Source organism: Oribacterium sp. P6A1, from assembly GCF_000702885.1.
Taxonomy (GTDB): domain Bacteria; phylum Bacillota; class Clostridia; order Lachnospirales; family Lachnospiraceae; genus Oribacterium.
Genome location: NZ_JNKO01000024.1, coordinates 1 through 41,962, shown reverse-complemented (window position 1 = coordinate 41,962; position 41,962 = coordinate 1). Strand labels below are relative to the sequence as shown.

Sequence of the window (41,962 nt, the reverse complement as noted above, 5' to 3'; positions counted from 1 at the left end):
CATCATACCATACCCTGACTCACAAAAAACTTGCTAAAATTCTTTCTATATTATCCAGGCTCCATATATATCCGGAGGGCGTCGTTAATGATGTGATATATGCTGCAGATATCATCATTCCCACAGTCATCAGCAATTCATTTATCAATCCACGTGAAGAACACAGTTTTAAGCTGAAACTTTTCTTCATAGGCCATAGTAACTTTTCACCACGCTTGTTGAGAAGATCTATCACAAGATGTGAGGCAAATCCAATCGCAAAGTAAGGTGCTACTGTTGGAAATATCACTTCAACACAGGAAGTGAACAGAAAAAGTGCGAGAAATGAATGCATAAAGGATCTATGCGGCTGCTTCATACCAAAGATACATAGCCCGATAAATACTGAAAAACCAAAAAGTATACGATATACATTGCTGTCGCTTATAAGTCTGTAATAAATTCCAAGATGATAATGGCATTCTCCAAGAACTACTGCTACCAGAGCCAGGACACTGGACATTACTATCTTATCTGCTTCCTGATGTGCCTGCGAAGTTCCTGAATCTATATCACTGATAACACCTCCGATGGCAGCTGCTCCCATTCCAGGAACTAAAAGAGACTTCGTCTCCGGTCTTAATACAATAAGTGCTGTTGCAGCACCAACAAAAAAATGGGTCCGTCCAAGCATACTCGTGCCCTCCTTATGTTTATTCCCAGTTGCAATTACACGAAATACGCTCAAAGGTGCATATTTCAAACTTTTATCTTCAATTATTATACTCGTCCTTACTATATTTACAAGAACATTAGTTTTTACAAATTTTTTAATAACTTTATAAAGCGTCCCTTAAATGAGACGCTTTCGGAAAACTCTTATTTCCTTACTTACCTTCGCAACCCCTAAAACCTGTTGAAAGAAGTATGCGAAACCTTCCACTTGATAAGCTTTATGCCTACCCAGAATCCGTAAATTCCCAAAGTGATAATGGTCAGCAGAAGCCATTTTATCCAGTTTCCAAAAAGTCCAACTGCTGATCCTTCAAACTGTAATCTGCGACCATTGATAACAGTATGCTTGATTTCCCAATCATATACCATTGTATATGCCCACGGCAGACATATGCCACAGGTACATACCGTCACAAGACAGCCAAGGATTTTATATCCTATAAGCTGTAACAGTCCTCCATCAAAATATGATTCCATGCCTCTGCCTGAATCTGTATAGGTATGAGCCACTCTCCATTTCTTAAGCTTAATGCCTACCCAGAAACCATATATGCCACATGTGATTACCGTTAACAACAGCCACTTTATCCAGTTCCCGAACAGACCTACAGCTGTCCCATCAAAATGCAGCCTTTCTCCATTTATCACGGTATGCTTGGTCTCCCAGTCGTATACCATCGTATATGCCCACGGCAGACATATGCCTAATGTACACACCGTGACAAGTATTCCAAGGATTTCATATCCTATAAGCTGTAACAAACCACCGTCAAAATAAGATTCTCTCATGCGACCTCCAAGTTTATAGTTCCCACATATTCCATACTTCAGGCTTAAATCCAATGGTAAATTGCTTACCATTTACTACTATCGGAATCTAATTGTTTTATTTCCTCACCCTATATTCTATCTCAACATTATCGTCACTCCATTACTGAAATTTTCATGCATTTACAGTATCATCCAAATATGCGTTCAAGAACTCTGCCGCAAGGCTCCCGGGCTTAATGTTCTTTCTGGCATCTTCAAAGGAGAACCACTCAAAAGAATCTATTTCTTTATTTGGCGAAAGCTCACTGTCATCTTCAACGAATACCGTAAAATTACACATCAATGTATTTGATGGCTCAAAGAATTTAGTTCTGTTGAACCGAATCTTAGCTGCAGTCATCCCGGTTTCCTCTTTTAGTTCCCGGAGAGCAGCATGCTCTAACTGTTCGCCGCGATTAACATATCCCGCAACAAGAATAAAGAAATCCCGTCCGTACTGCTTGATGAGAAGTATCTTTTCATTCTTTTTGTTAATGACTATCATGCTCACGGCCACGTTGTACATAGGAAACCTGAACTCATTGCAGGCAGGGCAGAAAGGAATGATACCTTCTCCCTCCAGCTCCTTATCAATCAATTTTGTACCGCATATTTGACAATACTTATCGCTCATAGTCCGTCCCTCTACGAATATACTTGATATACCTAACTATAGACCATCCCAGCTCTTTTGCCCTTATAGCTGATATTTCCTTTAATTCAAATCTTTCCTCACGGCATGCACCTCTGGCACGGCTTATATCCTTCAGCTGTAATTTCATCCCGTGACTGATCAGAGTACTCTTTATTCTTCTCTTTCATATCCTTCACCGAATCACATCCTGGGAGATGAAACCTGTGGCTACTTGTGTTCTTCACATATTTATATGTGCCAGCCTCCGGTACCTGTGTTGCTGCCAATGTCTCATTCGGAACACCGGCACCTGCCCCAGTCACCTCCTGAGGCTTCAGTATCATCTCTCCCGGCGTGAAGTCATCGCACGGTGCCATATCATAACTTATATGTCGACCATCTGACCTGATTGTAATAGTCCCCTGTTTGTCCGTACGGAATAAATGAGTTCCTGCAGCCTTAAGTCGTGCCAATGCCTCAGCATGGGGATGCCCATAGTCATTACGGTCAGCACAGCTGATGACAGAGTACTCCGGAGTGACATACTTCAAAAACTCTTCGGATGATGAGTTGAAACTTCCATGATGACCCACCTTATATACATCAGAGTCAAGCTCATCACCATAGCGCCAGGCAATATCATTAAGTTCATTTTCTTCCGCATCCCCGACGAACATGAAACTTGTATCCCCACAGGTTACTCTCAGAATGATCGAGTTGTTGTTAGGATCTTCATAGCTGTTTATAGGTCCCAGAACTTTGACCGTGCAGGAACCAAGTGCCAATGTCTCGTCCGGCACAGGAGCTCGTGGTTTCAGATACTTATAATCAAGTGCATCCATAACGCCATGATATATTTCATTGTCCTTCGTGTAGTCCGGCATCAGAACATTATCAACAGGAACATTAGTGATCACCGAAGCAGCACCGCCTATATGATCGGCATCCGGGTGAGTAAGCACCAGATAATCAAGTTTTTCTATTCCCTGCTTCTTCAGAAAAAGCCGTATCGCTGTACCTGACTCGGGAGTACCGGTATCAATGAGCATCGCCTGACCACCGGATCTCAGAAGTGAAGCATCACCCTGCCCTACATCGATGAAATCAACTGTCAGCTCTGCTGAATCCCCCGACTGAGCTGCCAAAACAGTCAGAGCAAATGCAAGAACCGTTATAACAGCCAATAAAACAATCTTTATCTTACTCAACATTCTTCTAATCATCTGTCACCGATACACTCATCAAAGAACGGACATGTGAGGCAGCATTGCCCGCACTTTTTTTCAAGGATTCTCTTCCTCCGATGAATCCAGAAAACAAATCTTCTTCTCATAGTCCCAAAATTCATCTATAACACACCCCCCCTCGTATCCTGTATGCCATCTCCTATCAGGTACTTTCCTGATTGTTTCTTTGCTTCTGACTATACATTACACGATGAGGTGTCCTTTAAAAATACCTGCTTAAATCAGCATGTTATTACACAATTAATCATAAATATTCAGCTATTCTTAGTCTTTTTAAATAAATATTTACCCTTACCTTTGCCCTTAATACCATAAATCAGTTCCATATCCAACATTTTTTTAATTAATGTAGATGCAGGAGAGGCTGTGATGCCCAATATTTCCATAACATCCATCCTTCCAAAGTATTTTTCATAACCAAATTCAGTAAATAGTATTTCAATATGCTGCTTTGTTTTGGCAGACAATTCAATATGTAACCCTATATCCTGTTTTACTTCCTCAATGTCCTGTTTTACTTCCTCAATGTCCTGTTTTGGATTCTCAATGTCCTGTTTTATAGTATTCCATCTAACATGAAGATATCTGTTCTTTAATTCGTTTGACTCACCCATCAAGAGATTGCGTAAAAACAGTTCCAAATATTCTGTGGTCTCACGAATATCCTTCGTATAATCATTATAATTAGCTCTTACAAGTGCATTTCGGAAATACCATGAATTCTTTGCAAAAAGATCATTTGTCACATTAAACCCAAGAGATCTGAGATATTTGATAAAGAATACAGCTGTTGTCCTGGTGTTTCCTTCTCCAAAAGCATGAATCTGCCATAGCCTTGCTACAAACTTTGCAAGATGTGGAATCATTTCCGAAACCCCGTCTAATGGATATTCGTATTCTTTCTCCATTCGAAGGTCATAATCCAGCAATTCTCTGAGTTCCAAGGCATTTCCATAATGTACAGAAGCACCATCCAATACCCATTCTCGCTTAGATATGTTATAGTCCCTTATCTTTCCGGCGTGCGAAAAGATACCGGTAAATAATCTCTTATGTATTCCAATATATTGAGGCACAGAAAAAGTAAATGCATTTTCTGATAAAACTGCAGCAATCCTTCCTGTGACAGTATCTGCCTCTCTGGTTCTGTCAGAGTCTCTATCCAAAGACTCTTCATAATAAGTTTCAATAAGTTTATTTGCCTCTGAAAGTGTAATCTTCCCATCGATGTTATCTTTAGCTATTCCTTTCAGATGCTCAGAAGTTTCCAATCCGTCAACCGCCTGCAACCCCATAGCTGTATACCAGGCATACCCAAGCTCTTTTCTTGACGGTTCTGTATGTCTTAAATATTCTTCAAAAGGATCTTTTTTAATATCATCCATTTTTCTCTATCCTATCTCCCGATTCTGCTCAGTCTTTCAAACACTTCCTGATTCATACGGCAATCGTTCAAAGCTCTGTGCGCTCCTGCCGTGGAAATGTCAAAGTACTCCGCCATATCAGTTAACCTGTGATGTCTGAGCTTCGGAACCTTCCTTCTTGAATAGTACAGAGTATCTACATAATCATTTGCCAATGTCTCTCCATACAGTTCCCGGCACTCCCTATACAAGAACTTCATATCAAAAGACTGAATATTGTGCCCCACGAGTATACTGTCTCCGATGAATCCGAGAAAATCCGGCAGTACCTCATCAAATGTTCTTGCAGCCTTCACCATTTCATCTGCGATCCCGTTTTCCCGGCTTGCATAATAAGGAATCTTGCACTCAGGATTTACCAGTTCTGAGAATTCCTCAATTACCTTTCCGTTTTTTACTTTCACCGCCGAGATTTCAACTATCTTATCATTTTCACATGAAATCCCGGTGGTCTCAAGATCAAATAACACATAGTCCGGAACATACCCGTTAAGTCTTTTACCGCATCTATTTCCAAGCATAGCAACCTCTATTTTGCCTTTCTAAGACGATGTACCGTGTACTATTAATATTCTTTAACATTATTATATATCTTATTTAATAGAACACGGTACTAATGTGTGGGGGAACAAACCGAACCTTGCCCCGAACCTTCCTCGGTATCACTATACTGAAAATCTTTCATAATTCCTGCCTTCAGCATACGTGTGACCAACCGGATGATGTTCGGGTCTTTGATACGTGATTCTATGAATTTGACTATCCATTTGTGGTCAAGGTGGTCAAAGAACCCCTTTATGTCTGCATCGAGGACATAATTGGTATAGTTCGACTCAATCATAGTATTCAGTTTCCGAAGAGCCATGTGACAGCTCCGATTCGGTCTGAACCCCATCATTTCATCATAAAACATTGGTTCAAATACCGCTTCCAGTATCCGCCTCAATGCCTCTTGCACCAATTTATCTTCATAACAGTAGATACTCAGTGGTCTTGTTTTCCCATTATCTTTTGGGATTTCCACCCTTCTTGCCGGTTTTGGTTTGTACGACTTCCTTTTCAGCCGTTCCACCAAATCAACAAGGTTTGCATCCAGATTTCTACCGTAATCCTCTTTGGTTATCCCATCGATACCTACGGCTTTATCTCCGTCCATCATCATGTGGCAATCCCTTAGGAACTTGACATCAATCAAATGTTCGATGGATGTAAACACCATCTTAAGATTTTGCGCAGATAAATCCGCTATTCTCGCCAATTTCGTTTCCATTTGTTTTCTCTTCTTTCTTCCATCTCTGTGTATGGAGAAGCCTACCTCTGCGTGTAGCAAATGTTTCCTCTTTGATATTGTCTCGCAGGTCAGGGCTGTGAGGAACAGCCCACTCTCGACTTCCCTCCGGTATTTATGTGTTCATACCTTCATCGGTACTATTCGGACCTCCGACTACCTATAGACCATTTACCGTTCTCCCTTTTTGGTCGTTCGATATTCCATCCCTTCACACTAGGAACGGAGTCTATGGGTTCTCCCCTGTTGACACTCCATCTTTGTATTACATGAATAGCTCCTTCCGACACCGCCAAAGCATCTGCCATCTCGCCATAACGAAGGCAGATATATCGACTTCCGTACTGTCAACTACGTCGTCCTTTGGATTTATAGTCTTTCGGTGCTCAATCACTATCCCTGCAACCATGCTGTCTACGCTTCGTGTAGCACGTTACCATGCCTCACGCAAGACTCGCTTCCGATGCTGCGGCTTACAGCTTATCGGGCGGACGTTTGCAATCCGCTATATGAAGCGCCCTTAGCAGGGCGCACTGACAGGCACCTATGGTTTGAGTCATCAAATTGGAGTGAGCTTTGTCATGTCAGTAATATCGATGTCAAAATCAAAATCGTCCTCATGATGATTCAGGATATCTAAAATCGAGATATTCTTAGGCTCAAAAAACATCTGATCCCAGAATGACTTCGCATCGTCCAATGAGGTTTCTGTTTCAAAATCTGATATCTTTTTGTCCAGCGGCTCAACCGTATTAAATTCCGGAATATTTATTTTCTCACTAAAATTAAACATGGCACTTATTTCAAATACTTTTCTTTCCAAGCTTTTTGATATTTATAGTTACCCTGAGAAAAATCTGTGTAATCGTAATCGACGTGCATATCGCCCTTGTCTGTAACTGTCATGGTCATATTAGTCCATTCCTCTTTGGCTTTCGCACGCTCCTTGCATACAACCTTATCAATGTCCTGGAATGTCTTAAGAAGACTCTTTTCTGATACATCCTCCAAATCAAAACATTTAATGTACTTTCCTTCTATCTTTTCATAGAATGCAAATGAATAGGAACCTGCACCATATTCAAGATAAACTACCAGCTTAGACCATCCATCTACTAAATATTGACCAATCTCATCAAAGATTTTCTGATATACTTTTTCATTCATCGTGATACAACCTCGCTTTCATTTCTAAAGACCCTTACATTCTTATCGCCATCAACAGTATATGTAACCACATATGAATCTGGCCGCTTAGAGTCGCTCTCGTACATCGGCTCAACTTTCAAATTAACATCAGCTCCATCCTCTACCGCATCTCGTAAGCTCATTTCAAGGTTTTTATAATCCCCTTGATTCAACTTTTCATTCATTGGTACAAGGTTATCCAGCTTATCACTGCCGCCGAACTGATGCCCGATCAAGTGCCCTCTATCATCGCCTTCTTTGTAATCCTTATCAGCAAGATTGGTAAAAGCTTCCATATCACGTTCTTTCTTTTCCGGAACTTTAAGCTTACCTTCTGCAGAACTAATTCTTCCCTGAGCATCTGTTGTATATTTATAGCCGTTCACTTCATACTCAGTATTAGGAAGGAGCTCATTCCCTACTCGATAGAGTTTGCCATTGTCATCATGAAATTCCTGATCTTCTGGCGTACGTTCTTCAGTTTCACGGAACTTATTCTCCCAAAAATCCTTTGCTTCATTCACAGACATTGAAGTTTCTGGTTTTATCTCTTTGAAATTTTCGACATTAGGATTTTTTACTTCAGGAGTCTCGTTAGTTTTTATTTCACTCTTCATCAGAAAACTCCTCCGTTTGCCTTGTATACTTCTGTAAACTTGATAAATACATTATTATAAGCGGCATCCCTTAAAGTCTGCTCATAAAGAATCAGACCCAAAGCTAAATCAATTTGTTGTTTTGAATAATCCTTCGGTGAAGGATTAAGGCTCTCAACAACCTTTCTTGACCATTCCACGATGTCGTTGCACTGCTTAGCTTCAATGATTGCTTCCTGTGCTGACATAAAATCGAATATCAGCTTACGAAGCTTTTCTAAAGCATCCTCACCTTCATCTGTAAGGTAATCCATAAAGTCACGCTTTACATGAGTCTCAAGTTTAGATCTAATAATCCTACTCTTCAAAGCTCTAAGATCTGCCTTTTTCCCTTTTCTGTAAAGTTCCTTGTCCATAATGCAATCCAACAAAGACTTTTCAATATGTTCCTTGCTTGGCGCTTTGTCATCATCACTAGGAATATACTTATATGGTTCCTCTGGTACATTGAACAGATCCACCTTACAAAGCACCGGTTGAATCCATTCATTCTGATATACTGCAGCCACTCCGCAGGGAAGCTTAGCTATCTCAGTAATCTGATCCTCATTAAGATTTGCCGCTCTACCAACAAGCTCTCTATCTGCCTGATCTGGTAATCTGAGAATAATCTTAGTGTTAGTATTTCTGATTACAGACATATCCATAAGTCCAGGAGCCTGATCTGCAATGATAAAGCCTTCCCCATAAGTTCTCATCTCTGCGATAGCATTTGAAAGCATCTCTACACTCTTACCAAGGAGATTATTGCCCTCTGCAGACTGATCAGAAGATGTTCTTCTCAGAAGATTGTGAGCCTCTTCAAGAATAGTAAGGTGCTTAAGCTCTGAGTTCATACCTTCTGCATTAGACAAACGGTACTCCTGCAGCTTCAAGACCATCATTCCCATTATCAATGACTTTGTCTCACTTGAACCTACACGACTAAGGTCGACAATTACATTCTCATCAAACAACTTACTATCAGCAATTTCATCAGCAACAAATATCATACCGTTGATTCCATTGCAAAGTGACTCAAGTCTTGTGAGAAGGGATCCCTTATATGCCCCCTTGTTCTCCGCATCATATTCGCTACTATCAATCTTCTCTTTTACATTTCTTGCAACGTCTTCAAATGAAGGATATAAATCTTCTCCATATCTGTTAGTTGACTTAACCAAATCCCAGCCACTATCCACATAAGACTGCTCAATTGCACCCTTTAATACTGCTGGCATTGCTGCATACATAGGCCAACAAACATTGAATATTTCCACCAGCCTATCTAAATGCTCAAGCACATGAATATTCTTAGGGAAGCTGAATGGATTGATTCTAAGTAATGGACTAATTAGTGGATTAGTTCCATATACAGACACATCCTTTCTTCTACCAAAGACATTTTTATATTCACCTTTTGCAGGCTCCACTACTAAGAAATTAACGCCCTTCTTTCTTGCCTTCTCCAACATATGATGAACTGTATTACTCTTACCGGAGCCAGTAGAACCAGTAATAAAAGTATGAGAAGCCAGTGATTTTTTTGAAAGACTTACTGCATTCTTCTCCGGATGATTCATGTGGAAGATACTTCCAAGCTTAATTTCATCTTCTTTAGAATCCTGCTCATCATAAGTAATGACATTTCTTCCAAACTCCACGCACTCAATAACTGGTAATCCTGCAATTGATTTCTGAGGGAAGTTCAAAGAATAAGCAAGCTCTTTACCTGACAGACAGGTTGTAGCTGTAACAATTGGGGGATATACAATAAACTCTGTTTCCTCATCAACTTCTACCTGTACAACACCATCCTCTACCTTACCTACTGCTGCAGGGTTCAATCCGAATACTGGATGACGAAGCATCTTAATATAGTTGCTGATTTCCTTTGCCTGGCCTGCTTCATCATCAACGTTTCCGCGCCATGTATTGATTGCAGACTTTGACATATAAGACTCTTCACCAAGAGTTAATGCCAAATATGAATGTGCTACGTTGCTTGCAACATTAGCATCTTCGCTGAGGACATAAGCAGCAAAGTCCCACATACCAAGAGCTGTGCTCTGCTCATATCTCTTCATCTGCTCAGTCAAAAGTTCAAGGGCATGCTCTACGTTGTAATTGGTATAACTTTGAGTGATACCTTCGTTCTTTCCAAGCATTGCTGTTGTGGTAGATGATCTGGCAAAGTTCGCGCCAATATTTCCGCCAAAATTAACTGCCTTAGAAACACCAGAAGTCTTAGCCATAGCTGTCGTAACAGCTTTGCCAAGGGTATTTGCTACTGCTGTTCCTGTAGTTTTACCTATAGTCTTTCCAACAGTATTTGTAATTCCCCTTGTAACTGTATCAGCTGCTGATTTTCCAAGCTGGTCGGTGACAGTCTTGCCCCAGCCTTCGGAAATTGTATTTCCGGTTGAAGTCTGGGTAAAGGAACCATCAACCTTACCTGTTGATACATTAAACCCTTCATTAAATGATACTTGCCCGCCGACACCAAGTGGTGCTGCGGATACAGTTTGAGAAGAGCCCACCGAAACACCAGCATTAATAGATTTTGCTGTATTTGTACCCTCACCAACAGTCTCTGTAACTGCGCTTGATCCATTAGTCGAATTTGCTGTACTGCTGGAACTATTTGTCCCTTCCATGTGCGCCGAAGAATCTGACTCTGCACGTGAACTACTATCCTGTACACTATCATTCTCACTTGAGGTATTAGTTGTAGACTCATTCTGCGTTGTGCTGTCAGTATCAGTAATGGAGCTGTTTGTTCCATTCTGAATACCGGCACTTGCACCAACATTTACACCAACTGTCGCAGATGAACTAAGACTTTCATTCTCTGTACGCTGGAAACTTGTCTGCCATGAAGCGTAAGGCTTCAATCCAGAATAAAACTCACACAGCTTAAGTTTTCTGTCCTCTACATCCAATATAGGTGTAGCCAAAAGAATAATTGTATATTCCTTCTTGTTGGAATCCGGAATAATACCATCAATAAGCTTTTCAATAGTCTGGCTGATAAACTTCTCTGATTTCTCTGTTGGAATATTAGATGCCATAGCTACAGAATAATTCTTATCATCTCTAAAGCATGGAAGAACTCCTGCACCATCCTCATCTGCCCACTCAGCACCAGGGAAATTTCCGCGAATTGCTTCTACAATCTGATCTTTGTAATTATCTACCTCTGTACTACTTGCAGCATTCTTGCTATTTACAACAGCAAGATAAACATTAGTCTTGCTCTGCTTGCGATCAAATACTAAAGCAATATTACAGTCCTCATTTGACAGAACCGCATATACATTAACAAGTTTCTCCAGATTGTTTTCTTTCTTGTCTGTAACCCACTTTGTGATGTTGATGTATCTGATATTATGTCCATCATCAAAGCTCTTCCCATACTCTGCTTCATTTTGAAGAGGTAAATATAGATCTTTAATCTGCGGCAGATATGCATTAAATATCTCAACACTACTAGCAGCCATCAAACGTTCTGTCTGCTCTCTTGCAGTAGGATCATTTGGATTTGGCATCTCTAGCAAATACTTTTCACGTAGTAATTGGACATTTTCGACCTGTGCCGGACTCAGCACTGCCAAACCAGCAACCTTATCACCGGCTTTTCCTCCAATCTTTTTTACTACATTCTTGATACCCATCTACCTTCCCTCACTTTCTGTTACACTTCTTTCCAAGCCATTAAATCTATGATGTCATCGAGTGATGTCTGTATTGTCTTCTGATTATTCTCTAGTTCTGCAATACTATCAGATTCAATTCTGATAATCTCAGCTATACTCTTCAGCTCAGGATTAAGCTCTGTAAGGTTTGCCTCTATTACACCTAGCAAACGATCTTCCCAAATTTTGAATCTTTCAAAGCAGTTACTATTCATCTTTTGAGACATATTATGAACAATCTTACTGATTCTATCGTTATAACTTGCCGCCAATCTGTTAGTATTAAGCTTCTCAGAATCGCTTAAACGTAATCCAAACAATGCTCCTTTAAGGAACTTCTTCTTTACAAATACACTTTCTGCATCATCCTTGAAATCTACAGATGCATAATTCTTAATCATGTCTGTGATTTCATCGCGCTGCGAATCTGACAAAGCATCCGACTGTGCTATCTCTCTGATAAGAGCAGTCTTAAACTCAAGCTCCTTCTCTCTCCAATAGTTATCAAGGTGAAGATCCAACTTCTCCTGTGCATCATCCAGACTAACTGTATAACAATTGATAACGTACTTCATGATTTCATCAGAAGTCTGCTTATCAAGTTCTTTCTCTGTCTCATCCTTCTTTGTCTTGGATTCTTGAATCTCTTTGAAATCCTTTGCTGCATCATCAACCATCTTCTTGGCATTTTCCAAGAAATTCTTTCCAAAGAGCCCCTGGCTACTTTCCTTCAGATGCTCCCAGAACTTATCCTTTGACTCTTCGTATGCCAGCTCCCTCTTTTCAAAGTTATTCTCTGAGAAATGTTGGTTTCGCTTTTGTGCATCCATATTTGCTAGAACTTCTGCACTAAATCCATATGTAAGTTTCTGTGCTGCATAAGCCTTAACTTCTTCCTTTGAATGGAACTCGTACTCATCCTGCATATTCCTTGAATATTTAGCAATAGCTTCCTTTAGCTCCAAGGTTTTTGAATCAAGTTCCTGCGTGCTCTTATCACGGGCCATCTTCAAAGCATTTGTCTTGGCGTCGATACGTACATTGGTTTTCTGAATTACTGTACTTAAAAATGCACGCACCATCTGGCACTTATTGTATGCTGAATGTTTACTTCCGAAGTTCTCCATTTCCTTTTCTATGCAATATAATCCACTGTTCGCATAGATTAGGTTTTTACAAGCTTCAGAATAATCAATCGCATTCTGCTTGATTTGCTCAGGCATAATGTTGTACTTGTAAAGTGTCATATAATCTTCATCTTCAGGATCATTGTACATTTCCTGCTGCGCTCTATAGGTCTTTCTGTAGAACTTATCAATAAGCTGACCATTGTTTTTTCCGCCCAAGCCCATGATTGAAGAAACAAAGAAGATACCACTTGCATACATCTTTTCAACAGCTTTGTATTCAAGGATTTCCTTTACATGAGCATCTGAGAATCCACCTTCTTCAAGGTCCGAACCATCTGCTTTATTCAGAACAATCATGGTAAATCTCTTATCAAGAGCTTCTATAGCTAATACCTTGTCACAAAGACTGGCATTGTCTTCGCTATCAATAGACTCATACTGAGTAACCCAAATCGGAATACCATTTGAGAAGCCATCCATAGCCTCTGCCAATACCTTTGAATGATCTGCGTTAGAATTAGAGTTTGAACCAGGTGTATCAAAGATAACAAAGCTATTTGCCGACTCTCCCAGCACTCCTGTCCTCGCATAAGGTACATCAAGAGTAATGACATTACCAATTTCTATCTCATCCTTATCCTTCTTCTCATAGCTATTTATAAGATCAAGGGCAATTCTTACTATTGTGTAAAGATCCTTCGCTTCAGATTCATCAATTGCTTTCTGAATGCTTGAAAGCAAATCATTATCTGGATTTCCCTTTATAACACGATAATTAGAGCCTTCTACCGACAATTCAATTCTCTCATCATGAAAATCGAAAGCAATTTGAGCCCAATCTGGCTGTGTTGACCTACGAATCTCATATATCTTTGCTGTAACAGGATCACCACCACTAGGCAGAATCTCTGCACCAATGAGTGCATTTATAAAAGTGGATTTTCCAGCACTATAATTTCCAAACACACAAATCGGAATAACATCATCAAGTGCCTGAGAAACTTTATTTAGTCCCTTAACTACTGACTCATCATCCTTAACAATATTCTCGATAATCGGATTAACCTTCTCGAATATCTCCTTTATATCGCCCTTTATAAATCTGGCATTTTCAAGAATCGTATTCTCTCTGATTAGGTCAATTTTATCTTTTACATTTGGATGCTCGCATACAGTAGCAACCTCAGCGAACTCATCCTGAGTTCCTTCAAAGTGTAGCTCAACCTTTTCTCTACCTTTAACGTAATATTCTTTTATGATGATATTAATAATTTCCTTAATCTTGAACGGCAAAAATGATCGCTCAGAATCAGTCTCACGCAGCCTGCTCTTTTCATCAATCTGCTTTACATCAACCCACTGATTAGTAGCCTCATCAAAGCTTAGATAAGCTATTTCTCTTGTATATGGATTGCTCTTAATCTTGATCTTGTTCATTAAAAACCTCCAGTTCAGGCCTCTACCTTGATTTATATTCTACTCGCTCACGTGTCCCATAATATGTACACATGATCAATACTATTATTGCTATTATTTACTCTTATCTCTTATCAATCCGTTTTCAGACTCTGTAATTCTCTTATTACATTCTCCGCATCTTGTGAAATCGCACCACTTTCATAGGTTCGATAAAGCTGTCCAGGAAAATATTTCTCATAAATGTCTATCTTATTAAGCCAATCAGAATCATATTTCTCATTTCCCAACATTCCTACATGCTCCCAAAATGCCTTAGCATTATCTGGCATATAAACAGTAAAATCAGGATTGATGTACTTACCCGGTTCATACTCAAGCAGTTCTTCGTATTTGTACTCTATTCCAGACTTAGCTAGTAAATCGCAAATAATAACTTCTGATTTACTTCTTACATGATTTCCGTCAACTGTCCTATAAATACGATTTAGTTGGTACTTATCCATTCCCAAGTATCGAGCAATTTCCTGATGTAGTTGTTGTGAATTCTCATTATCTTCTAAAAGATATACAAAATAGTCCAACAAGCCATGCTTATACTTTCTCTTCTCATCTATATCTGAAAGCATGATATTCATTCGCTCTTCAGAAATATCTGTATCATCAACTTCAACCACAAGCCAACGTTCTAAAGGTTTACGTAGCTTGATTGTTTCATTTAGAACACCTTCATATATTTTTTCAGACAAGTACTGAGCTTCTAAATCATTTTTCTTTAGCGTCTTTACATATCCCTTTGCGGCAGTCGACTTATACCATTGTTCTATTTTAGGATCCTGAACATCATATATCTCGCTCAAGCCCGAAAAGCCTTTACATACGACGCTTATCAAACCTGCCTTCATGTAATAAGGTAAGCATTCTTGAATATCTTCGTTATCGAAATACGGCAGAACTCTTAGACCTGCCCTCTTGCCAATATTCTCATATGTCTTCCTTAGCTTTTCCTCTGTAGGAAATGATCCATCTATGTAATAAGTCCTCTTAACATCAATATTTTTATTTGAATAAAGAAGATATGCATTAGCACCGTTTCCATCTCGTGCTGCTCTACCAACCTCTTGGTAGTACTGTTCTGCAGATTCAGGAATCATGAAATGAATAACGACTCTTATATCCTTAATGTCTATACCCATCCCAAATGCATTAGTAGCAAAAAGCACATCAATTTCATTGTTTTTAAATTTCTCAATGATTTCCATGCGCTCCTTTGCTCCCATATCGCCGTGAAATTCTTCTGCGTTAAATCCTCTCTCAACAGCCTTTTCGCAAAGTCCTTCTACACTTCTCTCACCATATTTCCGGTACAGATACACAAGAGTCTTTTCCCCTTTATGCATCTTTAGTATTTCCCAGAATTTCTCTTCCTTCTCATCTTCTTTAATAAATTTCTTAACATGCAACTGAATCTCATTTCTCATGAGAATAGTTTCTTTAAGAATATTCTTTCTCGCAATTTTGAAGGCATCACAAATATCATTTAATTCCATAGGATTAAGTGTTGCTGTCAAAGCAAGTATTCTGCACCAGCTATCTGAACCAAATAATCTGTCCATAAAATCCGGAATTCTTTTATAAAATGGTCTGAAGCTCATTCCCCACTGGCTTACACAGTGGACCTCATCAATGACAAGCAGCTTAATATCGTCTTTTCGCTGCTTTAAACAGTATTCAAAATAGCCATCAGTAGCAATCTTCTCCGGACTAGCAAAAATAAAATCTGGTGTAATATTTCCCTTGGCAAGATCAGATAAAGTCCTCATCTGTTTCATAGCATCGATTCCACCATGAATGACAAGAACATCATATCCATGCTCTTTGATTTTCTGAGCCTGTTCCTCTATTAAAGCGGTCAATGGTGATACAACAATCGCCATACCTCCCATTTCTATAGCAGACATCCAATATGCCACAGACTTTCCTCCTCCTGTTGGCATTATGCAAAGAGTATTATCTTGTTCTACGACATTTGTAATAACATTCTTCTGAAGCTCTCTAAGAGTGAAATCGAATTGTGGAAATTTCTCTTTAAAATCTTTTTCAAGATTAAGCAAAACCCATACCTCCATCTCTTATTTGTGCTTTTAAGAATGAAATCTCATCATCATGTTCATTGGCTACATAATCCAAGAATGCATCAACAATTACATATCTATATTCCGGATCTATATATGCCCCCATCTCATTTGCCTTATCACGCAAATACTTATAAATATCAAATGCATAGTACGCAAATAATTGATATGGATAGAAATAATTCTGCTGGGTAATGCTCTTAGAGACATCTATCATAAGAAACTCTGAATCAGTCTTACATCCGAAGCTTTCTTTTCCAGATAAATACCATAAAGCCCATAAAGCATTTCTACTTCTATTTGGGAATAATCCAGGATGCACCTTAAACAGCATATGCGTTTTTATTCCACCACCAATAACGCCATAATACGTATATTCGTCTGTATCCAACAATTCCATACCAAGATCGCTATAAGTTTCTACTTCTTCATATGAATCTGGATTATAATTATCTGCATAATCGTTCCCAAACATACATAAATTGGTAACTACCTGCAGCAATCCATCTGCATCGGCGCGATTAAATGAACCTCTATATTTTTCTAATTCTTTTGCTTTTTTATTATTTAGCGTTTTTCTTATGATAGGACATTCATTACGTAAAACCTTAGACTTGAACACATCTGCATCTTCGTCATAATCTTCTAATAACTCTTGATCAAATATTTTCTCGTAGTCTTCTCTATCTTTCTCAAAATCATCTATTGCTTCTTTGATAATTGAAATATAATTTCCAGAAATAGCCTTCTTATTTTTTGCCTTTGCAGGATCAACCCCAAATTTCTTCTGAAGCATTTCAAAATCCGCCATTGAAACTTTACTTCCTGCTCCCGTTTCAATAAATCTCTCGAAATACTCGTCTATGTTATTTCTTATTACTGCTATAACCTTCTCTACATGGGCATCTTCATAACACACATCCTCAACACCCGTGTTATCCATCCTTGTAAACATAGAACCCCGCCTTTCATACTAATTACAAATCTTTTAGTTTTGTTCCGTTTTCATCTTTCCAATCCACTTTTCCATTAGACGTATGGCCCATAACTACTGCTGATGCAGCTGATGGAGCATTAAACTCATAGTCACGTTGAAAGACACGATTTACTATTGTTCCATCATTTTCCAATTGCTGTCTTAACCTAAAATACGATTTTCCTCTTGTCTCAAAAGATGGTACTGTTCCCTCTGAAACCCTAGATCCTTTCAGCACAGTTAATCCTCCAGCACTTATAAAACCTTTTGCTTCTGCACCAGAGCCCTTGCAAAAAAGATACTTCGTATCATCTGCGGCCTGTGGAATTGCCGAAAGTACATTATATCCGAGTGTAGCTATAAGAATCTTTATATTATCAGTAAATTCTTCCATTGAAGCAATCTGGGATTCCTTCAACACAGTTTTACTATATGTATTCTTAGTAAGAACTTTATAGCGCCCACATTCACGAGCAATTTTTACCAAACGATCCTCAAGGTAACGTATTAGAGCCTTGTTAAGAGCACTACCTACAAATGCTACCGCAGTATTCCAGTAATAATCCTCTTTATCTGATTGAAAATCTCTTAAATGTTGCTTCAACCTATCAAGAACATTTTCCGCCTCTCCTATATAAACAGAATCTTCGCCATCCTCCTCTTTGCAGAAAAGGAAGTAGATCCCTACTCCCTTTATATCTTCCCTGTCACAAGCAGATACCTCTGTTCTCGGAATCTTAATTGCCTTACCATTCCAATTTGATAATTCTGCAGTTATTAAACTATCCGCATGACCATTTACAAGGAATAATTCGATAGATTTACCATACATTATTTATACCTCTCACTGTGTATACTTATTTCTCGAAGCTTTTAGTATCTGCAAATCATTAGATACACTTCCCCATCTGTCGCGAATTTTCTTGCTTCTATTCTCTACTGAAAATCCCAATTCATATAAAATATAATATTCCAAAATCTGAAAAAGTACGTTCTTGTATATATTGAGCTCATCGATTGTAAGAATCTTATATTTGTTTTTTATATTCTCATCGTAATGGATATAATAATTCCTTGTGCGTGCAATAACTGCTGGGAAATCATCCTGTTTTATATCTCCTGTATCAAAATAAATATTCCCTTCAGCGTATAACAAATCTGCCAAACGACTCTCAAGTGTAACGAATTTGTTACTGTTCGCCATCAAAGTTTTTTCTACATACTCTGCATTTGTAGAAGATAACCCTTGTTTTAATGCTGTTATCCTTTGCTTAAATACTTTCATATCATTTGTAACAAATCTTGAATGATACGTCTCTAATGCTTGTACTACGTTAAGAAATGTTCTTGTACCTGTTTTCCTTTTAAATAGAACAATTCTATGTATAAATCAATTACTGGTTCTAATTTTTCATGTTTATTCAAATAAGTAGCAACGGAATTGTTCTCTATTAAATCAGATAGCGTTATCCAGTTAAAACGTCTTGCCTGCTCAATGTTTTCCTCTTCAATTGCTTTAATGCTTTTGCCATAAATATCTATTTGTCGTTCGAATGATTTATCGCCATAATCGTCCCTAATATTATTTGAAAAAGCATATATCTTTTCGACTCTGACCGTCCTTAGCAAAGCTATCTCAAATAGCCTTTTCAACTTATCAAACACTTCCACAAACTCTTTGAAGCTTTTTTCTCTTGAAAATATAATCTCAATTATTCCGTGCTGTTTTAAGCATATCTCCTCTTTTAGGAGTTCATAATCAACGCAAGGTAAAAATGAGCCGACCACTTTATAATAGATCGAATAATCTTCCCCTTCATATATTATTTTTGAAACCGGCTCCTGTTTTGCCTTTAATTCGTAATTCTCGCCAATACTATAAATGGATTCTTCACCCCATTCCACAATATCCGCAAGAACAAAATCCACCTTAGAAAAAGACTGTCCTTCTGTTGACGTATTGTTAATACCGCTCAACAAGTACTCTGCATAATATGTATAAACTGTCACTCCGGTAGAGATATTGTCATTCATGCCTCCCCTGTTAAGTTCCAATAGGGTAAATTCATAACCAGAATCCAACTTACCACTTAGTTTCTCAATTTCCAGTGGAACTTCTAAGAAATCACCAATTCCATGCTCTGAATGATGTTTAATTTGTAAAACTATTTCACCACCTTCTTCGGTGTAATATAATGAGCATTTATATTCTTTATTTGAATAATAAACTATGCCACTTCCTCTAAATGGTATTTGCATTCTCCACTCCTAACATTTACTCAAGCAGGAAATATCTCATCCAGTATCTTCATAAACTGCTGTAATTCTTCTTCACTTTTTGGCATTACTGGAATATCAAATTCGTCCATGAGTCCTGCTTTTCTAAGTTCTTTCCACTTTTCCAAATCTGTAGTTACCCAAATATTTGTATTGTCAAATAATACATTGGTTTTTATGCAATCATCCTGCAACCGCTGTATGGATTCTTCCATACATATCCCCATTCTAATTAATGTTGCATAATCAGATCTTCTTTCTTCCGGTATATCTCTTAGATCCTCTGTGTCTGAAAATACCTTTTTTACTGTTCCCTCTTCTGGATATATATTTAAACTATTTCTGAGCGGAAACTTCCTACTAAAAATCTCATCTTCTTTTTCTTTAGTTATTCCTTTTGCAAGGCGATATAGCCCACTATCGAAAGCCACAAAATCCACAGTCAATTGTTCTGGTAAAAAATCCTTGCATAATGATTTCACCGCTAATAGCTGCTTCTTCATGTCTTCTGCTATTTCTTCTAAAGTCTCATATTGCTTAGCATGATATTTTTCATCTTTATGAGCGGAGTTTTTATCTCTCTCGTAATAGATTCTATCGATGATTTCATCTTGGCATATTGCCTTTTTGTCTTTTGGAAAGGACTTATCTAATACCACACAGATATTTATATAAAATTTTCTTCTTGTCTCATTAACCTTTTCACGGATATCTATCATGGAAACTGCTTCAGCATTTTCTGCTAGGTAAAGCATAGTATCAACGCACTTTTTTGCATCTATGAAATATCTTGCTAACTCCCAGTTATTCATAATCAAGTTCACCTATCGGAAATTTATTGTTACACACATAAACGATAATTTAGCGGCTTAATCCGCTATTGATGCCTGACCATTCATCAATAATGGTAACAACCAGTCCCTTAACGAGGTGAGCGTATTATTTTCTTGATTGTTAGCCTCTATAGCGAATAAATATTGGTTAAGCTCTTCAAGGTAGCCCTTTTTATTTGGAATTACTATGGAAATATTCTCTACATCTCCTTTAGTAATGAACTTTACAATAGATCCATTTGAACTAGCTTTGAATTTTTGTATGCTTTGAGATGCTGCAAAATAAATTGCTCCATAATATATAGGGGCATTTGGAATTAATACATAAGTTCGCTGATAAGCATTAAATTCACCTGTATAGTGTTTGACATTAAAGTCGCCATTTCCAGCAATTAGAACAGCATGATCTTCAAAAGCTGGCGTATCACAACACAACGCATCAGAAGAACATGTAAAGAAAGGATATATTCCATTTTCTGTCGAAAAATTTGCATCTTCTTTTCCTGTTGTTATTGTCAAGAGCTCATGAACACTTTTTCTTATCCAACCAGCAGGAAGACCGTCATTTAATTGATTAAACCAATAATTATATTTTGTTTCTGCTGACTTGTATAAATTATCGTTTATCTCATTATTAACCCTTATTCTTTCATCAATGGTCCATAACAAGTCAGCGATCTTTTTTTGATCATCCAGCCCAGGTATTTCAACCTCTACATCGTATATTCTTTCTGGGGAAGTATGTTTAACTTTAGTTCCTGATGAGGTAAGTTCTAATTGATTCCGCACAGACTTTGTCATAAAAAGGTAATATGCGAACATCTTTGTAATTTTGCCTTCATCACATGTAATAAGACCAATTCTCTGATTGTGGAGATATCTATCATCTTTTGGAACAATCGCAGTACTTCCAAGAAGACCTGCAACTTGTTCTGTCATAGCTACAACCAAATCGCCTTTTTTGCATAAATACTCAGATGGATATTCGCCAGAATAAAAACGCTCCTTTCCATCATTGTATTTAAATCCGCCTTTCTCATAAAAGTTTCCTGGCGTGAGTATACTCTGCTCTCCCTCGTCACAAAAGTATTCTCCTTTAAAAGCCCATCCATGTTTTACGGTAAGCAGCTCTCCCATTTTATATTTTTGCATATTCATCATCCTATATACTTTCTATGTGAAGCTTTCACATTACTTTGCTTTACCATTGCATACTGCAATGTAGTGTCTATACGCCTATGCCCCAATAAGCACTGTAGCTGTTCTATAGGCATTCCCTTGTCTATCGCCACTGTAGCAAGAGTTCTTCTAAATCGATGCGGATGCACCTTTTCAATCTCACATTTTCTTCCAATATCTCTCAATCGAGATTCTATACCTCCAATTTGTAACCTGTTATATGGCGCTTTCAAAGATACAAACAATGCACTATTTCCGTCACATCTACTATCCAAGTAGTTTTTTAAATGAATTTTTGCCCTTGCGTCAAAATATACTACTCTCTCTTTATCTCCCTTTCCCAGAACCTTGCATTCTCTTTCAACAAAATCGATGTCTTCCCGGTTGAGCTTCACTAATTCACCAACACGCATCCCTGTTGAAGCAAGAAAATCTACTAATGCAATATCTCTTGGCTCTTTGCATTCATCTCTCAATATCTCAAGAGCCTCTTCTGAATACGCTTCCTTTATGCTAAGTGTTGTTTTTATCTTATGAATCCTTCTTACCGGACTCTTAAGAATGTAGCTTTCATCCTCTAGCCATGAAAAAAAACTAGATAGAATACGACGTATATTGTCAATTGTAACCTTGCTCGATCCATTCTCTTTCTGGTAATTTGACAAATACTCTCGCAAATCCTCAGTAGTTATCCTGTTAGCACCTTTGTCCACTTTAATCAGCATCGATGAAATTGTTTTTTCATAGTACGTAATAGTTTTTTCAGAACACCCTTCAACACGCTTAGCTGAAATAAACAACTCCAAGTAATCTAGCACCTCTGTATCTATTGTCTCCGACTTTAAAATGGAGTAACCATCAACTACATTTTCAACTACTTCCTGTAACTTCTTTAATTGTCCATTATCTAGGAACGGCATCATTTTAAGGACTATCTCATTTGTAAACTCTTTATTCATAAGTGTTCTCCTCTCTTTTTCTATGGAGAACAATAATAAAGATGATCTCTATTTTCCAATAATCCCTATAAACGATAATTTACATCAGCAACTTCAAACACTATATAATTATTGGTTTATTCAATACGATTTCCCTAATAGTGAGAATCTTCCTTATAATACTAGCGGCGGTAGTATGGTTTATGACGAAAAATTGCAACGTAACGTACCATCCAACTGGGAAACAAATTCTATTGGGAATACGAGTATATATGTTTCCGATTACACAGCCAATGGAAGTTTTAAAGGTTTAGCGGATAACGTTCAGTATAATCAAGGTGAACGCTATGCAATGCTCATAAGAGTTGTGGACTTTAATAATAATTTTGATCCTCAAGGTGATTACATATATGTCGACAAACACGGTTATGATTATCTAAAAAAATGTCAATTATATGGTGGTGAAGTAATTATATGTAATGTGGGTAATACTGGAGCAACATATAGATGCCCATATTTAGGTGTTCCAATGGCGCTTGGTCCAAATGGAATAGTTGTTAATCATTCTGTTTTAAATGGTTTTTTGTATTTGCATTTTCGTTCTGAAATAGGTCAATTTCAATTACAAGCTATCTCATCTGGCAGTATACAGAAAAAGTTTAATAAAACAGATTTCAGAGATCTAAACTTATGCATACCTCCAACAGAGGTTTTACAAAAGTTTAATGCTATTGTTAATCCTATTTTCGCGCAAAAAAGAGCTATTTGGGATGAAAATAGAAGATTGGCACAGCTACGCGACTGGTTACTTCCTATGCTAATGAATGGACAAGTCTCAATCATTGACTAAGCTGTTAAATTATCGTTTATCTTTTGATTGTTTTTTATCTTCCCGTTGATACCACTTAAAAGTCTTGCAATCTTTCTCTGTACCTCAATCTCAGGAAGTGTTATAAGCATTTCCTCTGCTGTATGAACATTAAAATGCTTTTGAATAGCTCCAACCTTATTGTTATTAACTTGCTTTTGTCCCCAAAAGTTAATAAAACCTGCTAAGTAAGTTGAATCCACCGACTCATTATCAGGATGCACTATTACCACATCAGAACAATTACATCCATCGTACTCTTTAGGTACAACTGCGCATGTTCCCGGAAGCCCTGTCCTTACTATTACCACATCTCCTTCATGTAGCATCGATTTACTTATTTTTATATTAAAATCTTCAGAAATATATCTTATATCATCACTACTAATCTCAAACGGCTTTATATTTAGAGATCTCAAAAATGGGACCCCAGATTCTGTATATTGCTCCGTCATAGAACCAACAAATCCGACTGTAAGATCTGCTATTTCTCCAAGCTTAACTGTTTTCATTTAAATTTACCTTTTTCAACTGATCCATTATTTCCTTCTGGAGTTTATCACCTTCATCAAATAATCCCTGTAACTCTGTCATGTAATTGTTCATCTTATCAGTAAATTCCTGAGGTGTTAACTCCACATACTCAATTTTCACCTCAAAATACTGCCCTGCTGAGAAAGAAAGCTTTTTCTTTTCTATATCCTTATAACTTACAACAACACTAAAACCATCAACCTGCCTTTTATCGTTGAATGTATTAATTATCTTGCTTATTTCTTCATCACTAAGAACGGTCTTTTGGTTCTTACCATCAACCTTTTCTTTCGTGCCTAGATTTGAAGCGTCCATCAATACAACATCGCCATCTTTATTTGCTTTATCCAAAAAGATAATAGATACGTTAGTACCTGTGGTTGCAAAGATATTTGAAGGCATTGATATAACGCCCTTTAGCATTCTTTCACTTATGATCTTCTCTCGAATTTTCTTCTGAATACCACTGCCCGCTGTCAAAAATCCCGTAGGTACAACTATTGCTGCTTTGCCATCATCCTTCATCGAGCAAATAATATGCTGTAAGAACATCAGATATATTGCCATCTTGGCTTTATCCTTGTTAGGAATGTTTGGTACACCTGCCCAAAACCTCTTATTATATGCTTCACCAGCCAAAGTATCTCTTGTCTCACTGAAATCAACATTGAATGGAGGATTAGAAACAATGTAGTCAAAATGCTCGATATCTGTTTTTGTCTTATTTAAATGTCTAGGATTAAGCAATGTATCATCCTGAATAACATTAGGTAATGAATGAACCAAGTTATTTAAGATTAGATTTAGTCGCATAAACTCATTAGACTTTTGCGTAATATCCTGAGTATAGATTGTGCAATGATCTTCGCCAATCTGATGCGCAAGTGCCAACACAAGTGTACCTGTTCCTGCAGAAGGATCATAAACGGTAACATTTGTTGCTCCATTTGGTGCCATTATTCTAGCTATAATTCCCGCAATTACATGTGGAGTATAGTACTCAGCATATCTACCTGAATCCTTGTTATAATCCTTAATCAAATACTCAAAAATATCAGCAAAGAAATCATACTTCTGCTCAAAAACCTCTGCAAAGCTACTTGTAGCAAGCTTTTGAATAATCGCACTACAAAGAGGGTCTTTTTTCTCATCGTCTGTTATCTCTCTTGAAACAGGAGTGAAAAGTTTAATCTGTGATTTTCCACCAGTATGCACAGCAAAAATATCCATATTCATGTTGGATATATCTTCAAGTGCTTTATCAAAAATCTTATGAAAATCAACTTCTCCTTTATGAGCATACACAGATGAAATGAGCTGCTGTTTTCCCAAAACTGCTGTACCAGCATCCAAGCTAAGTAACATCAATTCATAATCTGCATGGCTCTTTGCTTTTAATGCTGCTTCTATCTCTGCAGTACTTTTCCCTTTAAACTCCGAAACTTTTTTTCCAAGTTCATAAATAAACTTGTCATTCAGAAATTTATAAAGAAATGACTGTGTTATGATTTTGTATTCACCAGGACTGTTTCCAGCTCCAGCCTGATTGCATGCTGACTTCAAGTCATCAATCATGGAATACGTTTTTTGTTTTACTTCTGTAATCTGCATTTTTAATTCCAAGTCCTTTCATGGAAGTATTCTTCAGAAATACAACTTCCTACTTTTTTTACATTCTGGGCATCTATCTGAATATCATTGTCATGAAACACCCTTATGATAATTGGGTACATATTTTTTTCAAAATATGGCTCATTATCGAGAATCTTTTCATTCTCATAAACCTTCTTGTCAACAGATTCTTTCAGTGAAAGTAACACCTTATTAAGCAACAAATCTGACGATATAGGGCTGTTTCCTTCACGCAATCTTTTGTGAGTTCTCATATACTTCAAATCACCATAATATTTTCTGGCTAACATTGCATCAGCAGCATTTTTCTTTCTGGCTGCTTCCTCTATTCTGTTAAGCTCTTCCATATGTTTAGTCATTTCTTCTGCAGTGAGCTCTTCCATATTTTTCTTTGCAAACAACCTCTGTAATTCTTCCAGCAAAGATACATATTCTGGATCTTTAGGGTCATTGTTCCTTTGCATTTCTTTACGAGTTCTTTCAAGTGTCTCTCTAAATTTGTCTGCAATTATCATTTCGCTTTCAGATACCTTCTGGAATTTGAAATCAATTCCATCAAGTGCCATGTTCAAAATTGCACTCATATCCTCAGCATTAGCAAGTGCCTCTTTCTGATTTACGATACTAATTCTATTTGCGACCTCATTGTAAAGAGAATTGACATTATCAAGTGTAAATTTCTCTGCCAGCTCATCATATCCAAATAACTTTGATAAATTTGCCAACTCTTTATAAAGCTCCAATGCCTTACGTACTTCAATCAATTCACCCTTGCTAAGTTCAGAAATCTGCTGAGAGAATAATTCTGCATTTTCTGTATCATATAAAAATAACTTCTCAGCTATATAATCCAAATCCTTTTGGATTTCATCTTGTCTTTTGAAGATATTGTCATATTCCTTGAATGCATCTCCTAGCTCTAGCTGAAGTTCATCAAAATACGCTTTATTGGTTTTATCAAATTCTTCTCTAATATCTGCAAAATCTACAACATATCCATATCTAAAGCTCTTATATGGACGGTTTACTCTTGTTAGAGCCTGAAGTAAATTATGATCTGTTATTTTTCTACAGAGATATAATTTCTTCAATCTTTTTGCATCAAATCCAGTCAAAAGCATATTATACACCACAAGAAAATCTATCTCTCCTTGCTTAAATTCATTCTGCTCTTTAGCTCTTGTTTCTTTGTCATCCTCATCGTGCAATATCAGAGCACATGTATAATCAATAGTTGGTGTAGATAAAACAAAATTCAATGTCTTATCCTGTGCATCAGCCAGCACAGCTTTATAGTTTTTGGATTTAATTTCTTCAAACACTGCTCTAGCTTGTTCTGATGAATCACATACTATCATTCCACCAATGCTATCATCATTTAGCATTTTTCTACTTTTCGTGAAGTCCTGAGTAATATATTTTACAAGAGGTTGAACATATCTTGGATGCGCATATAATTCCTTCCTTGGCAAAGATCCCTTTACTGCTTTAATCTCTTCCAAGGTAGAAACTAGCGTCATTCTATATTCAGTTTTGATACCTTCTCTAATAAGACGCAATGTGTATCTATCCGCTATGGAACGATTATAATAATACTTATGTATGTAATCTCCAAACACGTCTTTTGTCTTATATTCTTTACTTATAAGCGGTGTACCCGTAAGCGCAATCATGACTGCATCTCTATCAGATGCCATCAAATTTGCCAAAAAGGAACCTTTTGGATTATAGCTCCTATGCGCTTCATCTAAAAAGTATATTCTCTGTATACTGAGGTCATAATCCAAAGGCTTTGCTATTGCATTAGCTGAAAGTTTTTGAATGTTAACTACAGTTATAGATAGCTCACCAGTATTATTCTTATCACCTGGCTTTTCAAACATTTTTTCAAGTTCAGCCTTATTCTTAACCTCATCAACCACGAGACCTCTTGATCTAAATTCGTCTGCAGCCTGCCTTAACAAATCCAATCTATCTACGATAAAGTAAAACTTTGCTATTATACCTTGCTTCTGATAATAATCAGAAAGATAGTGTGTATTGTAATATGCAAGTTCGGTTTTACCACTCCCCTGTGTATGCCAAATAACGCCATGCTTCACACCATGGTTCAGCTTGTTTTCAATTGCTTTTGTAGCAAACAACTGAGGATATCTCATGATATGTTTTTCAAGTCTTCTAATTCCGGTATCTGGATCAGCCTTATCCACAAAGCATAATGAATACTTCAAGATAAACATCAATCTTTCATGAGAAAGCATAGAAGTGATTATTCTATTCGTAGGAGATGTCGGAGAGATATTAACAGCATATTCCCCACTACCTTTGATAGAAACCAAATTATTATCTTTCAAAATTTCATTTTCTACTTCTTCATCTATTGAGGATATCTTTCCAAATATGGTCTCATCTTCTTCTCTAAAATGACTAAAGAATAATCGCACATAATCAGTTGTAGAATAAAATGCACCTTCTAGTGGAACAGCCTCCATGTCATCATATTCACTATTATTTGAGAAAATCATAAATTGGGTTATATTTGCAAAACGTCTGAACTTTTTATTTGCAAACCTTTTATTTATGCGCTCATACTCAGCCTGGATTCCATTTTTATTGTTAGGCTTTTTTACCTCTATGAATACCAGTGGCATTCCATTAATCAAAACTGTAATGTCAGGTCTAAATTCTTCACTTCCATTTTTGCATGTGAACTCAGTGACAACTTCACAAATATTGTTATCACCAGCAATTGTATTAAAATCGATCAACTTAAGACCCTTATAACCCTTTTTCAGGTAGTTATAGAATCCCTGACCTAAATCATCCTGATTTAATGTATTCTTTAGATCAGCAATGATATCTTTTGCGTCCTGATCTGTTAGTTTTGTTCCATTCAGTTTATTGATTCCATCACGAAAAGAACCAATAAAAATATTAGTATCCTCATCATATTGTCCCTCAGCATCTTTTAACGACCTATATGTATAACCAAGTCGTGTAAAATGTACTAACGCTGGAATCTTCACTCTGGAATTTTCATTATGAATTGTTGTCATATCGACACCTCCAAAGGCACAAGACAATTTCATCAATAATATGATAGTCTATCTATTGTGCAATATGATGGACTATCCTCAAAGATTATCAATTTTTCTTTTTCAAATAACAACTGCTATCCGTATATCATATATAGTCTTCGTCAATCAGCTTTTGAAGCATATCTCTGAAGTTGGTTTTTGTAATTTTAAGATCCTGTCCACTCACTAATCTTTCAACTCTTGGATAAGCTTCTGACTTTTCAATCTCTGCAATAATACTTCCGCTGTCTCCTTTACCATGTCCACTATGTGGTGTAGGACCAAATAGAACAACACGATACTGCGGAGCATACTGCATTTTTCTGAAATCATATTTTTGAGCATCTTCATAATCCAAGCAGAACTCAAAACGCTTTTTATCTATACCAAGCTGTTTACCAATAGATGCCAGAACTTCTTCCTTGACTTCAGTGCCACCAACTACAACAATTTTGCCATCCTTATATGTTTCAAATTGATTTTCTCCGCCATGAAGATCTGATAGTCCCAAGAGCTTCAATAATTCTTCAAGCTGACCACTTCTATTGGCTCTCGATAAAATCTGTGTTATCTTGTCGGGCAAAACTTCCATGATAGCGTCTTCAAGCTCTGATAATTCCTCAATAGACAACATATCACTTCACCTCCCCGAAGATACCTCGCAAATCATTCTGTGCTTTCTGAATCTTAAGCTGCAACACTTTTATTTCGTCCTGCTTTGCCTGGTACAGATTTGCAATTTCATTTTGCTTTTCCATTGATGGCAATGGAACAATCAGCTTCTTAAGTGACTCAGCTGAGATATTCGGAATTGTTGCACCTACAACAATTGACTTAAGAACAGCAGCTCCAACTTCGCTATCGAAAAATGCCTTGATAAAATATGGATTAACCTTTTCTTCATCCAGCTCGATGATAAAAAGATTACCATTTCCTAAAATCTTTCTTCCTTCCTCAACCTCAGCAACTGCAACCTTGAATGGTGCACCATTCTTTGAAAGCAGAAGATTTCTATTTCCAATGCAATATTTATCAAGCTTTGAATCCATCTCTTTAAGGTATGGTAAGTCCTCAGAAATCATTCCATTCTGAATATTGGCGAGCATAAGATACTGAGTATCTGTTGGTTCTTCTGAAACCATTTCATCAAGCTCACTTGCCTTAAGAGGCGCACCTCTGGTGATACGCTTCATCAAGCTACCAAGTTCTACACCATCTTCAATCTCAACTGTCTTTTCAAGATATCTTGATGGGTTAAGCACAAATTCATTATCCTGTAGGGTCTTCAAATTTACAGTAATTGTCTCTTCCCCATCATTTTTTAAGAGACTGATGATGTGCTCAATATTTTCGTCAGTGATGATATTCTGTCTTCTTCCCTGCTCACATAAAGATGTAGCATCAACAAGCCTTACTTCCTTATTGCCTCTGCTAAGAACAAGCATAGTTGTAGGAATATTTGTAAACTCAAATAGCTTTGCAGGAAGAGAAATAACTGATTCAACATATCCATTTCTGATAAAATATTCACGGATTTTCTGATCAATGCTATTCCATGTACTTCCATTAGTCATAATAGCAACTGCTTTACCGGAATCAGTAAGATGATCAAAAATGAGAGAATTGAAAATCCAATCAGATGATGTTGCTCTCTTAATTTCAGGCATCCTCTTATGAAGATCATCAATGTAATCCGAACCAGTCTGCAGATGAATAAGCCTCATTCCAAATGGATAATTGGAAAAAATCTTATCAAATTTTCTATCCATTGAAACCGCAAACATATCGCCAAGTTCAAGCTCTGTATTATCAGCGAAAAGTTCTGCTCTTATCTTTGATATCTCATGAGAATAAGTATTAAGCTCTATTCCATAGAATAGATTGCTTTCACGTCCTTCTGTAGCAAGTGTAATAAAATCACCGGCACCACTTCCAAAATCTGCAACTTTCTCATTATCTTTAATATCCAAAATCCTAAGCGCAAGCCTTGAAAGAGATTCTGGAGTTCCATATTCTCCGCCAAATCTTCCAGCCCCTTCTCTTGGAAATTCAAACAAATATGCAAGCAGATCTTTTTCTGAAAAAACTTTTGAGAGCTGAATTGCTACCTCTATATTTTCTCTAGCAATTTCCTTTGCAAACATTACTCTCTGTTCTGAAATCTTATCCTCAATAAAAAAAAGCAGATCATCAATATTATCAATCTCGTTTGTCACTGCAATGTATGCAAGGTACACAAGAACAAAATTCAGCTTTGAATCTACTGGTGCCATCCCTCTTATAAAATTTGCTATCTTCCAGCTAATCTCACTTACAACCTTATCATCAATCTTTCTAATTTCGTTTCTATCTAACATGGGCTTTCTCCTTTGGTTATTTATAACCATATTGTTATCTGGTGAATAAAATATATCTCCAGATTCTTTGGTTGTCAATAACCAAATTTTGGTTTTTAATAACCATATCGCTTAATCATCTCAATAAATGTACAAATTATCTACTATGCAAAGCAAAAGCAGACAGCCCATGACTTTTACTAATTCACAGAACTGCTCCTTATTGTTCAATTTACAATCTCAAATGCTTTTACAATTGGTCTCATCCAGAGCCAATCATCACATATTATCCAATTCATCTTCAAATTCCAGCCATCCGAGCAGCCTATCTTCTTCTCTTTCCCTTCTTAGCTCTTCCTGGCGACGTTCAAATTCTCTTCGCTCCTTTTTGCTCATGTTGCTTGTAAGATCCTTGTACTGCTTATCTGTTAATCTGACATCCTTATCTTTCTTTCCAAAAAACATAACGCTACCTCTCTTTCAATCCAGGCTTCCATCTCTCTTGAAGATTTCATAAAACTCGCAAGTGACACAGAAGTGTTTACAGAATTTGTTGTTCCTATGAATACATTTCCTGAGCCAATATAGAAGTCTCTCCATACTATGTTCTCATCAACAGCAACCTTCTCTTCTAAGACCTTCTCTTCACCTTGTGACTAAAGTGTAAACCTTTATCTAAATAGGTGCCTGTGAACTTTTGTTCACAGTGACAGGCACCTATGGTTTTACAGCCATCGCTATTACCTCCTTGCCTTTCTGCCGTTTCCGCTGTTGATTGTCAAGTAAAATTGACCCCGGGTCAGTTTTAAGTGTAAATCAATAACACTCATCAAAGAATCGACATGTGAGGCAGCATTGCCCGCACTTTTTTCAAGGATTCTCTTCCTCCGTTGAATCCAGAAAACAAATCTTCTTCTCATAGTCCCAAAATTCATTTTAGACACAAAACACCTCCCCGCATCCTGTATGCCATTTCCTATCAGGTTCTTTCCTGATTGTATCTTTGCTTCTGACTATACATTACACGATGAGGTGTCCCTTAAAAACGCTAGCTTAATTAGCCAGCATTTTTAACATTTTCAAACTGTTTTTATCAGAGCTTACACTATGCTGTCCAATCCCTTAAACCTGATCTGCTCGATAAAAGCTTTCTGTTCAAATTCAGGTTTATTTCGCAGAAACTGAACCAGGCTTGCCATTTTTATACCCATTTCTTCAGGATCTTCTTTTATTATCTAATAATTATGTATTCACCTTGTGTTAAGCCTGCTTTTGATTTTATCAATCAAAGTCACATCCGCTGGAAGCCACTCTACACTGTCTATTGTTTGCAAATCAAGCCACTTCGCCGCCTCATGCTCCTTTAATGTCAGCTTACCCTTCTTTATGCTGCACAAAAAACAATCCATGGACAGATGAAAAGTCGGATAATCATACTCTATAGTCTCTATGAAGTCCTCCACATTGATTTCAGTATCAAGTTCCTCCTTGATTTCACGAGCTAATGCCGCCTCCGGTGTTTCACCTGTTTCGATCTTTCCTCCCGGAAATTCCCAGCCATCTTTAAATTCCCCATAACCCCGCTGTGTTGCAAATACTTTGCCCTCAGACACTATCACAGCAGCCACTACTCGAACTATTTTCATAGTTGGTCTCCATTCCGCCGTCTTTTGCCGGCAGCACAAATAGTGATAAAAATCTGTTTTTTCACACTATCATTCCTTTGTTAACCCAAAATCGTATTGCAGATATTCCGGAAGAGCATTCTCCATATGGATATCAAAAAGATAGGTTCCATTACCGCCCTCTGTCTTCCGAGGATTCTGAAGCTTACCCTTTCCGACATAAGTAAAGGGCAATACTAATCCATTTTCCGCAGACACCTTTCGAATAAACACATGCGTAAAACTACTCTTTATTAATTTCTCCAGATGAGACTGAGGAAGATTTGTCATTGATTCCCACTGGAACAAATCCGGCTGCAGAAACTTATCCTTATAATTCAGCTTATCCGCTTCATCTAAATCCTTCTTAAGTGAAGCAAAAATAACCACAAAGTCATCATAATAGTAAGTTCCAACTTGATTATTTGATGGATTTTTTAGAAGCTTTAACTGAACCTGATCCATGCGATAATTCTGCCAGAGTTTGAATCCGGTTTCATCACCGGCATCAACTACATATCGAATCAAGCCGTATTCCAAAAGGTCTTCCACATATTCTAGTAATTGATCATCCATCGACACTTCCAGACGTAATACATCTCCTTCTCGTTTAACTACCTGAAGATAAGTTAATGCATGGTCAAGTTCCATCTGAGTTGAGCCCGGAATCACTTCTTCCAAATATGTTTTTACATCTTGATAAGTTTTTTCTCCGCCAAGTAACAGCTTAACAATCCGGTATTCATGAGTCCTAACAAGTGGTAAAAAACCGGATAAATAGTTGATAAACTCTACCTGCCTATCAGAAAAAATGGGAAGGTTCTCCTCACCAATTCCCTTTAGGAAGTTATAATAGCTGCAATTCTTTCTTCCCTGTGTTTTTACACTCATAAACCGTATCAGATCAGGCGCACAATCATTGTTGATATAATCCACATGCCGAGGATAGAATTCTGCCCCAATATATTTCTTGAAGTTAAAATAATCCTGTTTGAGATATTTGATGGCATTAAAATTCTCTTTATCAATATACTCAAGAATCTCCTCTTTACTCAAGTCATCAATATGTATCTCTACACCATAATCTTCAAGTCCAAGAGCAGTGAAATCATCCTTTACCAAGGATGCCATCAGCCGCTTTTCCATGACAAAATTTTCTGATAAAGATCCTAATGCAAAAGCAATCTGAACACTTCTCTTATAACTATTTCCAATAAAGTCAAGTACAGTCACATATTCCTTATTCATGTACTTTCGAAGTCCACGTCCTAACTGCTGAATAAATATGGTTGTAGATTCAGTAGGCCTTAAAAACAGGACCATATTCACCCCGGGAATATCTACACCTTCATTCAAGATATCAACCGTAAACAGTATTTCCAGATCATTGGCATCATTCTGAAGATCATTGTAGGCACGTACACGCTCGCCTATATCATTCTTTCCGGTCAGATAGGCAGTTTTATACCTCTCGCCCAGAGCCTCACACATCATACGAGCATGTGTAACATTTCTACAGAAAGCGAGACATTTCAGCTTGCCTTGGGGATGGTGCTTTTCTATCTGTTCTGCTATAAAATCGCAATGATCCTCTCTTGCCATCTGTGCGATCATTCTTCGTTCATCATTTCCGGAAAGTCCGTAATCCACAAGCTTGTCACGAATTCCATAATATTTAAACGGTACAACCAGATCATTGGCAATGGCATCTCGAAGTCTTAGTTCATACGGTACGTTATGATCAAATAACTCGAAAACATCCTGGTTATCTAATCGTTCAGGCGTTGCAGTGAGTCCAAGCAAAAATTCCGGTTCAAAATACCCTATAATTTTCTTATATGTTTCTGCAGTGGCATGATGACATTCATCGATTATAATGTAGTCAAATTCAGTCTTAGAGAACAGTTCCAATGTATTACACATGGTGATATTTGTTGCAAATACAAAATCTGCATCGGACTCTTTACTAGTGCCACTGTAAATACCATATGAAACATTCTTTCCAAACACTTCCTGAAATGTCTCCAAAGATTTTTTAAGAATCGATCCCTCATGAACGATATACAAAAGTCTCTTCGGATTAAAATTAAGCGCGTCAAAGGCCGCAAGGTATGTCTTACCACTACCTGCGGAAGCTATTGTGAGGGCACGATTCACTCCCATTGCTCGATATCTGTTCAGTTCCTTCAAAGCTTTCTTCTGCATATAATTTGGCCTGATCTTAGATGCGGTCAAATCATAATCCATATCCCAACGCTCTATGGCAAAATTAAGCTTTGTAGCATATTTATTTATAAGTTCTGCATCCAGCAGCTCTGTTGCTTCCCATTTCTCATTGAATTCTTTTAATGCCTCATCATATACACCTGGCTCGAAACGCTCTGCTACAGATACATCCCACTCTATATTTTTAATCAGTGCATACCTGGTAATATTAGAAGATCCTATCACCAATTCTCTATGGTCATCAAACTCAAAAAGATATCCTTTTGAATGATATCCAAGTGTTGCATAACCGGTATCGTGAAAGCTTTCATAATCAAGATGGCATTGAAAATTCCGGAATCTCCCCATCAAAGAATAGAAGCTCTTAAGAGACTCAATATCAGTAAAATTCTGATAAGTCGAAGTAATAATTCTTCCCCGACAGCCACGTTCCACTGCAGCTTCAATATCTTTGTACAACAAAACCAAGCCAGCTTTCTTAATAAAGCTGACCGAGAATGAAAAAGCCTTACAGTGTCTCAGATTTTCCTTGATTTTGTCCAGGAAAGTTGTTTCTGTATAATTTGTCAGAAATTGATTTTTCAAAGGTAATACCTCCATGCGCCCCTGCTTGGCCGTAAGAGTTCCTACCACCAATTTCATAGCTTAGGCGGCTATAATATCGGGGAGAACCATCAGATTTAAACTCTTATTATGATTCAGATTAAGAGGGCATCTACATCTCTGGGAAATTCAATCAGTCTGACAGCCTGGACCCTCCCACATCGGATATCTTTCTGCCCTCTGGCATGATAACTGGCGATTCTTTTGGATGTAGTTCTCCATCTGCCTTAAGGAATTTCCCTGACTTTTCATCATATCTATACCACCTTGTACTAGATCCCTTAACCCCCATGGTGACCACCTCTGAAAGGGAGCCATCAGGATAAAGCTCGGCAATTCCTCTATATGGTGTACCATAAGAGTATACGGCATCTCCATCATGTGAATATATATCCACAATCTGCCCATAATATGTGATTATAAGATCAATACAGTCATCGTTGTTTATGTCATAATAGTGATACCTGACCTCATTATTATTTGTTGTTTTCGGCCATCCATGCTGAATGAGTTCTGTTTTATATCCTCTCTCATTTAACTCTTCTTCTGTATATCCTGCATCCTGGGCCTCTTTGTAACTAAGCAATACTCCCCAGTAAGGGGCGACTTCTTCATCAACCGATTCGACTACCTCATTTACTGAAACCTCTTCTATTTTTACACTCAGGTCTTCACTGACGACTACCTTATAGTTCATATCAAGATTATCAGCTATCGGTGAACGCGCCTCTATAAGCATATCTGTTTCACCTGGTTTTATTCCCGTGAACGTGAACACCTCATCATATCCGGCACCAGTCATCATATCATGATCTTCTTTGGCATACTCCCTCATAGCGGTATAAGATACAATGCTTTCGTCCTTAATGATCACATTATATTCCGGTCCACCTCCGTCAAATGAATCAAATCGGAGAGTTACCTCTTTATTGACCGGATCAGCCTTTTCCTCTGTTGTTTTCTCAGCCTTGTTCTCAGTTTTTTCCTCTGTTGTTTCCTCAGATGTTTCTTCTGTTACTTCACTTTTCACAACTTCACCTGTCCAGTCTATAATGCCCCCAAACTCATAAACATTCTTATATCCCATGTCAGCGAGTTTCTGAGAAGCTTCTTTGCTCCTCCGTCCGCTGCGACAGTAAACAAGAATGATCTGTTCATAATCAGGTAATTCTTCAGGCGGATCGTTTTCTATAGTTTCATTAGGTATAAGTATGGCTCCGGGAATATGCCCTTCAACATACTCATCCTGTCTTCTGACATCAACAATCACATGACCGTCATCCTGCTCCATCATACGTTTTGCATCATCCTGTGTTATAATCGTATAGGAAAATGTCTGAAACATACCGTCACCGTCCATTATCTGATCCTTTGATTCACATCCCGAAAGTATAACCATGGCGCACACGGCAATTACGATTAAACATTTTATGTTATTCCTTCTCATAATCCTCCCATATCAGCGTAGTAGTTTTCAAGATCCTCTCTTAACTGCTTTTCTATTCTGTCAAAATCATCCTGAGAAAGCTTATTAATTTGATCTCAACGATACATCTATTATAATCCAAAGCTTAGCCAAATTATAATTTGAATCTTCAAGGAATACCATATTCTAGCAATATCGGCTGTTTTCACAGCCACATTACACAGAATGAACGTCATATGCTTATTTACAAAAACTGTATGAGCATAGAAAATAATACCTTAAAAAAATATAAATCTGACTCTAAGAGCAGTAGAAAGCAACTACTGGAACTAGGAAATAAGATCCTTTCAATTAACCATGTTGACAGAAAAGACTATATTGAAAAATTCAACACCCTGAAAGAATCTCTTGAATCCGAGGTGCTTACAGAACATGAATCTGCGCCCACCACTATTATTACATCATCTGCAGGGTATCCATCACATACACCGGATGATTCCCCCCCTTCAGAACCTAAGGAAAAGCTCTGTCCAAGATGTGGAAGTAAGATGGTTCTCAGAACAGCAAAAAAAGGTAACTATCAAGGTAATCAATTCTGGGGATGCAGTCGATATCCTAAGTGTCGGTATATAGAAAACTTAATCCCGGATCACGATTAACCGGAGGAGGTAAAGAATAATGGAAAAGGGTATGTATAAGTATGAATCGATGGCGCTAATTATAAAAGATTATTTATCTTCTCTAAATACCCCGATAGCTCAGCTCACTGCTCTAGACGCCAGAAAGCTTCCTGGTATGGATCAATATGCATCAAATTCCTGCTATGACAATGTAGCTCGCGCTATGGATCATGTCGGCAATACTTATTTTAAAGGACGTGCTTTGAATGAAGAAAAAAGAGGCAGTTCTACTTTTACATATGAATACCATCTAAAGTAGTAAAAAAGTTTCTGGCATCATCAAGTGCGTCATGTTCTCTGCCAGAGAAATCAACTCCTGCCATATCTAGAGCCATCTTCAGTGATAACTGTCTGTCAAAGCCAAGATGTGAATCGAATTCTTTCTGAAAGTCAGCCCATTCCTTGTCTAAAATAGTTGCTTCATCCCGAGACTCTTCATATTTCTTTAATACCATCTCTTTTGATATCTGATCGTAGTCAGTGTCGCTCCAGGCATAAACCGTTACATCATCGCCTGGTCCAAGGCACCAGTTTGTAAACATTCGGAGCGCTTCATTGCACTTCGGCGCGTTTACCAGCATATCGTCAGTGATTCCGGTGAGCCTACTTATATTCTTTGCGATGCCATCACAGTGTTCTGGTTTTACATATGTCCGGAAAGAAGATACATTAAAAGAAAAGCATCCTGACCGGATACTGGTACTTATAGGCTGAGTTGCCGGAATGCATTATCATTTCGAAAAAGAAACTTACGAAGGGATGAAACTTCTTGAGTCTTTGGTTCCGGGAACGGAACTTAAGCTTAAGCGTGAGCCTGAAAACAAGCATGACCAATGGGCTATAGCATAAATACAAATGAGGGTATGCATCTCGGTTATGTGACCAGGTATAATAATGAAGCTATCGCAAGGCTTATTGGCAGTGGGTACGTATTCTCTGCGTATGTAGAAGATATTAGCACGGGCAAACAGCAGTATATGGTTAAGCTTATCCTGGACAAACTCTCCCGGAACAAAAAGAATAAATAGAATGAAACAGGTACCTGATCATACCACAATAATTATTTGCTATGAATAGGAACGGTCGAGGAACTTGGTTTGTCCAAATTTCTCGACCGTTCCATATTCATATTTGAGATATTTGTTTTATATGATCATCCTTCAGCCCAGTCTCCACCACTGCCTAAAGGCTGTTTACCCTGCGCCAGATAATCAAGATCCCTTAACATCTCCGCTGCAGAAAGATCATCGTAGCATAGCTCTGTGAAATTACCGGAGATTGCTGGAGCTGTATCTGCATAGACAAAGGCTTTGTTAACTTTGTCATAGAATAGGTACTCCGGTATAAATGTCGTGGTTGCATCTACATTAGCACCGGTATCAATCCGTCCGGAACGCTCATAGCAGATATAGTCTCTTCCATGAGTTCCATAAGGCAGAAAATAATCACCATAAGAATCAGCTGCTATGAAGTAAACATTAACCCCATCACTTGATAATATCTTCAGGCCATATCCCGGATAGTTAACCGTCATTTCTGGAATATTGTCATCATCCAGATAGAAAAGTTTGTAGCCGGTACCATTGGATTTAGAATGCTCCTGCATCACGATGTCCTTATACTTCTCGCATATAGTTGGTGTGATTCCAACTGACACATTCTGTTCAGTTCCTTTTGTCTGGACAACTCCATTCACAACCCACTGTCCGTAAGCATTGACCTGATAACCATCCAGAGTTGTCGTATTGGTAAGAGCCTTACCATCGTCTCCCAGATAATACCATTTATTATCGAAATCGACCCATCCTCCGGTAAATGGTGATGCTAAAAATATATCAGCACTTGGATCATCATATCCTAATGACAGCTGATCGTTATTAAGTGAATATGAAATATATTGGGTCATGCCATAATATGATCCATCATCAGCTTTTGTTAATGTCACAGATGAATAACCATCATCTACAGTATAACTTCCATCATTATTTTCCGTGACAGATATTGACTTTCTGGAATTACTTAAATCTCTATAGGGAGATTCCTCAGGCATTATTGTGTATGCATAATAGTAAGTCTGATCAGCAAAAGATGTCATAGAAATCAAAAGGGTAAAAAGTGTTATCAAATATAGATATCTTATACCATGTCGTTTTTCGTTTTTCATAGTTGGTCTCCTTTACATATAATACCGTCAATAAACACTCCGGCTGACAACATTATCCAACCTGTAATACGTGTTTTTTCAATCTGTTCTTCCGTGGGAAACATCTCCAATGAGCCATTAATAATTAAGTACAGACCACATAAAGCAACTATTGTCACTATGACAAAAACAATTTTCAATACCATTTTTTTCATTCTTCAATTTATCTCCTTATAATTTTCAAGAAATGCCTTCCCGTAGTCCTTCAGCTCTTTAACAACATCCTCCGGTCCCACAACCTTAACTTTAGTTCCAAGGCCAAAGATCCAGGCAAAGAACTGTGGGCTCACATTCACTTCTACCGAGAACTCGCTGTGGGTATCATCAACAGGGCGGAATGAGATATCATCTTTTCCGAATCGATCCAGGAAGACCCCACACATACTGTTATCAAGCTGTATGGTCACTCTTTTCTTAGGTCCGCCATACATGCTGAATGTTGATTTCGATAGTTTCGCCATATCGTATTCTTTGAATTCTTTCTTACCGACGCGGGCTTCATCTGTTATTGAAATTCGCATCATCTTATCTATACGGTAGCTCTTTATCTTGCCATCCCACTCGTCGAATGCAACCATATAGTAGTTCTCATCCATCCAGGTAAGCGCCCATGGGCTTAATATAAACCAGTCTCCGTTACGGCGGGGAACCAGTTTCTTATTGATGTCCCACTTATAATACTTGAATCGGATCTTCTTATTATCGTTGATGGCGTTATAGACTTCATCAACATTGTAGAAAACACTTTCGTTCATGGACTTCACACGATTATCGATAAAAACCTGACGCTGGAGTGTGCTTCCCTGATATTCACTGACAAAGGTCTTGAGCTTGCTGATCAGATCCCGGGATTTGGTCTGAGTGATGAACTTGGAAGACTGTATGGCATCAACGAGAAGCTTTACCTCGGCAAGTTCAAACTCTCTGGAAGCTACATGATACAATGTGTCCCGTCCTGCCTGCTCCTTGATGATGTCTATCCCGAACTTCTCCATATCCGCAAAGTCCTGATAGATGCTTTTACGTTCCGCTGTCACATCGTACTTTTCAAGTTCTTCCATGATCTGAGACATGGTAAGTGCATGATCATCATCAGTCTTTTCCAGCATTACCTTCATGAGATAGGTGAACTTAAACTTCTGGTTGGTGCCTCTGGACATCTTTTTATTCCCCCTGTTAATGCACACTTGAAAATAGAATACACATAATCCATATCACAACAAAAGCTGTGCTTATTATCCAAAATTTTTTAGTGCCATGTATTCCCAATGGATCTTTTTGAACAAACTCTTCTGCAGAATCCACCCAAATCATTTTTTTAGCCTCAGATACAGATGCATCAAACAAAGTCTCGAAAAATGCGTCAATATCCTCTCTTAAAAGGTATTGTACACTTATCGTATCGTTTTCCCAGATGTATCTGACCCTTATCAAGGTTTTATCGCTTATGCTTTCAAATCTGACAGCGTATTTCTGTGGATGTGCAACATATAGTCCGCCTGTATTTTCTGTATTATCGGCAAATAGTATGTATAAGACCCCATCATTAGTCTCCACTTCGTACTCTGAAAGCTTTCCCGTCACTTTCCTTCCTATCCTTGACTGACACTCATTTATAGATAGAAGCGTTTCATAAACGTAGTCGAGCCTCCCGGCTCTTTCATCCTCTATTTTCATTTGAATATTCGGATTCAAATTGTAACCTGTAGGCATTAATTCCTCCAATCAACGTCATTATCTTCAAATCTATTCTAGCATATGATAAAAAGTTATACCGAAACTTATCAAAGTGTCTATTCATTAAAGGTATGTGCTGACATAAATGCTACTATTTTTACAAAAAGTTCACTGTTTCTTATAATTAACTTAAACTTCCCACATTAAAAGTGGGCTTTGAACCTTGAAAACTCTATATTCTAGATAAAAATAATCTTACGCCACTTTATAGCTGCTCGTTAGAGCATCCTGCATATATTCAGGTAACCTAAAGAAGAAATCCTTATAGATTTTCTCAACCTGCTCATCTGTGATGTGAAGTATATTTTTTATGCTTAAAGTCATTGCCTCAATTAGTATAAAGAGCGAATGCTGGAATGTAACGTCCTCCATTTCACTAAGAAGTACATAGAAGATTTCACCTATAGTACGTTCATCCTGATCTTTTCTCTGATATACAGAAAGGTACATGTATCTT

At 37.7% G+C, this 41,962-nt stretch carries 39 protein-coding genes and 1 pseudogene; 4 read left to right on the top strand and 36 right to left on the bottom strand.

Annotated elements, in window-relative coordinates:
- Positions 1-19 precede the first annotated feature (19 nt).
- The 20 genes from T515_RS12880 to xerA all read right to left on the bottom strand — a co-directional run bounded on the left by T515_RS12880 (position 20) and on the right by xerA (position 22,540).
- A complete protein-coding gene (locus T515_RS12880; protein ID WP_036611908.1) occupies positions 20-673 on the bottom strand; it encodes a metal-dependent hydrolase in 654 nt (217 codons plus the stop codon).
- 212 nt (positions 674-885) lie between these two features.
- Positions 886-1,503 (bottom strand): DUF898 family protein, encoded by a 618-nt coding sequence (locus T515_RS18330; protein WP_330372675.1) that lies wholly within the window; start codon positions 1,501-1,503, stop codon positions 886-888.
- Positions 1,504-1,657: 154 nt separating this feature from the next.
- Positions 1,658-2,158 carry an NAD(+) diphosphatase gene (locus tag T515_RS12865; RefSeq protein ID WP_036611906.1) on the bottom strand — a complete coding sequence of 167 codons (501 nt, stop codon included), beginning with the start codon at positions 2,156-2,158 and terminating at the stop codon, positions 1,658-1,660.
- A 98-nt stretch (positions 2,159-2,256) separates the two neighbouring features.
- Positions 2,257-3,381 carry a ComEC/Rec2 family competence protein gene (locus T515_RS12860; protein WP_036611904.1) on the bottom strand — a complete coding sequence of 375 codons (1,125 nt, stop codon included), beginning with the start codon at positions 3,379-3,381 and terminating at the stop codon, positions 2,257-2,259.
- 278 nt (positions 3,382-3,659) lie between these two features.
- Positions 3,660-4,790 (bottom strand): Fic family protein, encoded by a 1,131-nt coding sequence (locus T515_RS12855; RefSeq protein WP_330372674.1) that lies wholly within the window; start codon positions 4,788-4,790, stop codon positions 3,660-3,662.
- An 11-nt stretch (positions 4,791-4,801) separates the two neighbouring features.
- The gene (locus T515_RS12850; protein WP_051671717.1) at positions 4,802-5,350 is read right to left on the bottom strand and encodes a 3'-5' exonuclease; all 549 of its coding nucleotides are present in this window, start codon (positions 5,348-5,350) and stop codon (positions 4,802-4,804) included.
- A gap of 92 nt (positions 5,351-5,442) precedes the next feature.
- Positions 5,443-6,159 carry a reverse transcriptase domain-containing protein gene (locus T515_RS12845; protein WP_242839380.1) on the bottom strand — a complete coding sequence of 239 codons (717 nt, stop codon included), beginning with the start codon at positions 6,157-6,159 and terminating at the stop codon, positions 5,443-5,445.
- Positions 6,160-6,676: 517 nt separating this feature from the next.
- On the bottom strand, positions 6,677-6,910 hold the full coding sequence (locus T515_RS12840) for a hypothetical protein (protein ID WP_036611901.1): 234 nt from the start codon (positions 6,908-6,910) through the stop codon (positions 6,677-6,679).
- 5 nt (positions 6,911-6,915) lie between these two features.
- Positions 6,916-7,284, bottom strand: coding sequence for an immunity protein YezG family protein (locus T515_RS12835; RefSeq protein ID WP_036611898.1), 369 nt, complete (start codon positions 7,282-7,284; stop codon positions 6,916-6,918).
- A complete protein-coding gene (locus tag T515_RS12830; protein ID WP_051671716.1) occupies positions 7,281-7,922 on the bottom strand; it encodes a DNA/RNA non-specific endonuclease in 642 nt (213 codons plus the stop codon). The genes T515_RS12835 and T515_RS12830 overlap by 4 nt, the downstream gene beginning before the upstream one ends.
- Entirely contained in the window at positions 7,922-11,614 is a 3,693-nt protein-coding gene (locus tag T515_RS12825) for a helicase HerA domain-containing protein (RefSeq protein WP_036611897.1), read from the bottom strand. The genes T515_RS12830 and T515_RS12825 overlap by 1 nt, the downstream gene beginning before the upstream one ends.
- A gap of 20 nt (positions 11,615-11,634) precedes the next feature.
- A complete protein-coding gene (locus T515_RS12820) occupies positions 11,635-14,202 on the bottom strand; it encodes a dynamin family protein (RefSeq protein ID WP_036611895.1) in 2,568 nt (855 codons plus the stop codon).
- A 113-nt stretch (positions 14,203-14,315) separates the two neighbouring features.
- Positions 14,316-16,295 (bottom strand): RecQ family ATP-dependent DNA helicase, encoded by a 1,980-nt coding sequence (locus T515_RS12815; RefSeq protein WP_242839379.1) that lies wholly within the window; start codon positions 16,293-16,295, stop codon positions 14,316-14,318.
- Entirely contained in the window at positions 16,288-17,271 is a 984-nt protein-coding gene (locus T515_RS12810; protein WP_051671715.1) for a hypothetical protein, read from the bottom strand. The genes T515_RS12815 and T515_RS12810 overlap by 8 nt, the downstream gene beginning before the upstream one ends.
- 22 nt (positions 17,272-17,293) lie before the next feature.
- Positions 17,294-18,124: a GIY-YIG nuclease family protein gene (locus T515_RS12805; RefSeq protein WP_197026451.1), complete on the bottom strand. Its 831-nt coding sequence runs from the start codon at positions 18,122-18,124 to the stop codon at positions 17,294-17,296.
- Between the two features lie 12 nt (positions 18,125-18,136).
- A complete protein-coding gene (locus T515_RS18325; protein WP_036611887.1) occupies positions 18,137-18,577 on the bottom strand; it encodes a HEPN domain-containing protein in 441 nt (146 codons plus the stop codon).
- Positions 18,578-18,621: 44 nt separating this feature from the next.
- Entirely contained in the window at positions 18,622-19,551 is a 930-nt protein-coding gene (locus T515_RS12795) for a hypothetical protein (protein WP_036611884.1), read from the bottom strand.
- Positions 19,552-19,571: 20 nt separating this feature from the next.
- Positions 19,572-20,381: a hypothetical protein gene (locus T515_RS12790; RefSeq protein ID WP_036611882.1), complete on the bottom strand. Its 810-nt coding sequence runs from the start codon at positions 20,379-20,381 to the stop codon at positions 19,572-19,574.
- A 57-nt stretch (positions 20,382-20,438) separates the two neighbouring features.
- Positions 20,439-21,554 (bottom strand): restriction endonuclease subunit S, encoded by a 1,116-nt coding sequence (locus tag T515_RS12785; protein ID WP_197026450.1) that lies wholly within the window; start codon positions 21,552-21,554, stop codon positions 20,439-20,441.
- Positions 21,555-21,559: 5 nt separating this feature from the next.
- A complete protein-coding gene (gene xerA, locus T515_RS12780) occupies positions 21,560-22,540 on the bottom strand; it encodes a site-specific tyrosine recombinase/integron integrase (protein ID WP_036611876.1) in 981 nt (326 codons plus the stop codon).
- Between the two features lie 175 nt (positions 22,541-22,715).
- Here xerA and T515_RS16780 point away from each other — a divergent pair, with 175 nt between their 5' ends.
- Positions 22,716-23,369, top strand: a complete 654-nt coding sequence (locus T515_RS16780; protein ID WP_155988379.1) for a hypothetical protein — start codon at positions 22,716-22,718, stop codon at positions 23,367-23,369.
- On the opposite strand, the gene T515_RS12770 is transcribed toward T515_RS16780, so the two are convergent.
- The 10 genes from T515_RS12770 to T515_RS17170 all read right to left on the bottom strand — a co-directional run bounded on the left by T515_RS12770 (position 23,366) and on the right by T515_RS17170 (position 36,906).
- Positions 23,366-23,899, bottom strand: coding sequence for a restriction endonuclease subunit S (locus T515_RS12770; RefSeq protein WP_051671713.1), 534 nt, complete (start codon positions 23,897-23,899; stop codon positions 23,366-23,368). The genes T515_RS16780 and T515_RS12770 overlap by 4 nt on opposite strands.
- Positions 23,886-25,532: an HsdM family class I SAM-dependent methyltransferase gene (locus tag T515_RS12765; RefSeq protein WP_051671718.1), complete on the bottom strand. Its 1,647-nt coding sequence runs from the start codon at positions 25,530-25,532 to the stop codon at positions 23,886-23,888. Before T515_RS12765 ends, T515_RS12770 begins: the two co-directional genes overlap by 14 nt.
- Positions 25,533-25,534: 2 nt before the next feature.
- Complete coding sequence (locus T515_RS12760; RefSeq protein ID WP_036611872.1) at positions 25,535-28,609, bottom strand: type I restriction endonuclease subunit R; 3,075 nt, start codon at positions 28,607-28,609, stop codon at positions 25,535-25,537.
- A 127-nt stretch (positions 28,610-28,736) separates the two neighbouring features.
- Entirely contained in the window at positions 28,737-29,264 is a 528-nt protein-coding gene (locus tag T515_RS12755) for a hypothetical protein (RefSeq protein ID WP_036611868.1), read from the bottom strand.
- Position 29,265: 1 nt separating this feature from the next.
- A complete protein-coding gene (locus tag T515_RS12750) occupies positions 29,266-30,987 on the bottom strand; it encodes an N-6 DNA methylase (protein ID WP_036611866.1) in 1,722 nt (573 codons plus the stop codon).
- Positions 30,988-31,245: 258 nt separating this feature from the next.
- Entirely contained in the window at positions 31,246-31,431 is a 186-nt protein-coding gene (locus T515_RS12745) for a hypothetical protein (RefSeq protein WP_036611863.1), read from the bottom strand.
- A 275-nt stretch (positions 31,432-31,706) separates the two neighbouring features.
- Positions 31,707-31,910 (bottom strand): hypothetical protein, encoded by a 204-nt coding sequence (locus T515_RS12740; protein WP_036611860.1) that lies wholly within the window; start codon positions 31,908-31,910, stop codon positions 31,707-31,709.
- 306 nt (positions 31,911-32,216) lie between these two features.
- Positions 32,217-32,612: a (deoxy)nucleoside triphosphate pyrophosphohydrolase gene (locus tag T515_RS12735; RefSeq protein ID WP_036611857.1), complete on the bottom strand. Its 396-nt coding sequence runs from the start codon at positions 32,610-32,612 to the stop codon at positions 32,217-32,219.
- Positions 32,613-32,681: 69 nt separating this feature from the next.
- Entirely contained in the window at positions 32,682-35,441 is a 2,760-nt protein-coding gene (locus tag T515_RS12730; RefSeq protein ID WP_197026449.1) for a DUF3427 domain-containing protein, read from the bottom strand.
- Positions 35,442-35,592: 151 nt separating this feature from the next.
- Positions 35,593-36,906: a rhodanese-like domain-containing protein gene (locus tag T515_RS17170; RefSeq protein WP_081832821.1), complete on the bottom strand. Its 1,314-nt coding sequence runs from the start codon at positions 36,904-36,906 to the stop codon at positions 35,593-35,595.
- A gap of 215 nt (positions 36,907-37,121) precedes the next feature.
- On the opposite strand from T515_RS17170, the gene T515_RS12720 reads away from it, so the two are divergent.
- Both T515_RS12720 and T515_RS12715 read left to right on the top strand, forming a co-directional pair.
- A complete protein-coding gene (locus T515_RS12720) occupies positions 37,122-37,544 on the top strand; it encodes a topoisomerase DNA-binding C4 zinc finger domain-containing protein (RefSeq protein ID WP_051671712.1) in 423 nt (140 codons plus the stop codon).
- A 19-nt stretch (positions 37,545-37,563) separates the two neighbouring features.
- Positions 37,564-37,824, top strand: a complete 261-nt coding sequence (locus T515_RS12715) for a hypothetical protein (RefSeq protein WP_036611850.1) — start codon at positions 37,564-37,566, stop codon at positions 37,822-37,824.
- Here T515_RS12715 and T515_RS17165 read toward each other — a convergent pair.
- Positions 37,799-38,260 (bottom strand): 3'-5' exonuclease, encoded by a 462-nt coding sequence (locus T515_RS17165; RefSeq protein ID WP_278245424.1) that lies wholly within the window; start codon positions 38,258-38,260, stop codon positions 37,799-37,801. The two genes, T515_RS12715 and T515_RS17165, sit on opposite strands and share 26 nt — an antisense overlap.
- 28 nt (positions 38,261-38,288) lie before the next feature.
- Between T515_RS17165 and T515_RS18225 the strand changes: the two genes are divergently transcribed.
- A complete protein-coding gene (locus T515_RS18225) occupies positions 38,289-38,414 on the top strand; it encodes a hypothetical protein (RefSeq protein WP_278245423.1) in 126 nt (41 codons plus the stop codon).
- 304 nt (positions 38,415-38,718) lie between these two features.
- Here T515_RS18225 and T515_RS12705 read toward each other — a convergent pair whose 3' ends face one another.
- The 5 genes and pseudogenes from T515_RS12705 to T515_RS17675 form a co-directional block, all read right to left on the bottom strand.
- On the bottom strand, positions 38,719-39,729 hold the full coding sequence (locus tag T515_RS12705; protein WP_036611848.1) for a hypothetical protein: 1,011 nt from the start codon (positions 39,727-39,729) through the stop codon (positions 38,719-38,721).
- Positions 39,726-39,923, bottom strand: coding sequence for a hypothetical protein (locus T515_RS12700; protein ID WP_036611845.1), 198 nt, complete (start codon positions 39,921-39,923; stop codon positions 39,726-39,728). The genes T515_RS12705 and T515_RS12700 overlap by 4 nt, the downstream gene beginning before the upstream one ends.
- A gap of 3 nt (positions 39,924-39,926) precedes the next feature.
- Entirely contained in the window at positions 39,927-40,928 is a 1,002-nt protein-coding gene (locus tag T515_RS12695) for a helix-turn-helix transcriptional regulator (RefSeq protein WP_036611842.1), read from the bottom strand.
- Between the two features lie 16 nt (positions 40,929-40,944).
- Positions 40,945-41,481: a hypothetical protein gene (locus T515_RS12690; RefSeq protein WP_036611838.1), complete on the bottom strand. Its 537-nt coding sequence runs from the start codon at positions 41,479-41,481 to the stop codon at positions 40,945-40,947.
- A 219-nt stretch (positions 41,482-41,700) separates the two neighbouring features.
- A pseudogene (locus tag T515_RS17675) lies at positions 41,701-41,962 on the bottom strand (IS4 family transposase); the annotation flags it as partial.

Bases quoted from the DNA above. Each gene is read 5' to 3' on its own strand.
- T515_RS12880 (WP_036611908.1), bottom strand. From the start codon at position 673: ATGCTTGGACGGACCCATTTTTTTGTTGGTGCTGCAACAGCACTTATT.
- T515_RS18330 (WP_330372675.1), bottom strand. From the start codon at position 1,503: ATGAGAGAATCTTATTTTGACGGTGGTTTGTTACAGCTTATAGGATAT.
- T515_RS12865 (WP_036611906.1), bottom strand. From the start codon at position 2,158: ATGAGCGATAAGTATTGTCAAATATGCGGTACAAAATTGATTGATAAG.
- T515_RS12860 (WP_036611904.1), bottom strand. From the start codon at position 3,381: ATGATTAGAAGAATGTTGAGTAAGATAAAGATTGTTTTATTGGCTGTT.
- T515_RS12855 (WP_330372674.1), bottom strand. From the start codon at position 4,790: ATGGATGATATTAAAAAAGATCCTTTTGAAGAATATTTAAGACATACA.
- T515_RS12850 (WP_051671717.1), bottom strand. From the start codon at position 5,350: ATGCTTGGAAATAGATGCGGTAAAAGACTTAACGGGTATGTTCCGGAC.
- T515_RS12840 (WP_036611901.1), bottom strand. From the start codon at position 6,910: ATGTTTAATTTTAGTGAGAAAATAAATATTCCGGAATTTAATACGGTT.
- T515_RS12835 (WP_036611898.1), bottom strand. From the start codon at position 7,284: ATGAATGAAAAAGTATATCAGAAAATCTTTGATGAGATTGGTCAATAT.
- T515_RS12830 (WP_051671716.1), bottom strand. From the start codon at position 7,922: ATGAAGAGTGAAATAAAAACTAACGAGACTCCTGAAGTAAAAAATCCT.
- T515_RS12825 (WP_036611897.1), bottom strand. From the start codon at position 11,614: ATGGGTATCAAGAATGTAGTAAAAAAGATTGGAGGAAAAGCCGGTGAT.
- T515_RS12820 (WP_036611895.1), bottom strand. From the start codon at position 14,202: ATGAACAAGATCAAGATTAAGAGCAATCCATATACAAGAGAAATAGCT.
- T515_RS12810 (WP_051671715.1), bottom strand. From the start codon at position 17,271: ATGTTTACAAGGATGGATAACACGGGTGTTGAGGATGTGTGTTATGAA.
- T515_RS12805 (WP_197026451.1), bottom strand. From the start codon at position 18,124: ATGTATGGTAAATCTATCGAATTATTCCTTGTAAATGGTCATGCGGAT.
- T515_RS18325 (WP_036611887.1), bottom strand. From the start codon at position 18,577: ATGAAAGTATTTAAGCAAAGGATAACAGCATTAAAACAAGGGTTATCT.
- T515_RS12795 (WP_036611884.1), bottom strand. From the start codon at position 19,551: ATGCAAATACCATTTAGAGGAAGTGGCATAGTTTATTATTCAAATAAA.
- T515_RS12790 (WP_036611882.1), bottom strand. From the start codon at position 20,381: ATGAATAACTGGGAGTTAGCAAGATATTTCATAGATGCAAAAAAGTGC.
- T515_RS12785 (WP_197026450.1), bottom strand. From the start codon at position 21,554: ATGCAAAAATATAAAATGGGAGAGCTGCTTACCGTAAAACATGGATGG.
- xerA (WP_036611876.1), bottom strand. From the start codon at position 22,540: ATGAATAAAGAGTTTACAAATGAGATAGTCCTTAAAATGATGCCGTTC.
- T515_RS16780 (WP_155988379.1), top strand. From the start codon at position 22,716: ATGGTTTATGACGAAAAATTGCAACGTAACGTACCATCCAACTGGGAA.
- T515_RS12770 (WP_051671713.1), bottom strand. From the start codon at position 23,899: ATGAAAACAGTTAAGCTTGGAGAAATAGCAGATCTTACAGTCGGATTT.
- T515_RS12765 (WP_051671718.1), bottom strand. From the start codon at position 25,532: ATGCAGATTACAGAAGTAAAACAAAAAACGTATTCCATGATTGATGAC.
- T515_RS12760 (WP_036611872.1), bottom strand. From the start codon at position 28,609: ATGACAACAATTCATAATGAAAATTCCAGAGTGAAGATTCCAGCGTTA.
- T515_RS12755 (WP_036611868.1), bottom strand. From the start codon at position 29,264: ATGTTGTCTATTGAGGAATTATCAGAGCTTGAAGACGCTATCATGGAA.
- T515_RS12750 (WP_036611866.1), bottom strand. From the start codon at position 30,987: ATGTTAGATAGAAACGAAATTAGAAAGATTGATGATAAGGTTGTAAGT.
- T515_RS12745 (WP_036611863.1), bottom strand. From the start codon at position 31,431: ATGTTTTTTGGAAAGAAAGATAAGGATGTCAGATTAACAGATAAGCAG.
- T515_RS12735 (WP_036611857.1), bottom strand. From the start codon at position 32,612: ATGAAAATAGTTCGAGTAGTGGCTGCTGTGATAGTGTCTGAGGGCAAA.
- T515_RS17170 (WP_081832821.1), bottom strand. From the start codon at position 36,906: ATGAGAAGGAATAACATAAAATGTTTAATCGTAATTGCCGTGTGCGCC.
- T515_RS12720 (WP_051671712.1), top strand. From the start codon at position 37,122: ATGCTTATTTACAAAAACTGTATGAGCATAGAAAATAATACCTTAAAA.
- T515_RS12715 (WP_036611850.1), top strand. From the start codon at position 37,564: ATGGAAAAGGGTATGTATAAGTATGAATCGATGGCGCTAATTATAAAA.
- T515_RS18225 (WP_278245423.1), top strand. From the start codon at position 38,289: ATGCATTATCATTTCGAAAAAGAAACTTACGAAGGGATGAAACTTCTT.
- T515_RS12705 (WP_036611848.1), bottom strand. From the start codon at position 39,729: ATGAAAAACGAAAAACGACATGGTATAAGATATCTATATTTGATAACA.
- T515_RS12700 (WP_036611845.1), bottom strand. From the start codon at position 39,923: ATGAAAAAAATGGTATTGAAAATTGTTTTTGTCATAGTGACAATAGTT.
- T515_RS12695 (WP_036611842.1), bottom strand. From the start codon at position 40,928: ATGTCCAGAGGCACCAACCAGAAGTTTAAGTTCACCTATCTCATGAAG.
- T515_RS12690 (WP_036611838.1), bottom strand. From the start codon at position 41,481: ATGCCTACAGGTTACAATTTGAATCCGAATATTCAAATGAAAATAGAG.